Source organism: Carnobacterium sp. GW821-FHT04C06 (genome assembly GCF_059420345.1).
The window spans coordinates 232,833-289,285 of record NZ_JBWKTN010000004.1; the positions used below are offsets into that span (position 1 = coordinate 232,833).

Sequence of the window (56,453 nt, forward strand, 5' to 3'; positions counted from 1 at the left end):
TCCTCTGGTATCTCTGGCTCAAATGCAAAACCAAAGCAACAATTCTCTACACTAAATCCTCCTAGTCCTATAAATAATTTTGTTATTCCTTCTTTTAATATTTTTTTAATTTCTTCCATTTTTTTCTCTCCTATCTTTCTATTATTTTATATGTTATTGGCAGAATGCAAATAATCGCTAGCAAACTTCCAAAAAAAACTTGATTAAACACTACTTGTGAATTAGTTGTAAGAAACAATAGTCCGCATAATGAATATCCCATTAGTGACTTATTTCGTAACTTCATCCTTAATTGCATATCTGTAATTCTATTTTTTTCTGTATCACAGGGGGCATATTTATAAAGACAAAGATAAGAAATGCTTACTATAACAACCGCTAAACTTTTTGGAATAGTTATTTCATTTACTAGTAGCGGTAGTAAAACAAACAGTGGAATGCTAATTCCAGTACATACACTGCTTTTCTTGGCATGAATTCCTCTTGCATGAATTCTAACAGCTAAGTATCCACAATGAAATAAGAACGTCAACGGTACTGTTTGCAACAATATAGCAGCTGCATATACAACAATGGCTTTGCCTAAATTTATTAGAAATACCTCTATTCCAAGCTTACATTTCAATTCTTGAATTCGATTTAGTTCTTGGTGTTCCTTCAGCTTATTTACTATGCTTTCTGCAATAACATCTTCTTTTAATACCCTTAACATCTCTATCATCTTCTTAATCCTTCCTCCAATTCCTTACACCCATAGTATATATGCTTTTTAGTCATTTTTTTCAAAAATAGATTAAATAACCTATTAAACCTCATATATGTACACACAAAAAAGGAAAATACACACTTATGAGTATTTCCCTTACAGTTACGATTATACAACAAATTCAACTAAATATTTGGGATATAAGGTCACAGCCTCACTGTATCCTTGAAGATCCATTCTGTTAATACAAACTTTATTTCTGGTTGGGAAAAATTCATTTTGTCGCATTTTATTGTATAAATTAAATAGCTGAATAAATAGAATTCTTTCAAGGAAGAAACACATTAACAATTCTTCATGATGCATAATTTTAGCGTCTTGTTCCCCATTTGCCAGAAATTCTGGTATTTCAAACTTAGTCGCATTAATCAATGGTCCAATTTCTAAACTTTTTTCCTGACAGCTCAATGCTAAGACATACGTAGCACAGCTTTCGATCTGAGGAATTGTAGAGATTTTTTGCTGTGTACCAATTAATAAATCAATTTCCTCTTGCTTATCCTTACTATAAATAGTTTCTACAAATGGTAAATTTTCAAGAAATTCTTGTACATTTGGAAATCTATTTTCCAAAAACAATTGAATTTTAAATACTTTTCCAGTATTCACAATACCTTCTGCAAAATCCAAGTACTCAGCAATTGCCTCTGTTGAAATAAAATATGGAGTAAAGAACTCTGTATAATTTCTCACCAAATTTAACAATTCACTAGACTCTTGTGTTTTATATTGAGTGAAAAGCTTTGGATCTTTTTCCAATAACTGCATACCTAATTTATTTTCAGGTCCCTCAGCGTCTTCTGCTATTCCATGATAAATGATTTCCTTTAACTTGTTAAATTCAATATCCTTTACCTTAAATGCCATTACAGCTTCTGAAGTAATACAGTCTTGAATCATAAAAAAGTCGTTTATTTTTTTAACTTGATACTTTAATTTTAAGCAATGCATATTCCCAATCCACTCCTTTCTACCCTAGAAGAAATGCATATAATGAAGTCTGATTATCTCCTAGAAGTTTTGACAGTTCAATATCATAAAATCCTCCTAAAGGTACACTCTCTAAACCTAAATAATTAGCTACAAGCTGAATATTTTGTCCAATATGACCAGCTTCCTGCTGAACGAGCTTATAAGAAATATCTGTATATTTTTTAGAAATACTCGTTACATCACAGCTCAATACAATTGTAAACTGAGCACTATTAACTAAATATTTTTGGATAAAGGCCTTACTTATTTCATCCCATGGTTGATATTGCTTAACCATCAACTTATGGGTATCACTGTTCAATCGCATAATATTTCCTTGTTTAACTATCTGCTGATCTACCAAGTCCTCATTGAATAGAAAGTAAGTATCCACATAATATTGAGCTCCTCCTGAGGGATATGTTCGATTTTCTTTACTTCCGCCAATCATGGCTAATTGAGTGAACCGTGCCAATAGCGCTCTATTAACTACTACATTTCCTTTAAATGGCTCTCTTGCAGAATAACGATTCGCTAGAACAGCCTCAAATGGATTACTTTGATCAAGTACATAGTCCAAATCAACCAATGGATAATCACTATTCCCTTGTATTTGTCGTGGCTGATGATCATAAACTTGAGTATTAGTGAATTCCGGCTCATTTATTGACATCATATGATAATCAATAAAGTTTTTTTCGACATTTCTTTCTCCCTTAAAGTTCCACAACTCAATCTCCTCCTATTAAAGAATTATTCAGCCTTAACTAGTGCATTTGAAAAAATAAACTCGTATTCTGGAGAAACACCTAAACGATTATTCAGCATGTGCAAATGCGAAATCACAATATAATATGCGTATATTGAGTCCATTGTTGTTTGGCATTGCTTGATTTGATAAATTATAGACTTAAATATATTTAAGTAAGGTTGATAAAATTGCAAATCTAGCTCACCATTTTGTAAACGGACAATCCTTTTCTCAAGAGCTTCTTTTAGCTCGACTGGAATCTTATGTTCTGAAAACTGCATCCAAATTTTCCGATAAGCTTTGAAAAATTCTTGATTTTGTTCAAAATAACCTAATTTTCGAGCAATGGCAGCACAGCTATACATAATGTCAATAGCCAAAGTATAACGTTGATTGCGATTTAATTTTTGAATAATCTCAGCAGCAAACCTTGAAGAATGTTCAAATAATTTTTCAGAAAGCTCCAACCCTTCCTCTCCACCATAGCGGTACAACTCAGGAATATAATCAACAGCCTGAATCGAGAAATTCGGATATGGTAAGGCTGGTTCTATATCTTCAGTCTGAACAATAGTTGGATTATAAGCGACAGCTTCAAAAGGAAAATCCCGATACTTTTCCTGAAATTTTGAAAGCAATACCTTTATACCATTTTCAAAATTTTTGGCTAGTGTTTCTGATAGTTTGTACCTCAAGCGAATATGAGGTCCGCCATCCCAATACCGAATGAAAAAATATTGGACATTCTCCTCATCTAAGTAAGGCAATAATTTATCCTTTAAAAATTCTTCTAGTAATTGATAGTCATGAATAAATATATGTTTTGATTTCCACATTTTGAGCTCCTTTATTCTAGCATAAGGCTATGACCAGTATTTTGATAACTAAATAGATTCACCGAATACCCAACCAACTCATTACTTCCTATGCTGAATTTTTCTTTTACCGTATCATCATTGTAATTTTTCATTCCACGGGCAGCTAACCCATATTGTGCTGCAATAACTGAAATTCGCTGTGCAAAATGCCCTATTCTAATAAAAATTTCATCATAGTTAGTCTCATTCTTTTCAAAAGTGAAAAACAGCCAGTAATTCATACCTTCCAAGTTGGTAAAGTCTTGATATTCTTGTAACAGCTGCTTATAGACTTGCTTTGTTTTGGGACATAGAAAATCTGAATGTACACCACCTCGATAAAATCCACTTCTAACGTCTGCAATATGATCAACAAAGCACCATAATTTTATTTCTGGATATTCAGTTGCTGCTAGTTGAAAAGCATTAAAAATCTCTTGATGAATCTGATCCGACAGAACTTTACCAATCACAGCATCTCCACGAATATTTTGTTCAGATGTTCGCAGTTTAAAATACTTTGTCTGCTCCTCCTCCTTGATGTCTTCTTGACTTAAATGATATTCTTGATTCTCTGCTATTTTTAATGCAACTGGAATTGTCACATAAAGGTTCGGCTGTTTAAAAAATACATGGCTAGCTATATTTTCACTACGAATCTTATACCTTTCTAGTACATAATCAAGGTTGTACAAAGAATGACCAGTATTTAACATGCTCAGCATTGAGGCAAAATCTCCATAAAATTTCTGAAGCTTCCGATTGTCATTTATAACTAAAATATAATCTCTTTCAGCATCCAAACCAACAAAGTAGTTTTGCTGATAAATATAAACCCTATCTGTTAAAGGATGATACAAGAATAGATGCTCACCATGGATAAATACCACCTTTACACTGGCTATATTTCTAGCCTTTGGTGAAAAACTGTGGAAGTAGTATTTACTAAAGAAATCAATGCGCTGAATCATCTCTGAATAGTAATAAAGATCATATAGAATAGAGCTCCAACTATTCAGACTACCAAGTTCCTTCAAAAATTTCATCTCAATTATATCTATAGGAGTTCCAAATAAGGCTTCCTCGCTTACCTCTGAAGCTGAAAGTTGCTGGAAATAACGCTTTTCACCAAATTTTTTTAGATATTCTTGATTGATCATTCTAAGTTCCTCCTATTTATTATGGAAATGGATGCGGTGTTTCTTCAATCCAGACTTTATCGAAAGTTCCTCGTTTCTTAAACTGAATCGCTTTTTCAACTCGTCGTGAGACCACTCGTCTGTTCTGGTGACCAAACGTCATTGTCAACATCCCTGGAGCTATATATTTTACATTAACAAATCCTGCTACAAATAGATTTGGATTATAAGTTGTTGCACGATATACTTTTTCTGAAATTCTAGTCAGCTCTTTTTCAAGATCCTTAACTACCTCTAAAAATTCACCTTGATATTGATAACTTAAATCCAACTGAGGATAAGATGTACAATGGACGGTATCTATTGCAAATGCAAAGACCTTCCTCATTTCTGGATTTGAATATAGTAACAAATGGTCTTCCAGCAAATGCACAGATTGTGGATGCTTTAGGAGCTTTTTTTTTCGTTCTTGATATTCTTGCTTATCAAAAACATTTGTAAAAACGGTAATTGCAGTTGTAGCCTCAATCAAAGCTCGTTCGATTGATTCCTCCAAATCAAAGGAGGCCGCTGCAGCCGTATAAAATGCCATATCATTTTCTTGCGGATCTATTTTTTCCAATAATACCCAAATAGTTGGAATCTTTATTTCCATTGAAATATCAAAAAGATGGACACGAATACCCTTTCGTTTCAAGGAATCCAAGTACGCTTGAATTTTCTTAGAATGAATTGTTGCTTCATCAATTCTAATCGGCGGAATCTGACCATACCAGGTTGCTAAAAAAGCATCTCTTTCAATTAATTCCAGCATTGCATGAAGACTAGCTTCTGCCTCTGTGGAACCAATGGCACTACCATTAGAGCTTTCATAAATATATCTTTTTTCACCTGAAACAGCATGAGAATTATAATAAATCAACTGCTCAGGAATTAACCTTTTTTCTCCGCTATGCAAGGCCATTACTTCTTCATAATTTAGATAATCTTCAGCTGTATAACCTGATGGATTATGATAATCGCATTGGTTCATTACTTCACTCAAGGTTAAATCAATATTTTCCGAATCTCTTTCCCTTAATTTTTCTTTTTTTATTATATACGGAAATGCGGTAGCATAACGCTCCAAGGATTCCAAGATTGAAATGTATTTGGACTTTTCATAAGAACTTGTTCTTCCATAGGAGAGCATTGATATACCGCGATGGAGTACTTCGGTTTGAACCATTGGAGTACCATAAGAATCTCCCGAACGAGTAAGCGCATTAACAATCGAAGATGGATGCGCATAAAGCAGTTTTCTATTACTTTCAATTTTCTCTCTCACTTCAGCGAAGCTTAACTGTCGATTATTTTTCCCATCAAAAGCAGTGGCTAATGCCTTGGGAATAGCCGCTGAAGAGCCTAAATTACAATTACAGTCACTTCGTTTAAAGGTTGCCTTCGCATGGATTTCCAAAGTTTCTCTATTCACTTCATAAAGGAAGGTTCCACCACCAGCTAATACTCTCTCTCTCAATGCATCAATCAATTCCATTTCAACCTCACTGGGTCGGTCTTTCAACCATCCGAAGTACTGCTGGTATTGATCAAGCTCTTTTAAACGCTCTTTATAGCAATTTAGACAGAAGTGCTGATCACTTTTTACAGAGTGAATAAAAATATACTTTTGATTAGTAAGAATACTAATAGGCTTTACTTCTTGTCCAATCATCTTCCAACCTCCAAAAGTTCGTATCCAAAAGCTTCTTTGCTTAGAATTTCACCTAAATTTGTTTGTCGTCCAACTTTTCGATTACTACTATTTGATAATAATTCAGCTACCATATGATTATATATTTCTGACTGCATAGCTGGCTGACTAACCTGACAAAAAAAGGATTCCTCAATTTCAATCTGATTGATTGCCATACTAATCCAAGTCAATAGGGCTGTATTCAATTGATCTTCTGTTCTAAGTGGTATTTGAAATTTGACCATACTATAATTAACCTGATTCAAAATATACAAATAGCTACCGCCTGTGCTACTTTCCTGCAAATAAAGGTTTACTTTCAGATTTTCTTGAAGGAACAAATCATGGATTAATGCTCCCTCTTTAAGCTCCTCCAACTCTATTCTCTGTAAATCCCCTTTTTCATCATGAAGCGTATTGTAAACCACTTTCTGATTTGCCAATAAGATAAAGCTCGTTCCATAACAAGCTTGTAAAATCTCTGCAAAAGCTGCCTCTGTGACAAATTGAGAAAGACGTTCATAAGAAATATCAGCAAGATAGTAATTTTTTTGTTTTTCTGTTTGAATGGTAATGACCTGAAGTGGAGACTGATTGTATTGCAAGTAGTCAGGATTGCCATTTAATGATTTGATTTTTGAATCATATTTTTTTACAAAAGATTCTATAGCATTATAGTTTTTAATTGGATCTTGCTGACTATTTTCAACAAGTGCGTAATTGGCTTTTTCAATTTTGAGAAATTCCTGCTTTCTTTCCACCTCTAATAAATCATTGATTCTAAAGACTGGCGATCCTTCCCCTACTACTGAAACAATGACACAATAATAAAGGAAGCTTGCCAAAAGTCGTTCTGAAATATCATTTTTTTCTATAAGGAAAGTATTAGCTGGCTTTCTAGTAGATATACAAATATCAGAGCCTTCCTTCCATATATAATACTCACCATTAAGTTGGTTGTTCAGTAAAATATTGAACTTATCTACTTCAACAATTTCATTTTTCAATTGATGATTTGAAAGGTAACCACTTAAATAGCCAGCACCGAAAAAGGCTGTGGGTATTTGTATTTGAATTTTTCCGATTTTTGCTAAACCTTCTTGAACATCTAGGCATGCCTCCTCTACCCAAGGCAGATAGGCCATGTCTTTATGCTTAGCATAACTCTGCGAATCAATTTGGTAAAAAATATGTTTTTCCAGAAATAATTGAATCAACGAATCATACCTAGCAAAGTTATTTTGCACTAGTGAGGCTTCCATTCCTTGAGACACCACCTGAATTAACTTCACAATTTCCTGATAATCAGCATTATTCACTTTTAGTTTAAGCCGCTCTTTGGGTCCATAAATAAATAATTCTGGTTCATTATAGTAGTACCTGCTATTTTTACGCCCCTTTATAATCATGGCCTACTCACTCCTTCTTTTTATTAAATCTGATAACTAATAAGGAAATAATCAAAAGAGATACTACGTAACCAATCGAAATAAATGTACCTTGGGTAAAGTCAAAAGTTTGATTCCAAATTGAAACATAAATTTTATTTAAATGGTAAATTGGGTTTACATAAGCAACGTATCTAACGAAATTAGGCAAGCTCTCTACAGGAACCGAAAAACCACCAGTAAACATAACCACTTGAAATAATACGATAGAAACAACTAATGCTGTTTTTACTTCTTTAAAATTTGAATAAATAGCATGAGAATAAACCAGCATAAAAGCATTTACTATTAGTAAACTAAAATATGAAACTAAAAACCCAACAAAAGAAAGCCGTAAGTCGTACACTAAAATGCCAATTAAGGTAATTAGGAAAAAACCGGCACTAGCTATAATAAATGATTTAGCAATACTCGATAGCAAAAGAACTTTGTCAGTAATCGGTGTGATAAATAATCTCTTTTCAATACCAGCTGCTCGATTCATAACTTGATCAAATCCAAAAGCAAAAAACACTACTGAAAAACTGATCAAAACGATAAATGATGGAGTATACATCTGTACATAGTTCATACCTCCACTATAGGTCTCCTTACTGAACATCTGCCCCATTAGAATATAAGTTACTGGTGGTACAACTACGGTAAATACTAGATAAAACAATTCTCTAAAAAACATTTTTAAGTCATATTTAATTTGTGTTAGCAACATGTCTTTTTCCTCCCTATTTTGCAATTTTGTCTAGATAAAAACTATTGATTGATTTATGCCCTGATTTCAGAATATTTTCCGGTGTATCAAATATTTCATTCTTACCATCATTAATAAACAGTACTTTATCACAGTACATTTCAATTTCATCCATATAATGTGTGGATAAAATTACCGTACTATCATTTTTCTTTATATAGCTTGTGATATTTTCCCATAAAACATTTCGCATATGGGGATCTAAACCTGTAGTTGGTTCGTCTAAAATAATCAGACGTGGCTTTGAGGAAAAGGCAATTGCTAAACTAACTTTTTGCTTCCAACCACCTGATAAATTATCAAAGAAGGTATTTAAATGCTCTTGAAGCTCAAATTCTTCGATAATTTCATCTAAATTTACTTGCCCACCATAATATGAACGAAAAAGATCCAATAATTCTTTTACTTTTAACTTTTTATAAAACTGGGTAGGCTGTAAAACTGCAGAAATATTATTTTTAATTTTCCCTAACTCCGCATGGTCAATTTCCTTTAAATTTTCGCCAAAAACAACTACTTTTCCATCATTGAAATCTTTAATTGTCATTAGTATTTCTAAGAAGGTCGATTTCCCTGCTCCATTTTTCCCAATAACACCAATGATTTCTCCCTTTTCAGCTGCAAAGTCAATCCCTTTTAAAACATCTTTTTTTCCATAGCTTTTTGTCAAGCTTTCTACTTTTACATTATAATCTTGCATAATTAACCCTCCTAATTATCAATTGTGTATTCAACAACATACTCTCTAAGCTCACTTTCAAATTCAGGCAGTACTTCTTCAATATAATAGAGCGGTTCATGACTAACTTTCTCCTTTATTTCACTAAGAAAATGTTTGAATAGTGCAGGCACTGTTATATCAATAAACATTGGCTTCATTGTTGATATTTCTTCCCCCAACCGATATTTTTTCAAAAAGAATTTTTTAGGCAAGTGGTTCATAACAAAATAGTCATTCATTATTAGATAAACATCTACATCATTCGTAGTATCTCTTATCATTATTTCGAAATCTTCAAGACAAAGATTCCATTTCTTCCTATACATCACAATATTTTCAAACTTAATTCTAGGCAGGTAATCTCTCTTTTTTAAAAAGTAATTAATATCAAAATTAATTCTGCCGCTTTGGAATAACAACAACAGCACAGACAATACACCTGGCAAAAATACTGGAACTAAAGAAGATTTATAAGCCACTCTGGCTTCCTGTTGCTGATGATCAAGAATCTTTAATTTCCGCCTTTTTTCATCATATTTGACACTAAAGGTTGAAATGTCAGGCTGTTCAGTGTCACAAAAGCGCTGATTACCAAGTTCCAAATTCAACTTCTGCTTATACAATCGCTCATGAATTCCACCATTGAAACCAAATAACTCTGTGACTTCATAGTAATTTTTGTCATAATAATTTTTTTGAATATAGTCTTGATATTGTGGATTACCATCCAAATCATCAAAAAAATCTTTAAATCTAGAAAGAAATTTTTCTTGACCATCATAGATATCATTTAAAATAACATTATCTTGAGTAAGCTGATAAAAAAAAGTCATACTAAATTCATTACCGAATTTAATAGCATCTGGAATCCTTGCTGAAAATTGCTTAATAATTCTTTGAAAATCAATTTCAGTTTCGGAAGATTCTTCTAAATAATTGGAAAAATAAAGCTTAAACTCATCTCTTAGATCATCTAAAATTTTGATTTCAGGTGCGATTGCATCAGCATAACGATAGTCCATATCTTGAAAGTATGGAAAAAAATAACGTAGCTTTTCAAAAAAAACTTGATTTAATAAATTGCTATCCGATAAGCTTGTTTCTGCTGCTCCGTAGTTCTTCTTATAGAGCGCAGCAACTTCATATTGTACACGGACGTTTACATCAAACAATAATAAAAATGCAGCTATTTCTTGAAAAAATGCAGCTGAAAATTTGTCTTCAATATCTTCAAGCTTGCTTTCATTATGCTTTGAATCAAACAAAACATCTTCATAGAGAATCTCAGTCCCAAAACTAGGAATTGATTCACTTAATTGCTTAATTGTTTCTTCTATTTTCTGCCAGATAATTAACCTTTCTCCAACTTCAGCATGTTCAAATTCTACTTGTCTTTTTTGAATACTCTGTAATTGCTTTAATAGCCCCTCGCAAATCTGCTGTTCTATCAAGTAATCAATTATCTGACCCACCAAATCACGCTCTGCTTTAACTGTAATTTTCTGGACTAAAATTTTGAGCGATACTAGCTTACTAAACACGTCCATCTCATGATTTAAATATAATTTATTTTCAATGAGAAACTGCTCAAATTCTTTATACACTATTGTCTGACCTTGCTTCTCTTTAAGAAAAGTTATTACCTCTTCAGCAAGACCTACCTCAACTAACTTATCGCTTGTTTCATAAATTTTTCTAGATTGTGGTACATTTTCTTGGGTCACAAAGAAAACTTTTGCATCCTTTTGACCAAATTTTGATACTTTAACTGGTATTCTTTCCAAAGCTACTAAATCTGTTCTGACTGCTTCCAAGAATATCCTAAACAATAAAGCATGGTTTAATTCAATATTTACTTCCTTATTAATTGGAAATACAGCACCGGATGAGCCTGTTTTTGTTAGATAGGAAAAAGGACTTGTTTTCATAGAGCTACGCATTAATAAATTAAGAATAAAACTATCCAATTTTTTATCTTTCTTGTTATGTGCATTAACTGGCTTCGCTAGATACTTTTCAATATTTTTATAGATAGTGCGATTAAAAAATAATACTGTTTTCTGTAATTGTTCATTTGCTATTTCTCGCTGTAAAATTTCTCTACATTTATAGACCGTTTGATCGTATACTTTTCTTAAACCTTCCTCATACAAAGCTTGCTGATCTAAAAGCTCTACTAGATGCTCCAGTTGAATTTCTCCAGAATACTTTCTTAGACGAGTATCACGGAGATTATGAACATCTCGTTTAAGATTTAGTAACTTAGAATCTTTACTTTGGAAAAACGCCTCTTCAATTTGGTGAACAATACGTTCCTGCTCCTGTTTTAGCGCACTTTGAAGAAGGTCCATTGCTTCCATTAATGCTTGAATTTCTTGTGAGTTTTCTTTCATTTCAAAGTACCATCGATTTGAAGTATCCGTTCCTCGATAAATACTAAATGGATTTTGACTGATTTTCATTTCCAATATTTAGCTCCTCCTTCCAAGTCTTTCCTTTTCTTTTTTCTACCTCTCGATATGCCATATAAATGTATTTTTGCTTCTTTAAAGCACTTATATTGAACAATGGCAGTGTTAGATACAATAAATTTATTGTAAAACGATATGCTGTTGCCTCAGGCTTTTCCATAAAATTATTTTGTTCAGCATAGCTAACAAAATTTTTATGAAAATCATTTTGAAAATTATTTTTTAACTCTACTATAGTGTTATCAAGGGTTACCTTATATTCCTCACTCACTAGTTGATCTATCTGGCTTAAACAACGTTCATAAAATTTAGAAAATTGCTCTCCCCAACGTTTAATCAGTTGAGAATGTGTTATTTTTATCATTTCAAATCCTGCATTTTTTTTCTGATACATTTCCTCAAATAAAGCTTCACTATAGGGCATCTGCTGCTTATCAGAAAGTTCAAAAAATCCTTGAACATGAGAAATAAAGGAAAAATAGCCTTTATTATTGCCTTTATCGTGATAAATTTCTGAAACTTGTGCAAAAATCAGAGGAAATAGCTCTTCTTCAGTTACATTTTTTTCCAACAAATAACTCTTTGTATCTATTAGCAGTTGATTAATCTCAAAGCGTTCAAGTAAATACAACTGAGTCAGTTCAGCATTTTGAAAATCAAACTCAAAAAGACGAATCTCAACTTCTCCGTGATCTCTTATTCTCTTTACAAATGTTTTATTCTCCAAATTGGAAAGTAACTGTGCATTTTGCTCATATTGTAGCTTGACTCTACCTATATAAGCCTCATCTAAAAAGTGACTTCTTTTCAGTTTTACAATATGATTTTTTAATTGATTAAATTTGGAATCAGTTAATTTTTCTTCAGTAACCAGTTGAATATGAGGTCCACCTTCCCAGCTTTTTGAAAGAAAATATTTTGTCTTCTTCATCATTGTATGAATAAATGAAAGAAGTGGTTCTTCTAGTAATTTGTCATAATTATAAATACAGGTTTGATACATAACAACACATCCTTATGTATATTTTTTTAAAATTCCGAGAAGAATTTGAAACAAATTGCCTTCTAAGTTTATTTTTCCAAACATTACCACAATAGATGGATATTCAGATTTCTAAAAACGGCTTTTGTCACAATCTCTTCTCTACTAATTCAGCTAAATTTTAGCATGAACCACAGCAAGATGTTGAACCACAGGTTGATGAGGCTGAACAACTTGTTGATCCGCTACTAGCTGTTGTTTCTGGTATTGCCGAAACTTCATCCAAATCTAATAATTCTACTTCCAAATCAAAATCTTTTGTACTTAATTCCTTTTCCATATACTATTCCTCCTAGTAAATTATTGTCTGCGTTTCGAGCATCTTCTCATATAGCTACTTAACATGAACCACAACAAGATGTTGAGCCACAGGTTGATGAAGCTGAACAACTTGTCGAACCGCTACTAGCTGTTGTTTCTGGTATTGCTGATACTTCGTCCAAATCTAACAATTCTACTTCCAAGTCAAAGTCCTCAGTAGTTGTTTCATTTACACTCAATTCTCTTTCCATGCTTTTTCTCCTCTCATATTCATATTCCTTACACACATACTATAGCTTAAAAACGTTTGAAGACTATATCTTACTCATACAAACAACTTTTCTATACTTAAACGTTTAAAATAAAAATTTAAAATGTAGCTATTTTAGTCATAACTGTTCTATTTTTGTTAAAATAAAACCACAAAAAAGCACCTCCCACTAGTGGAAAGTGCCTTTTCGGCTCTATAATATGATTATGGCAATTTGAGGTAGTACACTAAAAGTTGACACGGGAATAGAAAACTAGCTAAAATTTAGTTGAGGTGACTTCTTTTAAGTCATTAGAACCTGAAAGAATAGAATAGTCTATACATATGTTTCTATCTTCTGTATTTCCTGTGCTATTAAATGTAGTCGTTAAGGCATACCAACCAGCCATCATATTCACACTACCACCAGAAAGGCGCTTAGGTCTATATACACGAGAATTTCCAAAGCCATACTTGTTCATAAATGACTTTATATTTGTAGTAACAGTTGCCTTTCCTGCATTTTGTCCACCAGGAGAATGTAAAATTCTATCAGGCCCAATAACCAACCCATTATGTCCCACTAGTCCTCCAGCTGAACTTTCTCCTGGAACAATAATGAAATCTCCTGCATGTAAGGGGCTATCTCTAAGGTTATAATTAATTGGTTTAGGTAAATCTGTAGGTGTGTTCAATCCTTCAATCAAAGCTGCTTTCCACTCATCAAGACTAATTCCTTCTAATTCTCCAACAGTTACATAATGATCATATCCTTCAACTAAATCGCTTTCATCTGTATCTGATAAGTTTATCTTTTCTGAAGTAAGTAACGGTACTAAATCTTTGCATCACCTTCATATGCTGCATTCACTAAAACTGGACTCTTTATTGCTAAAATAAAAACCAACGCTAACCAAAATTTCTCCATCAAAAACCCTCTTTTTTTTATGTTACAATATAATTATAACTTAGATAGGTAGGTCAATCTATGAAAAATAAATTTGTGATATTCATTTTTATTTGTTTTCTTTTAGTTGCAGTATTTTATGCCAATAAAATACTTAGACAATCGGTTGCTACTAACCGCATTCATCATTATATGGACAAAAATGGCTTTCCAGTAAAATTAATAAAAGAAGAAAACATCCATTACTCTTATTCAACTGATCGTTGGAATTTATTCGTTATCATGAAAGATGATTTAGATTTTCAGTATAGCTTTGAATATCGCTTTAAAACAAATGATATACAAGAAGATATGCAAAATATAAACCACAATTTCAATGAAAAGCCGTCTAAATATAATCAAAAACTCTATTATGAGAAAATAGAACAATAAATTCCAAATTATTCTATTTTCTTAAAGTATTAAGTTTTTTATATAGAATAAAAGCCGATCCTATAGGTGAATTCAAGAAAATTAGTAACAGTATGGGGGAACTATAAAAAAAATAAAACAATCTTAGCGATTTTCAGTTATTCTGAATTTCACCAAGATCGTTTTATTTTTTTAAGGCCTCTATGTCACGACCTCTATTCACTTGATTCGCTTTAAAATTTTTCTTTCACATCATCGATAAAATCTTCTGTTTTATCTTTTGCTTCAGTAGCGAATTCTTTTACTTTTCCAACAGCTTTATCAAACATGCCTTCTGCTTGCTTTTGTTTGTCTCCTGTTGCTCCGCCTACGCGATCTTTCACTTCACCTTTGACTTGATCTAATTTACCGTTATCTTCTGTCATTGTGCATCCCTCCAATTTTTCTTTTATTATACAAAAAAAGAATAGTAATTTCCAAAGATAACCCTTTTTAGCTTTTATTAATGATTGAAATGGCATTTAAGATATTTGGAAAGCCGATATAAGGCAGACAGTGAATCATCGTTGCAAGCAGGACTTCTTTACTGTTTCCTACTTTCAAATTTCCCTTCGCATGTGCTAAAATTTGTTTTTCTTGACCGTTTGCAACCAGCATACATAAAATTAAAAGCTCTCTTGTTTGTAGTGACAACCCCGATCTCGTATAAAAGTCACCAAACCCAAATGCAGTTAAAAAGTTCGGCACTACGGTTTTCAAGTTTTCAGGCAAGTCTTGATGGGCTTGTTGAATTTCATCGCCATAAATAGGCGTTTGAATTGCTTTTCCTTTTTCAAAGCGCTCCTCTTCTGTCACTTGTTTTTGACTAGGTAGCGGAAGAGCGATTCCTTGTTCTTCAAAAACTTCATTAATAGCATTAACAGCATTCAATGTCTTCGGAAATCCGATAAAAGGAGCACACTGATAAATGGCTTCTTTTATTTCAATTGGTGTTACACCTATCCTTAATGCAGCTTCTGTATGCGCTTTTAATTGAGGCAAGGTTTGTTGGACAGCTAGTAAAACGACCGTAACAAGCTCTCTTAATGAATCTTCCAGTTCGCCAACGTAAAAAACTTCACCAAAAATAAATTTTTGCAAAATCTCCATTAACTCGGGATCTTTTGAATCAATTGTTGGAAATTCGCCAAATAGTTCGTTAAATTTTTCCCGACTTAGTTGAGTTCTGTCCATATGCTCTCCTTCTTTCTAAAAGTTGTGATTGATTGCTTCAATAAAGGTAAACTTTTGGTTTTCATATTCAAATTTTAAAATACATCCATTATCAAAACGAATAGTCTCACGTTTCGATAAATCTTCCCATTTTTTTAAGAACATAAAACAAGCGCCACCATGACTCACCGCTAAGACATTTTCGTGATTCTCTTGCTCCATCAGTTCAAGTAATGTTGTATTCATCCGATTTTGTACGTCTTTATCCGATTCACCATTAAATCGAACAAAAAAATCCCCATACGTTTCTTCTTCTGGTGTTAGCGGAGGATTTAAATCTTCACTTTCTCCTTCAAATGTACCAAAATCCCATTCTTTCAGACCTTTCAATCGAGTATAAGGCAATTGAGTCATTAATTCTAGTGTATCACTTGCCCGTTCTTGAGTTGATGAATAGGCGTGAGTCAGTTTAATTTGGTTGTCTTTAAAATAAGTTCCGGCGGTTATTGCTTGTTGTTTTCCTTTTTCAGTTAAAGGAGAATCGCTTGCCCCTTGGATTTTGCGTCGAGCGTTGAATAATGTTTGCCCATGCCTCATTAAATACAATGTTTTTTTCATAAATTCACTCCCATTTTTTGACGATCTCTTTGACTAATTCGATCTTTTGTTAAATTTATTTTGTAGTCGAGATAATCTAAGGTTTTTTGTTGTTTTGTCATTTTTTCAAGGATGATTGCTTGTTGCTTGGCAAGAATTTCTTCCCGTTGCTCTAAGGTTTCTTCTCCTTCACGATATAAATCAAAGTAATGTTTAATTGCTTCAAGAGTTAAACCGGCTTCTTTCATACAAATAATAAAATCGATATGATCCAAATCTTCTTGTTGGTAATTGCGAATGCCGTTTTCTCTTTTGATTGGTTCAATTAAGCCAATTTTTTCGTAATATCTTAAGGTATCAATACTGATGTTAAATTTTTTACTGACTTCATTTATTTTCATGTATCTTCCTCCTTTTTTTATAGTTTAACACTTGGAGTTGACTCTAGGTCAAGTGTTTCTTTTTATTCGTAACTTTTATTTATAAAGTCTCCTTTTTTATAAGCGTTGTTGAACAAATTTTTGTTTTCCTACTCCTTGTGGTTATTCGTTAATTGATAAACAACCAGAGGCACATTGTCGAAGCTAGTGATGGTTAATTCTTGTAGGTTAGGACTTGATTTCAACGCTATTTTTGGCAATACTGCTAGTGCTTGATTTTGCTCTACCATCGAAACAAGGATATCTAACGTATCTAGTTCAATTAGTTGAATGGTGGGTTTCTTTTGTTGCGCTAAATAATCAAGGGTTGCTTTGCGATAGGGACACGCCTTGTCTCGGCTTATTAAAACTGGTTTTTCTCCCCATTTACTGGAATAATGCGTGGATGCAAGCCAAGCTATTTCTTCCTCAATTACAGACACTTTTTTCAATTCTTCATCTATGATTTCTCGGTTTAAAAGAATAAAGTCAAGTTCTCCTTGCTTCAATAATAAAACCAACTCTTCTATTGATTTGGTTCGAACCACTATTTTTTCTTGAAGAAATATTTGAGACAAATAATGTTTGGAAATAGCTTGCGTTGCGCCAATTCTGATGGTTTGTTTTTCATTTGCAAAATGTTCCGTTACGTTATCCATTATGGTACTAATTTCAATACAATACGCTAAAAAAATCTCTCCTGCTGGCAGTAAAAACATGCCTTTATTCGTTCGATTAAATAAAGTACAACCTAATTCTTTTTCTAATTTTTCAATTCGTTTGCTGACATTTGATTGCACATAATCCAATTTGCGTGCAGCTTTAGAAACTGACTGTAATTCTGCGACTTCTTTAACTATTTTCATATCATTTGTTTCCAACTTTACCCACTCCTTAGGTATTCCAAAATGGAATCGAGATCATGCATTTTGTTCATTATACAGTACTCGATTTTCTTTGTATAATTCAAGTATAAAAAAAGAAAGAAGGAATTCAGATGATTGGAATGCAGTATAAAATCACTTTACCAAACGACTATGACATGAACATTATTAGAAATAGAGTCGCTGAAAACGGACATAAAACAGATGGCTTTCACGATCTTCTTTTTAAGGCTTATCTGATAGCTGACTCTTCTAATAAAAAAGAATACGCTCCCTTTTATATTTGGAAAGATCATGCTGGCATGAATCAGTTTATTTTCGATGGTTTTTATGACAATATCTTGGCTTCTTTTGGCTGGCAAACTATTCAAATTGCCATTCCCTACCAAGTTGACTTAACTGAAAAATTTAATAAAGCAGCCTATGTTCTTGAAATCCAACACACCTTTAAAAACAGTACACCTCTGTCTCCACCTAGTTTTACTTATCCAAATGATCCGAATTGTCTAGGCAAAGTCCTCGTGTACAATCCTGATAAATGGAACTATGTGGAGTTTTATTTTATGAAACTACTCCTTCAGTTAAGAGTAAATTTAACGCTGTTTATGAAGTTCTGTATCTATCTCTATAGGATAAGCTGTTTAATTTCTTTGAATCCATCAAAAAAAGCATTCTTTCCTTTTGTTTTATGGTAAAATGATGAGAGTATAATTAAAAAGAGGTGTAGTCTTATCAAAAAAACAAGTATTCCAACAAATTACGAATCAATCTTAAATGTGTACGACACACAAACCGCAATTGGATTTATCAAACGCTGCTTTGAAGAAGCGTTAACAGGTAGTCTAAAGTTAAAACGTGTTTCAGCTCCACTTTTTGTTCATCAACAATCTGGGCTAAATGATAATCTAAGTGGGGTTGAGCGCCCTGTTCAATTTGATGTGCCATCACTCAATGATAATGGCGAAGTGGTCCACTCGCTAGCAAAATGGAAACGTATGGCTTTAAAGCAATACGATTTCCATACTGGAAATGGGTTATATGCAGATATGAATGCGATTCGTCGCGACGAAGTCTTAGACAACTTACACTCGATTTATGTAGATCAATGGGATTGGGAACGAGTTATTTCAAGAGAACAACGAACCCTTGATTATTTAAAAGAAGTCGTACAAAGTCTTGTGAATGCCATGGCAGAAACTGCCAGTCGTTTGCATACCAAGTATCCAAGTGTTACGGTTCCAATTCAAACAGAAATTTCGTTTATTACAAGTCAGGAATTAGCTGATCTTTATCCTGAACTCGATTCAAAAGAGCGAGAGCATGACTACGTAAAGGCCCATCCGACAACCTTTGTCATGCAAATTGGTGACACATTAAAAAATGGCAAACCTCACGATCACCGCGCGCCTGATTACGACGACTGGTCTCTCAATGGTGATTTGTTCGTTTGGCATGAACCGTTGCAATGTGCAATGGAGCTTTCTAGCATGGGAATTCGAGTGGACGATCAATCTCTTTTGGAACAACTTGAAAAAGCGAATGCAACGGATCGATTGGCTTTTGATTTTCATAAACAAGTAGCAAACAATGCCTTGCCATTAACGATTGGTGGTGGAATTGGTCAAAGTCGAATGTGCATGTTTTTACTAGGAAAAGCTCATATTGGCGAAGTTCAAGTTTCTTTATGGGATGATGAGACCATTGAAGCTTGTGATGGAAAGATTTTTTTACTGTAAGATTTTTTAACTATTTTATTGGATATATTAAATGTTTAAGTCAAAACCCCAACAAGAAAATGATTCTTGTTGGGGTTTTAACTTAAACTCTTTTTAACAAACTAACTCAACGGCTAACGTCATGGCGTTTTAATTTCCTAATCGCAACAATCTATTTAACTGATTTTAGTCACCGTTAAATCTTTGAAAAAAGCTTCGGTTCCTATATCTACAAAAAGTCCAATTGCCCCTTTAGCACCGCCACCATGTTTCATATTTTCAACGACTAATACCGGCTCTTTCTCACCGTTTAAATAGAATTCTCCTCTAGGACCATCCACCACTGCTTTTAAAGAAATCCACTCATCCAGACCAATATCAGCTGGGCCTTCAAATTCTGTTATTCCTAAATTTCTAAAATAGTCAAACGTATACGTAGGATATGAAAAATATTGTACCCCACGATTTTTTCTGACTGGGTCTGCAATTCGGCCATTAGTAGGTCGCACGTAAAAAGATTCAAATGCTGTATCCTCTTCATTAATTCGAAATGCAATTCCAATAAAACCACGAGCAAAATCAGGTGCATCTGGTAGTAAACGGCTCAACATTTTGACTTCAATCACTCCATTTTGAAAAGACGAATCTACTAATTTTACATACGTATTTTCATCAAATTCCATCAACTTGTCTTTTTTCACCACTCTTAAAACGGATTCATCATCAAGTTTTACCCATTCTGCACTTGTATGAACAGCTTTTATTTTTGTAGCCTCATTCATCACACTAACATCCTCCTTAATTGCTCTAATTATTAGAATATACTATCTAAAGTATAGCGAACATTTAAAGATCTGTTAAGTAGGTACAAATTTGTAACTATCTTCTTAAATCCTGTTCTTTGTAGAATTGCCCCCATTTTCGCATAGCTTCAATGACAGGCAACAAGCTTTCTCCTAAAGGAGTTAATTGATATTCAATGTGAGGAGGAACTTTCTCAAAATCAATCCGTTCCACCAATCCATCTTCAATCATCGAAGTCAGACTTGCTGTTAATACTTTTTGAGACACACCTGCCAATGATCGGTGCAGTTCTGAGTTTCTTTTTGGTCCAGTAATCAAATCACGAATAATGAGCGTTTTCCACTTGCTTCCAATTAATTGAACAGTCGTTGCCACATCACAAAGCGGCATTTCTTCTTTTTTTATCATAAAAATCAACTCCTTGAAATTCTCTCTTTTAATTATATAGAACTTTCCAATTAATTCAATTTCCTATAAACAAAAACACTGACACGGTTCCCCCCTTGACATTAAACCAAGGTTCAATGTTATGATTCATTTAAGGAGGAGATCGTCAGATGCAACGAATTAAAGCTTTTTCAGATAAATTAGCAATTCCAGCTTCTTCCATTCGATATTATGAAAAAAAAGGATTGCTTGAAACAAAAAGAACTGAAAATAAATACCGCGTGTATGATGGAGATGATGAACAACGCTTAAAGCTGATTTTAGTTATGAAATATTCAGGTTTTTCCATTAAAGAGATAAAAGAATTGCTATCCTTTAGTAATACACCTGATGAAGAGGACTGCATTAAACGAACGAATGATTTATTGTTAACTAAACGAGAAGAACTACTAGTAAAAATAGCAAATTATCAAAAGATTATTGATTTACTTGATTTAATGAGACCCCTTGCAATCGCTGAGGTAACAGAGGAAACAACTAAAACTCTAAATGATCTTGTGAACTTAATTTTTGACAATAATCTTGAGGAGGAATAATATGCGAACAACGATTATCACAGGACATCCCTATTCAAAAAGTTTTAATCACGCCCTTGTAGAAAAAATTACAGCAGAAACAAATGCTACCGTAATCAATTTAATTGAGGATCGTTTCAATCCTGTTATGGAACTTGAGGACTTAGCAGGCTTTTCAAAAGGGATGTCACACGACCCTCTTGTTGAAAAGTATCAAGAACTATTATTGCAAACAGATCAGCTCATTATTGTTACACCTATTTGGTGGTACGGTCTGCCAGCAATTTACAAAGGATTTCTCGATAAGGTCATGTTAAAAGGATTTGCTTATACTGAAACTAAAGGGCGTTTAGTAGGAAAGCTAACAACGATTCAAGAAGTTCTTCTCGTTACCACTTCAGAAGCACCTAAATGGTATATTCGTTATTTTGCTGGCAATCCTATTATAGGACTTAAAAATAGAGTATTTAAAGATATGGGCCTAAAAAAAGTAGCTTGGATTCATCAGGGAAACATCGCAACTACCACCCAAAAAAAGCGACAAACTTTTATCCAAAAGGTTGTTACTCGTGCACGTTTAAACTAATTCATTACTCAACACCAAAACATGATGCTAAACCAATGATAAATGAACCTGTATGTTACTATTAGAGTTCTTTATCATTGGTTTTTACTCGTTCTTTCAATAAATTACAAGCAGGTTGTTCCTAAGTGTATTTTAATAAAGCGTTGACCTAAAGAATGAAAAGGCTTACAATTTATATTGGAATGTAAAAAAAAGAAATGGGGAATATTACTATGAGTACCGATAACGCCGTACTAGCAAGAAATACGAAGGAAGCACCACAAAATCCTTTCTATTCACAAACAGTCGCTTTTTCTCATTACAATCATCTTTCAGCTCAATTGCCAATTGATCCACTATCTGGCAAGCTGCTATCTGGATCTGTAACGGAACAAGCTGAACAATGCTTTAAAAATATTAAAGCGATTTTAACTAGTATCGATCATGTGATGAATGATATTGTTCGACTAACTATTTTCGTTAAAAATATCAAAGAGATTGAAGCCGTAGAAAAAGTTTATCAAACCTTCTTTTCAGGCTATTTCCCTTCAAAAACAGTTGTTGCAGTGGATGCTTTACCGATGAACGCTTTGGTACAAATTGAAGCTCTTGTTTCAAATGGCGAAGGAACAATTCCAAAAGCTCCACAAGCAGGCGACTTAATCAAGCTGACAAATAATACACCTCTTGCGCCAATCGACCAATTTTCAACACAAACTGTCGCTTTTTCGCATTACAACAATCTTTCCGCTCAGTTACCTATCGATCCAAAATCTGGTCGCTTAGTAGTGGGTGGTATTAAAGAGCAAACTAGACAGTGTTTGAAGAATATTAAAACGATTTTAGAAAGTATTGATGTTCCTTTTGATGATATTGTTAAAACAACTCTTTTTCTTAAAGACCCTTCAGACATTGACGCTGTAAATGAAGTTTACGCAACCTTCTTCCCAGATTCTGCTATTGCAAGAGCTGTGGCTTATGTGCCGGCTCGAACAACCGTTGCTGTTTCTGATTTACCAATGAATGCTTTAATTCAAATTGAAGCGATTGTCTCCCACGGAGATGGCACACCGCCACAAGCAATTGAGGACAGACACGGTCTTATTCTTGAAGCAAACAATACTAAAAACGCACCAATTGATGCTTTAGCGACACAATCTGTCGCCTTTTCCCATTATAATCATCTTTCAGCTCAATTGCCTATCGATGCAAAAACAGGTAAATTCGTCGCTGGTGGCGTAAAAGAACAGACGCAACAATGTCTTGAAAATATTAAGACGATTATTGAACATGTTGACCACGTGATGGAGGATGTTGTGAAGGTAAACCTTTATTTAAAAAACATCACCGATCTTGATGCTGTCGATGAAGTATACGCAACCTTCTTTCCTTCAGGAACACCTGCAAGAAGAATCGTTGGCGTATCCAATCTACCTCAAGATACATTAATTCAAATTGATACTGTTTTAGGAAATGCCGAAGGAACACCTCCCATTCTAGCGTAAAAAAAAATTCTTGATGAAAAGCGGTGATGATGCTTTTTATCAAGGATTTTTAATTCCTGTTCCTTTTTATAACCTGTTAAATCTTTTTACATAAACGGATGTACATCAACTAATGTATAACTTGATAAGCAGACTAATCGATTTGAAGTTTATAAGTGATTATATCAGTGTTTTAAGTGGTTTTTCTGCGAACAGGCAGAGCTGAATGTTGAGCTTTTCCTTGCTGACTTTTTGTAACTCTATAGAATACATGTTCAATGAAAATAGTGTAGCAATCAAAAGATATCTACTCTCGTACATTCAAAAGAAATATAAGAATCTTCGATGATATCTCCATCTATTTTATCAGTGTCTAATTCAAATAAAAATCCACCAACTTTTACTATTTTTTCTTTTACATCAATTAATTTTCCAGAAATAAGATATGAAAAATATCCTGTCAATTTTGTTATCTCTTCTTTAAATTCCTTATTAACCATAATATTTGTTACATCTAAACAATAGACAGGTTCTTTCAACTCATCACCTACAGACAAATCAAGAGGTTGTGAAAAGCATAGCATTTTAAACCTATCATCAGTAACTTCAACCTCAGCTTCCTTTATTGCCTCATTTATCCACATTATTTTATCTATCCTCATAAGACCAACCTTACATTAATAAATATATTTTTATTCCTTTCTAGAAAAAGTAAAATCAGCAAATTGAACACTTACTAATGGCTTCATGTAATTATAAGTATATATATCCAATTTAGGAAATTCACTATTTTCAAATTCTATTTTTTGAATAGTGAACTGGCTCCAATTTAATTCTCCATTATTCAATTCATATAAGTTTTTTGGCATATCGTAATTAAAGTTTAGACAATTACAAAATTTAAATTCAATTCTTTCACCTTTTTCCAATTCCGTCCAGAAATAATCAACTTCTATTACTAAATCAGTAAGGTTCGCTTCAAAATATATTTTTGTTATAATGCTATCTGTGAAATCAAATTCAGATAATTTTGCTTCAATAATATCGTTTTTATTCACAATCATTCTCCTCTAATTTAAATTTTTAAAATAAAAATGGGTCAATTCTCTAACTTCCTGCCTAGTTGCATTGCTCGGAAAAACCCCAGAAGCATCTACATAATTTTCTCCCGAATTTTGAACTCTAAAATAAGGAATACCATATCCTGGATTTGCATGAATTCTTATTTTTTCCCCAGTACTTGGATTGATAAAAATTGTAGCTACACCACTTTTTGAACCACCTTGTTCAATTGATTTTTGCCATCCTTTTTTTTCCAACTGCTGAATTAATTCGTTAGGAGTTAAATTATTAGCTATTGCTTTAATACTTTTCCCTTCCCATTTGAAAGCTTTAATTGTATCCCCAGTTTTATCCAACGCCTTAAAATTCTTCCACTCTTTTTCCGTTAAATGAATGCCATCTAATCCTTTTCCTGCTTTTTTAGCTAGCTTCGCACTCTTTATGATATCTTTTATTTTATCAGGTGGCAAGACGCTTAATAATAGCCAAAAGCTTGCTCCAGCTTTCTGAACTTTTGTGGAACCATCGTCCATTAAGACCTCAACATCATCAATCCCTATCAATATCTTCAAAATGTCTGGAGTCAGTTGTGCCATCATGTCTACGGATTCCATTAGTTTTGATTTCTGTAAGGCTTCTGTAGCTTCTTTTTGAACTTTTCCATTTTTCATAAACTGATAAAACGTTCCATATTTTGTTTTGATTTCTTTGATTTCATAACGATCTTCTTTATGATTGCTATTGTATGATTCTAGCTTTTGGTACCAATCTAACGTATTCAAATTTAAGGCATGGTACCCATTTGCCCCACTTTCAAAATTTTTGCTATTTCCTAAGTACGCTAACCCTTGTAGAATTGCCCTGATAGTTTCATGAACGTTATCGAAATTCCCTCGTGTTTGGTTCTCAAATTGTTCGTATCGTTTTAACAATTCAATCTCTTTCATTTTTCCGTACATACTCTGTTGTCCGAAAAACTCTTTTAAAACAGGCACATCTTTAAAGACTTTCGCCATTTCTTCCATAAAGTCTAATTTTTGTGTTTGAAGCTGTCTTAATTGATTTTGTAAATCCTGTAATTCATCTGTGTCTAGCCTATTTTCAGCTTCTCCCACAAGGCTTTTAAAAGTGGCAAGATACGCTTTAAGTGTGTCGTCTAAGTCATATAGAGCGTTAAAAATACTATCTGAAATGGTTTTATAATTTCGATGATAGCTTTTAGCAGAAGACCACGCTTGCCCTTGAAGTTCATTTTCTTCTACAAAATGGTCATTGGCCCGATTGTATTCTTTTAAATAAGAGACAATCGATTGTCTAAGACTGGTTAGTTCATCGGATAGCCCTTTTAATTCTTGGTAGTCGATTCTTGGCATTCATTTTCCACCTTTCTTGCTTTCAGAAAATCTTCTTCTAGTTGATTTCGTTGAGCAGTTTTTTTGCGGATAAGCTGTTCTAAAGCTTCTTCCCCACTTACTAATTTACGGTTGAAGAATTGTTGTTCTTCCTCTAACTGGTCGCATTCTCTGCTAATCGAACGTTCTGCTTCTGTTCCTCTACTTAATTGATGAAGCTTTCCCCACAATTCTTTTTCTTTAGTTTGCATATGTTGGAAAGTAGAGTAAGCTGTTTCAATGGCTTGATTCGTTTTCTTTAACTGACGTAATTCACTTTCAGAGTCTAAATATTCTTCATTTAGCTGACGATTACTTGGTTGATTCATGATTAGTCGAACCCCCATTCTTGATCGGTTTTCTTAATGGCTTCATGAATTTTTTTGAGATTTTTAACGTCGGTATCAACTCCTGTGTGAAACTCCTGAGTTGCTTTTTTCATATCTGACAGACAAGATTTCAACGTCGTCACTGCTTGACTGTTTGAGTATGAAATGGATTTTTTTAATGAAAAGTTCACTTCTTGAGTCGCTTGAACCATTCCTTTTGATAAACTGGAAACAACTGTTTCATTTGTGGCTATTTTTGTCATATGTAGCTCCTTATTGAATTATTCTAAATAGTTAAAATAACTAAGTTAATTTAATTCTATTTTATCATAGTTAAGGAGTTATTTTATTCCCACTCCGTCATAGCTAAGTGTATTTTGAATGAATTTGAATAGTTTAAAGCTTTTTACTTAGATTGAATTAGTGAGTAGTTATTAGAATTTTGTACGGTTGTTTGCAAAATGTTTGCAAAAATAAAAGTTGTATGATATTATGTATTTGTAACCGAGACAAAAAAACAATCGGAAGGAGGCTAATATTATGGCTAGAGATTATATGAGTATAAGGCTTTCATATGAAGCTAAATTTTGGTTGGAAAAATTACAAAGTCATGTGCAACAAGTTCTAGATAAATCTATTAATGAAAAAGAAGTAGATGATATGGAAATAATTTTGAAAGAATATCTTGAAAAAATTTCAGATTCACTTGGTGGCGTCTCAATAACAAATATACTTAAAGTATCAGCTTCAAGTATAATAGAGAAAGCATATTATTATACTGAAAATTATTCGTTAGAAAAATGGTTGGAAATTGATGAATTAGTACAAAATAGTAAAATTAATTCAAATTTAGAAGTAGGAACACTTACCCCACGTTTGTATTTAGATAAAGAAGTGATTAACGGTTTAGAACAGTACAGATATGATTTTAAAAAAGAAAATATGGTACGTGTTGTAAAAATGAGTTATGTGATAAAAAATGTATTGTATGCATATCATTTAGAAATATTAGGAAAGGAAAATGATTGAAGATTCTTTTAGAGTCTTCAAATAATTTTTGAACCGTATGTCTCGGTTAGCGAGACTAATAAACTGTAAGAGGTGGAAAAATGTCCTATGAAACGCCAGAAGGAAAAGTAATAAAAACAATAGCAATCAGCGTATCACATTTACAAAAAACGTTTGATGATTATGCTAAAGATTTTCCATTTGAATGTCTGTCAGTGTTAGACTTTCTTGAATATGAAATTGTAAATGGTGCTCGAATTGTTGAATTAGAGGAGGAATAACATGAAAGAACGAGTAAGGGGCTCCCCTCCCCTACTACTAAAAAATGTGGATATGTTGCTGAATTAAAGAAATGAAAGGAATGAATCAGTTATGAAAAATATCAACGAATTACTATTGTTAGAAGGCATTGCTTTATCAAGTTTATCGGATAGAGTTCTCAGAAAGTTACAAACATTAAGATTAGGTAAATCAGAAAGTTTTGATTTCACTCAAGATAATGTATTTGAAATGTCTGTAAAATACACTCTACCAACCGCAGAGAACGTCATGGATAATGTATTAACTGCATGCCGTTTATTCACCAACGAAGGAAATAGACTGATAGACTTAATCATTTCGAAAGATGGTGATTATAAGTTCTATCATAACAGTTTTTTCTACTACACCGATAGTGAACTAAATAGTAATATTGCTTTAAAGCCAATAAAAAATGCCTTAGAAGAATTTCAAATTAATACTTCAATTAATCATAAATACTTTGCACGTATTGCTGATGAATCAAGCATAGAAGAGATTCAAAAATTAATGCCTAAAGAATCTTATTTATATCACAAATTAAAGAGAAAATTTGCTAAATCTACCGAGTGTAATGTTCGATATTCTTATCTTATAAAAGTCATTGCAGGATTAAATTTAATGGATAATGAGGTGAAATAAATGGAAAATTTATACAGATTAAGCAGAACTATAAATTTTGTAATGATTGTATTATTTGGAATCTTTTCGGGATTTGTTGGTAAAACGAACATTACCACGTTTGATGCGCTTAGAACAGCAAAGGCTATGCTTTTCCTAGTTATTGTATTGTCAATTATATCTCTACCCGAATTAATCTTGATGTATATTGAAAAAAGAAAAGAAATTAAGGAGGTAAAAAGATGAAAAATTTGTATCGAAACTTTTCATTTACGCTAGTACTCATTATCTCTATATGTGTAGGATTTTCAGGAGATTTAGGAAAAATACAAGTTAAAAGATTTCTTCCTTATCTAAGTGTAAAAGCATTTTTAATACTATCAGTTGTACTTTTAATATGCTCTTTGCCCGATATAGTTGAAATGATAATAAAATCAAGAACTAATAACAAGTGAACCTTAAAAAACTTAAAGAAAGCAGGTGGGCAATATCATAAGCAATAAATTAAAAAAACAAATTATCTCTATCTTTGGGCTAAAAACAGAAAACGAAATAGGACAACTTTATATTGTAAGTTTGAGTCAAATCTACAAATCAAGATTACCTTGGTTCGTATATTTTAAAAGATTAGCTCTCTTTAGTCTTGCTGTTTTAGTATTGAGTATTTTTTTTGGTCTCAAAGGAAATTATGGCGTTGCAAATTTCATTCTCACAGTGTACTGCTTGGGAATAATCTTGACAATCCTTATTCGATTTAAAAAGAAATTTTTTCCTAATTACCGATCATACGAACCCACTTTGAAAAATTTTATTTATCAAAATAATCTTTATGAAGAGGATAGAAATGGGCAATTAATAAGTGAAATTCGCATGGCTTATATTGAGGAGGAAGAAATACTAAAAGTTATTATTGAGAAGAATGGAGATTCTTACCAAAAAGTTGCGAATCAACTTCGAGAACCGCTTGAGTCTAAGCTAAGTATGTCGTTATATGAAGTCAATGAAACAATGGATTATGTTGAATATATTTTCATGAAATTTGATATTACACGTGAACAGGTAGTTTCTTTACCAAAAGAAGATGACAGCTTGCTTATTCAAATACATGGTGATTTTAAAGTGAATTTGAGGAACAATTACAGCATGCTGATAAGTGGCGCTAGTGGTGCAGGTAAGTCCTATTTCACCTATTTCTACCTAACTCGATTCATTAGTCAAAAAGTGAATGGCAAACATGCTAATATTATGGCTATTGACCCTAAGCAGAGTGACCTTTATAAGCTCTTTAAGACTGTAAATATGCCTACTGAGAACTATGGAACATCAAATGCTGATGCTTTTAGAATCGTAAAACATTACTTGGCTGAAATGGAGCATAGAATGGCTCTATATGATGAAAGCTCGGCGTTTGATTCAGTTGGTATAGATATTGGTTTGGAGCCCACACTTTTAGTGATAGAAGAGTACAGTTCGTTAGTTGCAAGTATGGACTCTAAGCAGAAAAAAGAATTTGAAAACATGGTAGCTATTATTGCCCAAAAAGCCAGAAGTCTATCAATGGGAATTTTGATTGTTATGCAACAGCCCAGGGCGGATTCTCTAAGCTCTAATATCCGTGAACAGCTGCAAAATTCTGTATTTTTAGGAAATCCAAGTAAAGAATCTGCAGGAATGATGTTTGGTACAACAGATGTTCCACAAGTTAGCGGAAAAGGTGCAGGTATGTATTCTATTGAACGTAGTGCACCAAAATCATTTGAATCACCACAATTTGAGAAAAACGTATTTGAAGCGATTTTACCTGTATGGGAACATGTAGCACATTCTTATAATGAAAATGTTTAAACTAAATGAGCGTTTTGTAAATGATTAAAGCGTTCTTTGCTTTCATTATTTATGAAATGCCCTCACGAAGTCTGCCGAGTGACAAGGGCAGTCAGCTTGAAAAGCTGAAAATGATAATATTTGTTGAAAATGAAGACTACTTTGAATGCTGATTATTTGTTGAGGCATTTCTAGTTCGGCAGAAAATCTCTGATTTTCTGAGCGGGGCGGTCGAATTAGAAATAGTTTCAACGAGAAACTTCCGGCCTGCTTGTAATACCAGGCCAACAGTAACATGTTTTCACGATAAAAAGCTTATGTGTCAAGGGTTTTAAGCTGTTTTATAAAGGCAAGAAAATGGCTTCATTTTGAACAAATTTAGAGAAATGAACGGTGGTGTATTAATAATTGCAAAAGCGGAATTTGTTACTGCAAAGCTAGATTGGATTAAAATTAGGCTATGGGAACAGCCAGAAATAATAATTAATGAACTACTTGGCATTGAAATTATGGACTGTGAGCTTTCAGATGGTCAACTGAGGTTCTATGGTTACGATTCTTATTACTCATACGGCTTAATTCATATATATACTTACCGCAATGCACTTTTTACACCAGATTGTTGTATTCAGCTAAGTGGTCAAGCGTGTACTCAACTTGAAATAATCTTAAAGAGTAAGTCATTAACTTGGAAGAAATTCTTTCAAGTAGCTTTTGGAATTTGTGAGAAAGTTGAATTTCTACGATTAGACTGTGCTCTTGATGATAAAAACGAGCTACCTTATTTTACAGTAGAAAAGTTGATTAGTAAGGCAAAGAAAAATCTTTATTGGTCAAATGGTCGTGATTATTCAATAAATGAATCAAAGTACCGCCTTACAACGGGTAAAACCTTAAATATAGGCTGTCGTACAAGTGATCTAATGTGTCGTATTTACAATAAAGCTATCGAGCAAGCTAAAATGACTGGAATGGATATATCAGATTTTGGTAGTTGGAATAGAATTGAAATTGAATTAAAAAGAGAACCTGCTAATGATATGGCTAGGAGAATCGCTTATGAGAATGAATCGCTTGAAAATCTTATTCGGGCAGTTCTACGTCAAGAACTTCGTTTTTACACAGATAGCTCAAAAAAAACAGTCTGTAGGTTTTGGGATAAGTTTTTATTGAAAATACCACCTATTAAACTGAATAGAAAATACGAAGTTACAACACTACAAAGTAGTGCTAATTGGCTTGAGGAACAAGGAGGATTAGCGACATATCAAGCGTTTGTATTCTTATCAGAGAACAACGCATTAGGGAATTTAAATGATTTGAGATTTCAAAAAAAAGACTTCTCTCGTGGATTGGCTGAAAGAATGATAGCTCATTTAGTTTCTATTGGACGAACTGACTTAATTTCAGATGTACACGCAAGAACAAAAAAAGAAAAAGAATATTAACAACTAGATTAAAGGAGGAAATTATGGTTACAATAACAAAATACGACTTGATAGAACTTGGATACGGAACAAGTCAATCTGCCAGTATCATCAGACTTGCCAAATGTCTAATGGTTGAAAAAGGTTTTGCTTATTATTGCTCTAAGAGATTGGCTAGAGTTCCAGTAGCAGCAGTTGAGGAAATTTTAGGAATAAATCTTGAAATTGAAGAAAAAATACATGCCTAAGATTGCAAATGTTTATCAAGATAAAAAGAATGGAAGCTGGTACTTTGTAGCCAGTTTAGGTTTTGATGAAAAAGGTAAACGAGTCCAACATTGGGAACGTGGTTATCCAACCCAAAAGGAAGCAAAATCTGCTTACGATGATTACATGAATGACTATTCTAAAACGGCTATTAAGAAGAATAGTTCAATGAGTTATCAAGAATTCTATACAACTTATTTTGAACCAGACTATAAACGTTCTGTTAAAAAGCGAACCTATGATAACCGAGTTTCTTCCATGAGAATCCATTTCGCCTATTTTTACAAAAGAAAATTAAATGAAATCAGTCCACCAATGATAAAAAAGTGGCAAAACAAATTATCTGAAAAATATTCTAGTGCTTATATTAGAAATATTTATGGATTGTTTCAAATGAGTTTAGATTTAGCTGTAAAGTTAGGTTTATTGCAAAAAAACGTTGCAAAACAAGTAGGAAATGTTAAAAAGACAAAAAAGAAAGTTGATTTTTGGACTCAAGCAGAGTTTGAGAGCGTGATAGCTACCTTTGATACTTCTGATTACTATCAATACTATTCGTTCATGCTTATCTGGCTTCTATTTATGACTGGGTTACGTTTTGGTGAAGCTCAAGCGTTAGAATGGGATAAAGACATTGATTTTGAAAATAAGACCTTACGTGTCAATAAATCTATGTACTATAAAAATGCTGAAGAATATTACATTACTGAACCTAAAACAACTGCTAGCAATAGGGTAATTGCAATAGATAGTGATACGATAAGATATTTAAAGAATTGGAAAATAGCACAAGAAAATTGTGGAGGTTCAAAATGGATTCTTTCTTACAATGGATTACCCACAAATAAGAGTGCGCCCTATCACATTATTCAAAGGCACTCGGAGCTTGCAGGCGTTCATAGGATAAAAACTCATGCTCTACGTCATAGCCATGCGTCATTATTAATATCATTGGGAGAAAATGCTATTGTAGTACGTGACAGGCTCGGACACGAAGATATAAAGACCACTCTCGGGACTTATGGGCATCTATATCCAAATACTAATGTAGAGGTTGCTAATAGGCTTGTAGGTCTTATAAATGTCGAGACAAATGAAATGGCAATAAAAGAAACAAAAAAATTTAGTGGAAACCAATATATCAAGAAAGAAGGAAAATAAAAATGGCAAAATTATTAAGCGTTAGAGATTGGGATTTTAACAATATAGGGAATATCTTTGAATTAGATGAAGTAATTCCAGTTTTTGAACAAGAAAAAAGAGCAGATGAAAATGGTGTGATTATAAAAGATAAAGATGGGAAAGATAAAAATTTTGCTACAGATAAAATCATAGGACAAAATTATTCGGTAACTATACTAGATGGGAAGTTCAAGAAAAAGTCTACGCAAATGAAAATACTTGATCCTAAGCCGTTCATGACTAATGATGATATTATGAAAAAAGACTCTGTAAAAGTTAAATTTGTTAACTTAGAATGCAGTATGCAAGGCCATCCTATGTATTATCGTGCTGAAAAAATTGAGCTTGCATAATGAATATTGATATTGATTCCATAGCATTTTTACATGAACCGTCAATTGGTGTCCTATATTTGAATGGTTTAAAGCCAACTTTTGTACGAGAAAAATTTAATAAGAAAAGTTTGGTATACTCAAGGATAGAGGAAATGAAAGAAACTGGTTTCAATTATGCCTATATGAATGATATTTTGGTTATAGAAGATACAGCAAAGAAACGACCTATCTACGAATGTATGGTAGAAGATTTACCCTTAAGTACGCAGGGCGATTTCATAGCATTCTTTCATGCAGAAATAAAAAATCATATATGGCTAGCAAGCGGTTTGACTTTACCTAATATGGTATACTTGAAACGACATTTAATCACAATCGTATGTAAATAGAAGGTGTCGTTAGAGCATAATTAGGAGGTTATTTAAGAATGCGGAACAACCAAGTAACTATAAAAATTGAAAGATTTGGCGAAGATATACCAGATGAGTTTAAGGAAATGAACATGCAAGTTATGTCTGTTTATGCTGATGGAAATGATTTACACGAGACGTTATGTGGAGCTTTCCAACTAGCCTTAAATGAAGTTGCTAAATATAAACATGATAATTTTACTCGTAGGGAAAGTTTTGATTCCTTGGAACTTACACAAAGAAAAGTTAAGAGCCTTTGCTTAGATAGACAAAGAAAAGAAGAGAATTTAAAGTCAGATAACTAATGGAATAAAGTTGTTGTTTGCAACATATAAAAATAAGAACCTAGAACCTTATAAATAAAGGTCTATAGGTTCTTAATTTTTACCCTTGTTCATTTGTTTTAAGTGATTATGAGTAATGGTTTTAATCTAGTATAATTCTCACAGTAAGAGGCGCAATAATTAATATCCAATTTTTTTCGACACTATAAATAAGATGTTTATTGTAGTTTGTATTTAAATAAATCTAATTTAAATGAACTCATCATACTTTGGTATCTCAATTCTTCATTTGGACTGGCAGCCCCGAAAAAAGCTGTTGCAATTAGTTCCTTTTCATTTAAAGCTAACATATTTTCAATTAATAAAGGAGAAAAATAGACGTTTTCACTATACTCTGCTATACAATAAGTTAAGAAAGAAAAAAGTAATCGATCATCTTTACAAAAATTTAAAGATTTGATGAAATTATCATAACATTCATCTTCCTTAAATCTGGAAACTATAATAATAGTTTCAGATTCTTTTGGAATTACAGATAAATAAATAGATGGGATATATATGGATTCACTATAATTATAAATATCTGCGGCAGGATTCCCCTCTATATCAACACATATGGCAACAGCAGTTGTTACAGTAAAAGCAGTTTTAAAAGGTAGAACTTTAACAAAACTTTCTAATTTATCAAATTCACGAGTTTCATAAATATTTTTAAATCGATTATAGTCAACTTCCATATCTATTATACTTAATTCGTTTCCTCTATAATTATTTGATAATTGCTTGTTTCTTGTGGCTTCAGGTGATTTCTTAAAAAAAGACGAATAACTTTTTTTAAGTCTGTATTTTCTATGAGCTTCAAAACAATGTGCTCTAAAAGCGAACCAATAATTTTGTTCATCAGTTCCCTCAAAGGGAACATCCTCTATTATTTTGAAGTATTCTTCGTCATGATACTTACAAAAACCGTTGAAGGTGCTTGCTTGATTTTTTCCAATCTTTCTAAACTCTAGTTTAGGAACTAAAGAATGTTCTCGATAATTTATATCTAACATATAAACATGTCCTTCATCGGCAATTAGATTTAAGACACCATTATTTTGTAAAGAATGAGAACTTATATAACCATGATCACAATTATTATCAAATCCAAAGCACATTTTGAAATCGGTATCTCTAAAATGCTTATGAGATTCTGAATATAGTCTTTTGGCATTATACTCTTTTTTACTATTAGAGCCATTGTTACTTTTAACGTAACAACAAAATTTGTATTTTTTTCCACTTTCACATGGGCAGGGTTCGTAGGGACCAAATACATAAGGTGTAGTTGTATACGGGTTCATAATTATCCTCATTTCATATCAATAATATTTAATTATATTTTACATTGAAGATCTTTTTTTAGCAAATGTAGTATTGAGAATTCATAGAATAAATTCTATTGTTTGCAAATTGTTAGCAGAATATCAAAAAAATAGCCTAGAATCCTTATAAATAAAGGTTTCTAAGCTCTTTTCTGTTATTCCCACTCCACAGTTGCAGGTGGCTTACTCGTAATATCATACACAATACGATTTACATGACTTACTTCATTAACAATACGAACAGAGATTTTTTGCAAAACATCCCAAGGGATACGTGCAAAGTCAGCTGTCATTCCATCGATTGAAGTTACCGCACGGATTCCAACAGTGTAGTCATACGTACGGCCGTCTCCCATAACACCAACACTACGGATGCCAGGTAGAACGGTGAAATATTGCCAGATGTCACGGTCAAGACCTGCATTAGCAATCTCATCGCGTAAAATCATATCACTTTCGCGAACGATTTCTAATTTTTCTTCAGTAATTTCGCCAAGAACTCGAATTCCTAGACCTGGGCCTGGGAATGGTTGACGCCATACTAAACTTTCAGGCATGCCCAACTCGATTCCTAATTCACGAACTTCATCTTTAAATAGAGTATTTAAAGGCTCGATTAATTTAAATTGCATATCTTCTGGAAGTCCACCAACGTTGTGATGTGATTTGATTGTTTGGGCAGTGTCGGTTCCACTTTCAACTACATCTGTATAAAGTGTTCCTTGTGCCAAGAAATCAATTCCGTCTAATTTAGTTGCTTCATCATCAAAAACATAAACAAATTCATTTCCAATAATTTTACGTTTTTGTTCTGGGTCGCTTACGCCAGCTAGTTTTTCCATAAAGCGTTCTTTTGCATCAACACGAATAATGTTCAAACCAAATTTACCTTCAAGGCTTCCCATTACTTGATCGCCTTCATTTTTACGTAATAAGCCGTGGTCAACAAAGATACACGTTAATTGATCCCCGATTGCTTTTTGTAAAAGAACACCAACAACACTTGAATCTACTCCGCCTGATAAACCAAGTAGAACTTTTTTGTCGCCTACTGTTTCGCGAATTTTTGCAATTTCAAGCTCGATAAAGTTTGAAATACTCCAATCTCCTGCACACTCACAAATATCAAATGTAAAATGTTTTAAGATTTCGTTTCCGTTAACGGAGTGGCGTACTTCTGGATGGAATTGAACTGCATGGAAGTTACGTTTGCTGTCATACATTGAAGCAATTGGACAGTGAGCACTTGTTGCTGAAATAGTAAAGCCTTCTGGGACTTTAGTTACTAAATCACCATGACTCATCCAAACTGTTTCTTCTTTTGCTAATCCTTTAAATAATGGAGCAGTGGCGTCTTCAATCACGATTTCAGCTTTTCCGTATTCACGGTTATTGGCCGCTTCAACTTTTCCACCTAATACATCCGTCATCAATTGCATTCCGTAACAAATTCCTAAAATTGGAATTCCTAAGTCAAAGATAGCTGGGTCAATTTTAAATGCACCCTCATCATAAACACTGTTTGGTCCTCCTGAGAAGATAATCCCTTTAACGTTCATCGTTTTGATTTCTTCCGCAGTGATTTTATGAGAAAGTAATTCAGAATAGACACCGAATTCACGGATGCGTCTAGTAATTAATTGGTTGTATTGACTTCCAAAGTCAAGCACAATAATTTTTTCAATCGTTGTCATATCAGTAGCTTTGGCCACTTGCGCTCACCCCATCTTATTTTTTTGACTTGTCAAACAAGTCTTGGTTATTCGTATATTGTAGCGATTCTTTTGCCTTTGGTCAACATTTCTCACGCTTTTTGAAGCAATTTCTAATATTTTCTTAAATACAGTTGGTCGATTTTGTGATTGGTGGTTTTATGAATAATCAAATCGGCTCGATTTCGCGTGGGCATAATGTATTCTTCTAGATTCGTTAAATTCACTCGTTTCCAGACGTCTCGCGCCATTGTAAAGGCTTCTTCCTGATTTCCTATGGCATAGGAGTAATAGTAGTTTGTCGGGTCTTTAAAGGCTGTTTTAAGCAATAAGCCAAACCGTTCTAAATACCACTGTTCAATTAAATCTGGCTCCGCATCCACAAAAATGGAAAAATCAAAAAAGTCGCTGACGTAAATTTGTTGATTTTGAGGCAATTGTAACACGTTGATGCCTTCTACAATCAAAATATCTGGTTGGTCAATGTATTCAAATTCCTCTGGAATAATGTCGTAGATCTCATGTGAATAAAGTGGTGCCCCAACATGAGGAACGCCATTTTTCACGTCTCCTAAAAAGTTAATCAAGCGATTCATATCATAACTTTCAGGAAATCCCTTTTTATCCATAATGCCACGTTTTTCTAGCTCATGATTAGGGTATAAAAAGCCATCCGTCGTAATTAATTCAACACGCTTGGTTTTGTAGACACGCGATAAAATCATCTGTAAGAGACGTGCTGTCGTGCTCTTTCCTACTGCTACACTTCCTGCAATGCCAATAATGAACGGCTTTTTCTCTACATTTTTCTTTAAGAAACGCAGTTTATTTTCTTGTAGATCTTCATATTGCTTTAAATAAATATCAACTAAATGAGCGATAGGGATATACACTTCTTCAACATCCGTCAAAGATATCCGATCATTTAATCCTTTTAGCTGTTCTAATTCTATTTTCGTCAAAGGAGCGACACTATTTTGATAAAATTCTTGCCATTCATCCCGCTCAATTATATGATATGTCGCTGATTCCTTCATAACAATTGGATCCTCCTAGGGTTAACTTCTTGATTATTGTACCAAAAAAGCAGTCATTTATATAGTTTTCCCACAAGTTTTTTAGATTTCTTTTATTTCTTAAGTTTAACCTTGAGTTCCTGTTAAGTTTTTCTTAGTTTCACGAAGAATTTCTAAAATTTAAGTCATTCAATTTACTATTTGCCATTTATTCGATAAAATAGACTGGTTCACTAGATTTCTCCTAAGCATTAAAATTTCCTTAAATATTGAGATATAATAGTAAAATCAGTTATTCTATGTTAAAATTTTTGGCGGTATGCTTTTTAATACGTTTTGCCTGTTTCTACTATATTAATGTAGAAAATAAGATTGATTATATAGGATAGGAGTTCTTGCAATGAATCAAGAGCCAAAAAAGGGATTCGGGACAGCTAATGGAAAAATTATCTTAATGGGAGAACACGCCGTCGTTTACGGAGAGCCAGCGATTGCAATTCCTTTTCCAGCAGTTTCCATCCAAACAACAATTGAACAAAAAATTGGACCTGCAACTCTTGACTGCACCTTTTATCGTGGCTTATTACAAGAGGCTCCATTACGACTCAACAGTTTATTAACAGCCATTTCTGAAACACTTGCCGTTTTAAAGAAATCTGCTGTTGATTTTTCAATTACAATTACAAGTATGGTTCCACCGGAACGTGGCATGGGGTCAAGTGCTGCCGTTGCCGTTGCGACAATCAGAGCTTTGTATGATTATTTCAATCAGCCTCTTGAAAGAGAACAATTAATGCATCTAATTGATGTTGCTGAAACGATCGCTCATGGCAATCCCAGTGGCTTAGATGCTGCCATGACGAGTGGGACTACACCCCTTTATTATGTGAAAAACCAAGCTTTTGAAGCCTTTGATTTAAATCTTAATGGCTGCTTGATTGTTGCAGATACTGGCATTACGGGACAAACAAAAAAAGCGATTCAACTAATTGAAGAGCAATTTATCACCCATCAAGCAGCTACTCAACAAAAAATCACCCAACTAGGAACTCTTTCAAAACAAGCAAAACTAGCATTAAGCAGCAATGATAAAGAAACGCTTGGCGAAAGTATGAACCAAGCACATCATTTACTTCAGCAGTTAGGTGTTAGCAATTCAACCTTAGATTTACTGGTGGATACGGCAATTGAGAGTGGCGCACTTGGTGCAAAATTAACCGGTGGTGGTTTAGGCGGTTGCATGATTGCCTTAGCAGAAACACAAACTGATGCTGACTGGATTGCACTAAAATTAAAGCAAAACGGTGCTAAAAATACGTGGATTTATCAGATGGGAGCAAATCAAATTGAAAAATAGTGGTCGCGCGATCGCACATACCAATATTGCCTTAATTAAATATTGGGGGAAAAAAGACGATGCTCTAATTTTACCAATGAATAGCAGTCTTTCTCTAACGTTAGATGCCTTTTATACAGATACAAAGGTTACCTTTGATTCAACACTTAAAAACGATCAATTTTACTTAAACGAACAGCTTCAAGATGAACTGGCAACTCAAAAAGTCAGCCGTTTTTTAGATTTAGTTCGTGAAAAAGCAGCCATTTCAACGTCTGCAATCATCCATAGTACCAACCATGTTCCAACAGCAGCAGGTTTGGCTTCATCTGCTTCAGGCTTAGCCGCTTTAGCTGGTGCTAGCAGTCAAGCTTGTGGTTTAAACTTAACTCCAACTGAACTATCTCGCCTAGCTAGAAGGGGTTCAGGTTCTGCTTCACGAAGTATTTTTGGCGGTTTTGTAGAATGGCAAATGGGAGATAGCGATGAAACGTCCTATGCTGTTCCCGTTGATGATGCCAATTGGGATCTTGCTATGCTAATCGTTGTCGTTAATAAACATGAAAAAGCCGTATCTAGCCGTGTTGGTATGAAACGCACGGTTGAGACATCCCCTTTTTATCCAGGCTGGCTTGAAACAACGCCACTTGATTTAGCAGAAATGAAACAAGCCATTCAAGACCATGATTTCCAAAAAGTTGGCGAAATTACAGAACGAAATGGTTTGAAAATGCACGGCACCATGCTCGGCGCTAACCCGCCCTTTTCTTATTGGGAATCAGATAGCATCAAAGCCATGCAACTCGTTCGTGAGCTACGTCATGCAGGACTTCAGTGTTATTTTACAATGGATGCTGGTCCAAATGTAAAAGTGCTATGTAAAAAATCTGAGCTATCACTAGTCAAAGCTCGTTTTAGTCAACTATTTAAAGAAGAACAATTAATTTCAGCAGGCGTTGGTCCTGGTATTCGTTTACTCTAAATCTAGATTTTATTTAATTTGAAGGGAAGTTTAATTTTATGATTGAAGCTTCAGCCCCCGGCAAGTTGTATATTGCTGGAGAATACGCCGTCGTAGAAGCAGGACATCCTGCAATTATTGTCGCCGTTGACCAATTTATTACGGTTCGTTTAACTCACGCAGAAAATTATGGAAGTATTCGCTCTTTTCAATATGGCGAACTCCCTATTCTTTGGACAAGACAAAATGGAGAACTCGTATTAGACAAACGCGAGAATCCTTTTCATTATATTTTAGAAGCGATGAATTTAACTGAACGTTTTGCAAAGGAGCAAGGCAAAGAATTATCTTTTTATGAGCTGACTGTCACAAGTGAATTAGACAATTCAAATGGGAAGAAATACGGTTTAGGCTCAAGTGGCGCCGTAACCGTGGCAACTGTTAAAGCACTTTCGAAATATTATGAATTGAACTTATCAAAAGAACAAATCTTTAAAATCGCTGCTTTAGCTCATTTATTTGTACAAGGGAACGGTTCTTGTGGAGATATTGCTGCAAGCGTCTATGGCGGTTGGATTGCCTTTAAAACCTTTGATCGTGATTGGGTCTTAGCAAAAGAAAAAGAATTAAGTCTAAGCGAACTTTTAAAATTAGACTGGCCCTCTTTATCCATTTTGCCTTTAACGCCTCCACGTGACTTGCGTCTCATCATTGGCTGGACAGGTTCACCTGCGTCAACTTCAAATCTTGTTGATAAGGTGAATGATCAACGTAAACTTGATGTGACTGCCTACGAAACCTTTTTAAAAAACAGCACAAACTGCGTTAATGCTATTATCGAAGCTTTTCAAAATGGCGATATCGAAACTATTCAAAAACAAATTCGGGTAAATCGTCAATTACTGCTTTCAATGAGTGCCAAAACGAACGTCATAATTGAAACACCCGCCTTGAAAAAACTTTGTGATCTAGCAGAAACCTTTAATGGCGCTGCAAAATCATCTGGTGCAGGTGGAGGAGATTGCGGAATTGTCGTTTTCCAACAAAAAGAAGGCTTGCTTCCATTAGTGACAGCTTGGGAAGAAGTAGGAATCACGACGCTACCTCTCCATGTTTTTACAGAAAAAAATGGCACCTCAAAAAAATAAATTCAGCTAGGAGGAATGTACAGTGTCCCAATTAAATCGTAAAAATGAACATGTTGAAATTGCTGAAAAATTTTTCAACAAACCAAAACAATCAGACTATGATGCACTAGCCTTTGTCCATCAATCTTTTCCTGAAATGGCTGTTAATGATGTGGATATTCGTACTTCCTTTTTAGATTTTCATATGTCCTCTCCTTTTTATATCAATGCAATGACTGGTGGAAGTGAAAAAACAGAAAAAATTAATGCCCAGCTTGCTCAAGTAGCGGCAGCTACTGGTGTTGCGATTGCTTCTGGTTCACAAAGCGCTGCTTTAAAAGACCCTAGCGTCACTAATTCCTTCAAGGTGTTGCGCCAATACAATCCAGCTGGTCTTATTTTTGCAAATCTTGGTGCAGATCATTCGGTTGAAAATGCACTTCGCGCCATTGACATGCTTCAAGCAAATGCGATTCAATTACACGTAAATGCCCCTCAAGAGCTGATTATGCCTGAAGGCGATCGTGATTTTCATCATTGGCTAACCTCAATCGAGGCCGTCGTGAAACAAGTGGATGTGCCTGTGATTGTCAAAGAAGTTGGCTTTGGAATGAGCCGCAATACCCTTTCGTTGTTAAATGAAATTGGTGTAGAAACAGTTGATTTAAGTGGACGAGGCGGTACTAATTTTGCTGCAATTGAAAATGTTCGTCGTGCTTCTCATTCTCTTGATTTCTTAGAGAATTGGGGACAATCAACAATTGTTTCCTTATTGGAAGCTCAACCTTTCTTAACGAAAATGAATCTACTTGCTTCTGGTGGCGTACGAAATTCCTTCGACATTATTAAATCCCTTTCTTTAGGTGCCAAAGCAGTTGGTGCATCAGGATTCTTCCTACATTCTATTTTAAACGATGGCGTTGATTCAACCATTCAAACGATTGAAAATTGGCAAGAAGAACTAAAACTCATGATGACGCTCCTTGGTAAAAAGACAATTCCTGAATTGCAAGAAACTGATCTTATTATTAGTGGATCTGTTCGTGATTGGTGCCTAGCTAGAGAAATTGATTACCAGCAGTTTGCGAAGCGATCTTAAAAAGCAAAGAACCTACTTTAAAAATTGTAGGTTCTTTTTTTTGTAGAATAATAAATAAAATAACAAAAAAGAAAATTGTATTGGGAATTTTATACATCATCCAACTATTCAATTTTTAGTTGTTCTCAATCGTTTTTTCAAGAACAACCAAATCCAAACACCGAATGCCGTTTTCGTAAATGGGTTCTGCATAGTTGCTAAAAAAATTTGATTTAACTGCTACCATCCGAAATCCACATTTTTGATAAAATGCTAAATTGTCTAAGCTAGAGTTCCCTGTCCCTACTTCCATTTTTTGATAGCGTTCACGATAATAAGCTATCGCTAGCATTAATGCCTGTCCACCAAAACCTTTCCTTTGCCATTCAGGTAAAAGACCAAAGTTTTTCAATTCAATTGTTGTTTGATCAACTGGAATAAATAACATCACACCTATCGCAAACTGATCCATTAACACTAACAATAGCTCTCCCTTATCAAGGTACTTTTCAACTTCAGTAACCCCCTCATCTCCAATCAACAACAGGTCAAAATAAGGGTATCGCTTCTTTTTTTCAATTGATTGAAAGTGTATCATCTATCTCTTCCTTTCTTTTTATCCTCGCATTTTCTATCATTTCCCTTTATAGTAAAGAGAGTATAAACAATGATTAGGAGCGTGATACATTTGACTAACTTTAAAGCTTTACTGGCAAAAAATGAATCGGATACCATCCAAACAGCAATTGAAGAACTTACTTTAAGCGATTTACCTACAGGAGAATGCCTTATTAAAGTTCATTATTCTAGCGTAAACTATAAAGACGCCTTAGCCACAAAAAAAGGCGGTGGGGTCGTTCGGAACTACCCGATGATACCTGGAATCGATTTAAGCGGTGAAATTGTTTCTTCTACAGATGCCAATTTTAACATTGGAGACAAAGTATTGGTCACTGGCTATCAGCTAGGAACTGCTCATTTTGGTGGATTTAGCGAGTATGCCTGCGTCCCTAGTAAATGGATTGTCCCATTACCAACGGGCTTAACGTTAAAAGAGGCGATGATTATTGGAACAGCTGGCTTTACGGCTGCGTTATCCATTCACGCGTTGGAGCAAAATCCATTGACAGTAACTGATTCAATTCTTGTGACTGGTGCTACAGGAGGCGTTGGAAGTATGGCTATTGCGATGCTAAACAAACTAGGCTATCAACAAATCACTGCTGCCTCTCGAAAAGCTACTGCTTCGACAGACTATTTACACAACATTGGAGCAACAACCGTTACAACACCTGCTGAACTTCAATTGGAAAAAATCAAACCGTTAGAAAAACAACTTTGGCAAGGAATCATTGATCCTGTTGGTGGTCACGGACTTACCCAATGGTTAGCCCAATTAAGCTACGGTGGGACACTTGCTTTAAGCGGTAATACTGGAGGTCTTCACTTTGATTCAACCGTTCTTCCATTTATTCTAAGAGGGATTCACTTAACAGGAATTGATTCAGTAAGTTGTCCTATGGCATTAAGAAAAAGCCTTTGGAATCGCCTTGCAACTACTATGAAACCCGATCATTTAGAAATGATGATTGACAATGAAATTACCTTGAACGAATTGCCTACTGCCTTTAACAAAATTTTATCCGGTGAAATGACTGGTCGTACTTTAGTAAAAATTCATTAAGCTAAAGAGTCTCGCCTAACGTTTTTGTTAGACGAGGCTTTTTTTTATTTGATGGTTTCGTTCGATATAAATCGTACCAAAAAAACGGGGACGATCGTTTTCAAAAACGAGATAACTGTCATCATTGATACCATAGCCAATTGGCACCTTGGCTTTTTTTAGTCCTGCTCGTAACATTCGATGTTCCCGCCATTTTGAATAATGCGCACTAATGACGCAATCCGTTACTAGTCCCAATCCTTTTTTTACACGGATTCCAAACAGGTTATCCTTATAGGAAACCAACATTGTTTCTGGCATAATCAAGCTTCCCGCTGAAAATCCTACTAAAGGAACGCCTGAGTAATAGGCTTCAATTAACACTTTTTTCACTTCGCCTTTGCTGTAAATCCGGTGATATTTCAAGGTATTCCCAGAGCCAATCAAAATCAACTCTGCTGACTGGATAGCTTTTATGAGAATCTCTTTTTCCACATCATCTCCACAAATCGTTTCAAAATGAGTAAAGCCGGCTTCATAAAATAGCTGACGGCATTGTTCCTGATATTTTACCGCTCCACCTACTCGAACCGTTAAATATAAAATTCGCGCCCCTGAGGATAAACCTTCTGTCGCATAATCAATGATTTCCTTACTTGGCGGCGGTGTTCCACCACCTAAAATAATCTTTTTCACTTTTTTATCCATCATCGATGCGCCTACTCTCTACTTTTTCTTCAACATCATCCATTGATCTAAATCTTGAAATCCTAATCGTTTATAGATTTTCCCCGCTATTGGATTATGATAAAACAAACAAGCCGATTTTCCTTGCTCATAGCAATGGGTAACTAACTCTGACACTACCGCTGAGGCAAAGCCCTGACCACGCTCTTCAGGTAACGTCCCTACGCCAATAATCATTCCAGAAGTCTGGCTTTCAACCGAGACCTCTCCACCCGCTACAATTTTACCAGCTTGATTTTTAACAATTTTCATCACTGCTTTTCCTGATTTAATTTTCTCCACTACTTCTTCTGCAACAAGCTCACACTTATTAAAGCAAGTACGCATCAATTGAAAATACTCGGAAATACCTTCAACTTCTAAATCCTCCACTCTTGTCGTATCCACTTTTTCCGCTAACTTCTGACATTCAGCAAAATAAGTACTTGTGGCAATCAATGATGGAAAAGCCTCTTGATAGCCTTTTAAAATCGCTTGTTTTCCTGATAAATAAGTAAAATCAAGGGTTCGAATCAAAGAAATAAATTCCTCGATTCCAGAAAAATCAATACTATGAGTAGGGATGAGATTCTTTTTATACCGCAATAGAACGCCTTCAATTTCCAACGCCTCATTTTCATAACACCAAACGTCTTGACTCGACGAATCAAAGCCATACATCTCAATATCCCCTATTGTAAACAAATTTAGCGCTGGTCCTTTTTCTAAGTAGTCTAATAACCGCTTTTTATCTTTTTCTGTGCATTTTCTAAGCAAAAAAGCCCCTCCCCTTTTTTATCAAGTAGCTGACCATGGTGTGTTGGTTGTCATACTATCCGCAAACGCTTCATTAAATTGATGGTTTGCGATTCTTTTTTGACGACGCTCTTCATATCCACTACAGACCATTTTTTCTTCTTTTGTAGAAGCCTCAATCAGTGGCACAACAATCGTTGGATGCTCAGCTGTTGGAACAGCCACAAAAGTCATAAAGCTTGTTGCCGCTAAATAACGCTTTCCAGTTAACAACTCTTCTCCCATCACTTTTGCAAAAATCTCCATTGAGCGTTTGCCTACTCCTGTAACATAGGTTTCAACACAAACAGAATGATCCTCAAAAATAGGATGTAAAAAATCAAGCGAATCGGTTGACGCTGTTACACAAACGGCTCTGCTATGACGAGTAGCCGAAATAGATGCTGTGTCATCAATCAGACTCATTAATTTTCCACCAAATAAGGTCTTATGTTGATTTAAATCATAGGGAAAAACACGATGAGTTTGAACAACTCTTGACTCCCCACAAGTTTTTGTTAAACGCTTTGTTTCTTGATTCATGATCCTGATTCCTCCAATAGTTGATTCCTTCTTACTTATTATATCATTATTTCCTTTTAAAATTCTCTTTAATTGCCTTCAAATAAACTAGCAGATTTATTTAACTTCCTCTATAATAAAAATCAGAGAGAGGAGATCCTTTATGCGTAAACTTATTTTATTTGGAGACAGTATTACGGCTGGCTATGCCAATGATTTTGTTTCTCCCATTTTAACTAAAAAATTAGCTACCTATTTTCCAGAAGAAACAATTCTAAATGTCGGAATCCCTGGAGACACGACAGTCGATGGCATTGCTCGCTTAGAAAAACACGTTTTAAGCAAACAACCAGATTTAGTTACTGTATTCTTTGGTTCAAACGACGCATCCACTGGTCTACTGGTGCAAATTGACGAGTATCGACTCCATCTAACTAAGATGATTGAAACCATTGGAGCGTCAAAAGTAATTTTAATCACACCTGCTTTAAGCAATCAGGCACTCCAACAAGCAGAACGCCCAAATAGTCGCTTAATCCATTATGGAAATATCGTCCGTGAATTGGCAACTCAATACCAAACAAAGCTAGCTGAATTGCAATTGGCTATGCTAGATCGACCTAATTATTTAGATTGCCTTCAAGAAGATGGTTTTCACTTTAGCGAAATCGGCTATGACGTTTTAGCCGAGGAAATTGCAAAAGCCATCAAAGCATAGACAAGAAGACAGCCCTCTCAAAAAAGAGCTGTCTTTTTATTGATTAAAAAAGAGAAACCATTAAAGAAATCCCTGCAACGCCAAAAAGAATAGACCACATAATATTTTTAGTCCAATAAGCGACAAACAAAACAAGTACGGCAGGTAATAATTTTAAATTCGTAACCGGATTTATCGAAAACGCTCCTTGCCAGAAAAAGATATCTGAACAAATTAGCGCAGAAAAAATAGAAACTGGAATAAAGGACATCCATTTCACAAACTTAGGTGGAATTTCCCGATTGCTTAATAGCAACATCGGCAACATTCTTGGTAAATAGGTTACTACTGCCATTCCCAAAATTAAATAAAGCTGTTCACGACTCATCAGACACCGCTCCTTTTTTTGAAGTCAAATACTGATCTATGAAAAATCCCACAAAAGACGCTAGAATAGCCGCAATAACTAAGGCAATATTATGCTTCAATAAAATCATTAACACCACAGAAAAAAAGCCTGCAACAATCCCTACAACTAAAAATAATGGGGAAACAAACTGCATCACTAATAAGCAAATAAACATCGCAATCAGCACATAGTTCATAATCGTTGTATTAATGCTTAAATTACTGCCAATAATTCCTCCTACAAAAGTACTTATTCCCCAAACTACATACGGAATAAGCCCTGTTTTCAAGGCCTTCGTCTCACTCCATTCATGATTATGAAATTGATTGTAATTCACTGCATAGCTCTCATCTGCTAAGGAGTGCGTGTACAAGAAAATCATTGGAATCGAACTATTTTTAAAATGCGTTGACATACTTGAACTCATTAGAACATGTCTTAAATTCAAAAAAAATGTCATCATAATCATCGCCGGCACTGTTGCCCCCATCACAAGCATCGAAGCCACCATAAATTGCGAAGCTCCTGCATATACAAGCAAGCTCATTAATAAAATACTTAACGGGCTGAATCCAGCATCATACAACACCATTCCACAAGCCATTCCCAATGGTACAAAACCAATTGTTACTGGATAAATGACCTTTATAGCCTCTAACCATTCTTGCTTTCTCATATTTATGTATCCCCCCAATTGTATCTGCCATTATAGCATAAAATCTCATCTTTTTTTCATTTATTTTTAATAAAAAAAAGAACAGTCTTGATTTTTAACAAGACTGTTCCAATCTATTCCCTTATAAATAATATTTTTTACTAACCGATAAATCTTCATTTAATTCATAAACTAACGGTTGACCTGTTGGAATTTCCAATGCCATAATATCGTCATCTGAAATGCCCTCAATGTATTTTGCTAAGGCACGTAATGAATTGCCATGTGCTGCTACTAAAACAGTTTTGTGATCCAAGATAGCTGGAGCGATTTGATCTTCCCAGAAAGGAATAACGCGTTCTAGCGTTACTTTCAAATTTTCACCCATTGGAATACGACTTTTTTGTAAGTTTGCATAGCGACGGTCATTTGTTGCAGATCCTGGATCCGTTGGTGCCAATAATGGTGGCAACGTATCATATGAACGACGCCATAATTGAACTTGGTCTGCACCATATTTTTCAGCTGTTTCTTTTTTATTTAAGCCCTGTAACGCTCCATAATGACGTTCATTTAAGCGCCAAGATTTTACTTCTGGAACCCATAATTGGTCAGATTCTTCTAACACGATGTGACAGGTTTTAATGGCTCTTTTTAAGACAGAAGTAAAGGCAACATCAAATTCAAGACCTGCTTCTTTGATTTTACGACCTGCTTCCGTTGCTTCTGCTAATCCTGCTTCACTTAAATCAACATCCACCCAACCGGTAAATTGATTCAAGGCATTCCAATCACTAAGTCCGTGACGTACAAAAACTAATTTCATTAAAATCCCTACTTTCCTCTTGTTGATACAACTATTGTACACCTAAATACTAGAATATGCGAAAATTTTATTTGTAGAACGAAAAGAGATTTGCTATGATACGTAAAGAGTCCTTTTCCAACAAATACTCTATCATTTTGAATGAAGGGAACGATTCATTTTATGTTAAAAAAAATCGTTTATAGCGCTTGGTTGATTAGTATTATTTATTTTATTTGTTACTTAACAATGCCTTTTCTTGAAAATGCAGTAAAAAGCGGTGGCTTGATGATCTACATTCATGTCATTATGGATTTAATTTTAATTGGCGGCTTTTTCTTTGTATTTGTATCAATTATCCGTTTCTTTTTTGCAAATCCAGATAAATAAAAAAAACGAATTCCAATAATGGAATTCGTTTTTTTATTAATGTTTTAAGGCTTTGTAGTATAACGCTGAGACAAATACAGCTCCACCAACAATATTGCCTAAATAAACTGGAACAAAATTTTGAATCAGTTGACTCCAAGTTGCACCACCTTCAAAGATCGCAGCTGGAATCACGAACAAATTAGCCACACTATGTTGAAACCCAATCGCAACAAAGGTCATGACAGGAAACCAAATCCCTAACATCTTACCTGATGCATCTTTAGCACCGTAACATAACCATAAAGCTAATCCTACAAACCAATTACAGCCGATTCCTGAAATAAAGGCTTGCAGCGGACTAGCCGCAACTTTCCCTTGAGCTAAAGTGACTGTTTCATGTAAAAAAGCACCTGAACTTGTTAAGCCTACGATATGACCAAAAAAGTACGCTACGAAAAGTGCTCCAACAATGTTAGCTACTGTAATCGTCAACCAATTGATAAGCAATTCTTTCATTGTTACCTTTTTATTCAACCAAGCAGCCGAAACAGCCATCATATTTCCTGTAATCAACTCGCCTCCACCTAAAAGAATCACAATCAAACCGATTGGGAAAACACAAGCGCCAATAAAGCTTGCAAAACTGCCCCATTCTTCAATCATTGAAGAGGCAACCCGAATATAAGCTAAATAGCCTAACGAAATCATCGCCCCTCCTACAAATCCAAGTAATAGCTTACTTGATAATGGTTTGGCAATTTTCTTTTTGCCCATTTGGATGGTAATGTCTAGAATTTCATCTGGTGTGTACATCGTTTCATTTCACTCCTACTGATTAATTAATTGAATCGTATTTTATCATTTATAAGTTCTAATACTTTCTTATTTTACTTGATTTTTTTGAAATTACAATCTTTTTTGTGTTTTTTTTCACAAGATTTAATAAAAAGTGGATTCAAAAAAGAGATTGACAAAAACGACTAATGAATCGTTTTTGTCAATCTCTTTTAACTAGTTGAATTAACGCACTTCTTTCACAACTGGACCATTCTCATAACCCACAATGACAGTATTCACACGATCTAAAAACAAGCCATGCTCTACCACGCCTGTTAAGCCATCTAACCATGTTGCTAAGGCATGTGGCTCCTTGATTTCTTTCATGTTTAAATCAATCAATAAGTGACCGCCATCTGTTACATATTTTTCACCAGCTTCATCTAAGCGAAATTCTGGTTGATAGCCTTTTGCCTCAAAAATTTTAAATAATTGAAGACTTCCGTAAGTCATGACTTCGATTGGCAAGGGGAACGCGCCTAATTCATCAACCATTTTGCTTTCGTCTACAATCCAAATCACTTTTTTAGAATAATCTGCTACGATTTTTTCAAATAACAGTGCACCGCCGCCGCCTTTAATGCCTTGAAAGTCACGACTGATTTCATCTGCTCCATCAATCGTAATGTCAATCACATCTACTTCGTCTACACTTTTCAGTGGAATACCTAAGCCTTCAGCCTGTTCCTTCGTTCTTGTTGACGTCGTTACACCAATAATATTCAAACCTTCATTCACTCTACGTCCTAAAGCTTCCACCATGTAGTAAGCAGTAGACCCTGTTCCTAATCCAACTACCATACCCTCTTTGATGTATTCAGCTGCTTTTTCTCCAACCATTTGCTTTAAATTCACGTCTCGTTCCTCCTAAAAGTTATCTATTTATTTTAAGCCGCATAAACCAATTCAAATTGTTCACACACAATCTCCATTGATGGGCTAAACTCCCAATCCATTTCAGCGAATTCACGTTTGAAAAACGCTTCATGTTCTTCACGCCAGTAGGCTAAGGTTCGATCGCCTTCCCCTTCTTCATAAGCGATGGTTTCTGGAACTTCTTCAAAAGAGTAAATTGTTACTTTACGATTTTGAACAATCCCCATTGCTTCACCATTCCCATCCAAAATAACTGAATAATCACCAGCTTTTGGAATCGGCTCGTTTTCTAATTTATAACCATGCAACGCACTACAAGTAGCTGTTTTTAACCCTGAAAGCACCAATGCTGAAAGTTCATCGGCCATTTCTTTTGAGTCGCCAAATGCCCAAACAGAGTAAGTATCAGGTACGTTTGGATTTTGTAATTTAAAATTCTGCCAAAGCTGTTTTGCGGATTCATTTTCCATATCAAACACCATTCTTTCTTTCGCAACTAATAACACATTGCATCGTGAATCAATAAAATAAATCCTATTACTTTACTAGGACGTGTTAGTTATTTTATTAAATTTTCTTTAAGACCATTTTTATTGTACCATATTTTTTTCAAGGATAGGAGATAATCTCTGATAATGAAGATTCCGCTTATATTGTACCCCAATAAAAAAGCTTCAAATCTTTTAGACTTGAAGCTTTTCCTTCTTATTCTTTTTCGAGTTTTGATCTAATTTTTTCTTCTTGACCTGTCATTCTAGCGTAATTATAAAAACGTATTTTAGCATCTTCCACCGTTTTTTCAAATAAATGCTCCGCAACGCTAGGATTGGCTTTTGAAAGAGATGAGAAGCGCGTTTGTGTCATCATAAATTCTTTCATATCCGCAAATTGAGGCTTTTTGTAATCAAGAATCATCGGAATCTTCCCTTTTTCACTTAACAACGGATTAAAGCGATACAATGACCAATAGCCAGAATCGACTGCTTCCTTCGTTTCCTTCAAGGCGTTGCCCATACCGCCTACTAAACCATGAACAATACACGGCGTATATGCAATAATCAATGATGGGCCTGGGAATTTTTCAGCTTCTTCAAAAGCTTTAATCGTTTGAGCTTGGTTGGCTCCTAAAGCGATTTGTGCCACGTATACATTCCCATAAATCATCGCCATCATCCCTAAATCTTTTTTAGAAGCGTACTTTCCACTAGCTGCAAATTTTGCAATCGCAGAAGTTGGGGTTGCTTTTGATGTTTGGCCGCCTGTATTCGAGTAAACTTCGTTATCCATCACCAACATATTTACATCTTCGCCACTTGCTAAAACGTGATCGATTCCGCCAAAGCCGATATCATAAGCCCAGCCGTCGCCGCCAATCATCCATTGACTCGGTTTAATGAAAAGATTCCGCTCTTGATAAATCTCTTCCAAAATTGGCGCTTGTTCTTTTTCTTGAAGCAGAGCAAATAACAGCTCATTGGCACGTTCCTTAGTCCCTTCACCTTCAAGCATGCCATTCATCCAATTTTCAAAAGCTTCTTTTAACCCATCACTTGGAATACCCGCTTCAATGGCTTCAATCATTTTAAGGGCAATGCCTTCCCGTCTTGATTGATTTGCTAAATGCATTCCGTAACCATATTCAGCATTGTCTTCTAATAAAGAGTTTGACCACGCAGGGCCACAACCTTCACTATTCGTTGTATAAGGAGTTGCAGGACTTGATCCTCCCCAAATAGAAGAACAGCCTGTTGCATTAGCAATCATCATTCGATCGCCAAATAATTGCGTCAACAATTTCACATAAGGGGTTTCACCACAACCAGAACAAGCGCCTGAAAATTCCATTAACGGTTGTTCAAATTGTGATCCTCTAACTGTATTTTTCTTAAATGGATTTGCTTTTGCTTTTAACGTCATTGAGAAAGCCCAGTTAACAGCTTGCTCTTTTTGTTCTTCATATGGACGCATTTGAATGGCTTTTTCTTTAGCCGGACAAGCGGCCACACATAACCCACAACCTGTACAATCATCTACTGCCACTTGGATACGGTAGTTCAATCCATCTGCTCCACGGATATCCCGTACAATATAGCCAGCTGGTGCTTCTTCCATTTCTTCTTCATCTGCTAAAAACGGACGAATCGCTGCATGAGGACAAACAAAGGCACATTCATTACACATGGTACAATTTTCAGGAATCCATTCTGGGACTTCTAAAGCAACCCCACGTTTTTCATAAGCAGCCATACCAACTGGGATTTCGCCACTTGTCATCTTGTTATCGATTAAATTTTTAACTGTTAAAGAATCTCCTTCTTGACGATTCATCGGTTCTAAAATATTGAAAACAAATTTTGGCAAATGACTTGTGTCTCGCTCTTCTTCAATAACTTCTTCCGTTGCCCAACTTTCAGGAATCGTCACTTTATGAACTAATTCGACTGCTGCATCAATCGCCTTTTGGTTGGTCTCTGCAATTTTAATGGATTTTTTTCCATAAACCGCCATTGCATCAGCCTTCATCAAATTCACGACTTCCTCAAACGGCATAATTTCTGTTACCTTGAAAAAAGCAGTTTGCATAATTGTATTGATCCGTCGGCCTAATCCAACTTCATTCGCTAACTTAACCGCATTAATGGTATAAAATTGGATATCATTTTCAACTAGGTATTTCTTTAATTTAGTTGGCAGCATTTTGCTAAGTTGTTCATCATCCCAAGCTGTATTTAACAAGAAAATACCGCCTTTTTTCAAGCCTTTAACTAGATCATATTGATTTAAATACGCCGCAGTATGGCAGGCAACAAAATCAGCGGTTTCAATTAAAAAGCTTGATTTGATTGGCTCTTGACCAAAGCGTAAATGGGAAACGGTCAATCCGCCAGACTTTTTAGAATCATAGGAAAAGTACCCTTGTGCATATAAATCAGTATGATCCCCAATCAATTTGATGGCTGATTTATTCGCTCCCACCGTTCCATCACTACCAAAGCCCCAGAATTTTGCTTGATACGTTCCAGCTGGTGTTAAATCAATTTTTTCCCCTTTAGGCAAGGATAAATACGTCACATCATCCACGATTCCAACTGTAAATCTCGGTTTCAATGACGTTTCATCTTGACTTAAATGATCAAAAATCCCTAAAATATCGCTTGACGTCACGTCTTTTGATCCTAGACCATATCGTCCACCAATTACTTTTGGACGTATCGCTGAATCATAAAGGGCACTTTGAACATCTAATAAAAGCGGCTCTCCACCTGCTCCTGGTTCTTTTGTTCGATCTAAAACAGCAATTCTTTCGACTGTTTTTGGCAACTGCTCAATAAAGCTTGCTACTGGAAATGGACGATACAAGCGAATATTCATCAAGCCCACTTGCTTGCCTTGACTATTTAAATAGTCCACAACTTCTTCAATAACCGGCGTCACAGAGCCCATTGCAACAAGAACTTCTGTTGCTTCAGCATGCCCATAATAATTCACCAAATCATAATTCGTTCCTCGCAACTGGTTGATTTCATCCATGTAGTGTTTCACGATCGTTGGAACAGTTTCATAATGACTATTAATCGTTTCTCTTTGTTGAAAATGAATATCAGGATTTTGGTTTGTTCCGCTAACCGTTGGATGATTTGGATTCATCCCATTATGACGAAAGACTGTCAGAGCGTCATTGTTCATAAGACCTTTTAATTCATCGTATTCTAAGACATCGATTTTTTGAATCTCATGACTTGTACGAAAGCCATCAAAAAAGTTTACAAAGGGTAATGAACTTTCTAGTGTTGCTAAATGTGCAACAGCTGATAAATCCATCACTTCTTGAACACTGCCTTCACAAAGCATGGCAAAACCGGTTTGGCGAGCTGCCATTACGTCACTATGATCGCCAAAAATATTTAGCGCATTCGTTGTGACTGCGCGACTGGCAACGTGAAAAACAGTTGGCAACAATTCGCCTGCGATTTTATACATATTGGGAATCATCAACAGCAAGCCTTGTGAAGCTGTGTAAGTCGAGGTTAACGTTCCGGTTTTTAACGACCCATGAACAACTCCTGCCGCGCCTGCTTCTGATTGCATTTCAACGACTTTCACTTCTTGCCCAAATAAATTTTTCTTGCCATCTGATGACCATTGATCCACTAATTCGGCCATTGTTGAACTGGGGGTAATTGGATAAATCGCTGCAACTTCAGTGAACGCATATGAAATATAGGCCGCTGCCGTATTCCCATCCATTGTTTTTTGCTTTCTCATGTCTTCTCCTCTTTTCAATTTGTTGTTTTAACTAAGTTTGTGCAAAAATAAATTTCTATTAACCCTTTTATTTTAATGTTCTTAGATCATAAATACAAGTGAATGAAGGTTTTTTCACGAAAACATCATGAATTATTACTTCATATAAGATTAAGAAATAATTCAATTAGTGCTTTTTTGCTAATCGTCCTTACTTTTGTTAGAATAGGTAGGAATTTATCATATGTTTGATTTCTTTAATCATACTAAAATTGGAGGATATCTATGAATACCACTCATTTAAAAACCGTCACTTCCGATGATCTCGGTGAGCTTACTCTTTTAGTAGGAGACCCCGCTCGTGTGACACTCATCTCTCAACATTGGGAAAAGACACGAATCGTCTCTCAAAATCGAGAACTCACTTTAGTCAGTGGCTTTTGGAAGGGCAAAAGAGTTTCTATTTGTTCTACTGGAATGGGGGTTGGATCGACTGAAATTGCTGTAATTGAGCTGATTCAAAGTGGTGCTAAACAATTTGTTCGTTTAGGAGGATGTGGTGCTTGGAGTAACGACATTCAAGCTGGTGATTTAATGTTTAACCATGGGATGGTCCGAGACAAAGGAATGCTAGCCAACTATGCACCTGATACTTATCCTGCAACTGCTGATCCAATTTTATTAGCAAAACTAACTGAAAAAGCAAAAGAAGAAGGCTTTACTAGTCATGTTGGATTAGGTATGACCACGCAATCTTATTATTTAGGTCAAGGAAGAGACCCTCAACTTTCTAATGGACCCAAAGTAGATTCTGCTTTCATGTCTTACTGGCAAGAGCGTCATGTGTTGAACTGCGATATGGAAACGGCTGTGCTTTATTTATTAGCCTCTCTCTATCAAATTCCTGCTGCTAATTGTTTAGTGGTACATCTTAGTCGTATGAATCATGAAAAAATAGAAGATACAGACTATGAAATTCTTCATCAAAATGCTGCTGAACTGGTTTTAAAAGCTTGTTTAATGTAGCTCATTTCCCAGGAAATAAATAAAAAAGGAGCGCCTAATTTCTTTGAATTAGGCGCTCCTTTTTTTCTTTATTTGACTACATTTACATCAATTGCTTGGTAAAATGCATTTGGTGTATCAAAAATATTCCAAACTGCTAAAATAACATGATATCCAGTACGATCAGCTGGAATCGTTACAAGTTGTGTAGGATTTTCAACTGGAATAGCATGATGATCATCTTGTTGTGTTACTAATTCAAAGTTTTTAATATCTAATGGTTGATTTGGGTCCCAACCTTGTTTTGTCATGTAATAATCCCAAGTCGTTGTTGAATGTGGAGCTGTTAAATGCCAAGTAAAAGGTTGAACTCCTGTTTTAATATCTGTTTTGTTCCATCTTTCAGCTGTTTGTTCATCTAATAATGAAAAACGAGAAATTCCTGCACTTGCTAATTTACCAGTCACAAAAGTGTCTTTGAAGGTTTCAATACTTTGTGGTTCATATGCCGCATCGCCAATATTTTCGTTTAACTTTCCACCTAGTTCAGTTCCTTTAAAAACGCGACTTGCAGGTGAAGAAACATATCCATGTGCTGAAGCTGTTGATGTGTATGCTGCAACTCCTCCTAATACCAATGTAACCGTTAAAACAAATTTTAATAGATTCTTTTTCATAATCACTTCTCCTT

67 protein-coding genes (1 of these 67 only partly in view) are annotated in these 56,453 nt (G+C 34.7%); 25 read left to right on the forward strand and 42 right to left on the reverse strand.

All coding sequences use genetic code 11. The annotated features are described in order from the left end of the window. The 15 genes from AC07SW_RS08470 to AC07SW_RS08540 all read right to left on the reverse strand — a co-directional run. Positions 1–119, reverse strand: partial view of a cyclic lactone autoinducer peptide gene (locus tag AC07SW_RS08470; protein WP_119908492.1) — the 5' portion only. The gene continues 13 nt to the left of window position 1, outside the view; 119 of the gene's 132 nt are visible here — the first part of the coding sequence; the start codon lies at positions 117–119; its stop codon lies beyond the left edge, outside the window. An 11-nt stretch (positions 120–130) separates the two neighbouring features. Beyond that, positions 131–721 carry an accessory gene regulator B family protein gene (locus AC07SW_RS08475; protein ID WP_494632662.1) on the reverse strand — a complete coding sequence of 197 codons (591 nt, stop codon included), beginning with the start codon at positions 719–721 and terminating at the stop codon, positions 131–133. Between the two features lie 153 nt (positions 722–874). Next, the gene (locus AC07SW_RS08480) at positions 875–1,717 is read right to left on the reverse strand and encodes an ABC transporter permease (RefSeq protein WP_119908493.1); all 843 of its coding nucleotides are present in this window, start codon (positions 1,715–1,717) and stop codon (positions 875–877) included. A 19-nt stretch (positions 1,718–1,736) separates the two neighbouring features. Continuing rightward, on the reverse strand, positions 1,737–2,468 hold the full coding sequence (locus AC07SW_RS08485) for a SagB/ThcOx family dehydrogenase (RefSeq protein WP_202872141.1): 732 nt from the start codon (positions 2,466–2,468) through the stop codon (positions 1,737–1,739). Positions 2,469–2,491: 23 nt separating this feature from the next. Continuing rightward, entirely contained in the window at positions 2,492–3,325 is an 834-nt protein-coding gene (locus tag AC07SW_RS08490; protein WP_119908495.1) for a thiopeptide-type bacteriocin biosynthesis protein, read from the reverse strand. 11 nt (positions 3,326–3,336) lie between these two features. Beyond that, on the reverse strand, positions 3,337–4,506 hold the full coding sequence (locus AC07SW_RS08495) for a hypothetical protein (RefSeq protein WP_119908496.1): 1,170 nt from the start codon (positions 4,504–4,506) through the stop codon (positions 3,337–3,339). A gap of 19 nt (positions 4,507–4,525) precedes the next feature. Beyond that, a complete protein-coding gene (locus AC07SW_RS08500) occupies positions 4,526–6,199 on the reverse strand; it encodes a YcaO-like family protein (protein WP_119908497.1) in 1,674 nt (557 codons plus the stop codon). Then, positions 6,196–7,629 (reverse strand): hypothetical protein, encoded by a 1,434-nt coding sequence (locus AC07SW_RS08505; RefSeq protein WP_119908498.1) that lies wholly within the window; start codon positions 7,627–7,629, stop codon positions 6,196–6,198. Before AC07SW_RS08505 ends, AC07SW_RS08500 begins: the two co-directional genes overlap by 4 nt. Before the next feature lie 7 nt (positions 7,630–7,636). Then, positions 7,637–8,377, reverse strand: a complete 741-nt coding sequence (locus AC07SW_RS08510; RefSeq protein ID WP_135023053.1) for an ABC transporter permease — start codon at positions 8,375–8,377, stop codon at positions 7,637–7,639. Positions 8,378–8,390: 13 nt separating this feature from the next. Beyond that, on the reverse strand, positions 8,391–9,116 hold the full coding sequence (locus AC07SW_RS08515; RefSeq protein ID WP_119908500.1) for an ABC transporter ATP-binding protein: 726 nt from the start codon (positions 9,114–9,116) through the stop codon (positions 8,391–8,393). Between the two features lie 11 nt (positions 9,117–9,127). Next, positions 9,128–11,605, reverse strand: a complete 2,478-nt coding sequence (locus tag AC07SW_RS08520; RefSeq protein WP_119908501.1) for a lanthionine biosynthesis protein — start codon at positions 11,603–11,605, stop codon at positions 9,128–9,130. Then, complete coding sequence (locus AC07SW_RS08525) at positions 11,574–12,611, reverse strand: hypothetical protein (RefSeq protein ID WP_494632664.1); 1,038 nt, start codon at positions 12,609–12,611, stop codon at positions 11,574–11,576. The genes AC07SW_RS08520 and AC07SW_RS08525 overlap by 32 nt, the downstream gene beginning before the upstream one ends. 160 nt (positions 12,612–12,771) lie before the next feature. Beyond that, on the reverse strand, positions 12,772–12,930 hold the full coding sequence (locus tag AC07SW_RS08530) for a thiazolylpeptide-type bacteriocin (RefSeq protein WP_119908503.1): 159 nt from the start codon (positions 12,928–12,930) through the stop codon (positions 12,772–12,774). A gap of 58 nt (positions 12,931–12,988) precedes the next feature. Next, positions 12,989–13,162, reverse strand: a complete 174-nt coding sequence (locus AC07SW_RS08535; RefSeq protein WP_119908504.1) for a thiazolylpeptide-type bacteriocin — start codon at positions 13,160–13,162, stop codon at positions 12,989–12,991. A 277-nt stretch (positions 13,163–13,439) separates the two neighbouring features. Further along, positions 13,440–13,856: a hypothetical protein gene (locus AC07SW_RS08540; RefSeq protein WP_494632665.1), complete on the reverse strand. Its 417-nt coding sequence runs from the start codon at positions 13,854–13,856 to the stop codon at positions 13,440–13,442. A 293-nt stretch (positions 13,857–14,149) separates the two neighbouring features. Between AC07SW_RS08540 and AC07SW_RS08545 the strand changes: the two genes are divergently transcribed. Next, the gene (locus AC07SW_RS08545; RefSeq protein ID WP_119908506.1) at positions 14,150–14,500 is read left to right on the forward strand and encodes a DUF3139 domain-containing protein; all 351 of its coding nucleotides are present in this window, start codon (positions 14,150–14,152) and stop codon (positions 14,498–14,500) included. Positions 14,501–14,712: 212 nt separating this feature from the next. Here the strand turns inward: AC07SW_RS08545 and AC07SW_RS08550 are convergent, their stop codons facing one another. The 5 genes from AC07SW_RS08550 to AC07SW_RS08570 all read right to left on the reverse strand — a co-directional run bounded on the left by AC07SW_RS08550 (position 14,713) and on the right by AC07SW_RS08570 (position 17,588). After that, positions 14,713–14,904 (reverse strand): CsbD family protein, encoded by a 192-nt coding sequence (locus AC07SW_RS08550; protein ID WP_034568306.1) that lies wholly within the window; start codon positions 14,902–14,904, stop codon positions 14,713–14,715. Positions 14,905–14,971: 67 nt separating this feature from the next. Further along, a complete protein-coding gene (locus AC07SW_RS08555) occupies positions 14,972–15,712 on the reverse strand; it encodes a carboxymuconolactone decarboxylase family protein (protein ID WP_494632667.1) in 741 nt (246 codons plus the stop codon). Positions 15,713–15,727: 15 nt separating this feature from the next. Next, positions 15,728–16,309, reverse strand: a complete 582-nt coding sequence (locus AC07SW_RS08560; protein WP_485400907.1) for a histidine phosphatase family protein — start codon at positions 16,307–16,309, stop codon at positions 15,728–15,730. Beyond that, the gene (locus AC07SW_RS08565) at positions 16,306–16,689 is read right to left on the reverse strand and encodes a MerR family transcriptional regulator (protein ID WP_311779716.1); all 384 of its coding nucleotides are present in this window, start codon (positions 16,687–16,689) and stop codon (positions 16,306–16,308) included. The genes AC07SW_RS08560 and AC07SW_RS08565 overlap by 4 nt, the downstream gene beginning before the upstream one ends. 128 nt (positions 16,690–16,817) lie before the next feature. Further along, on the reverse strand, positions 16,818–17,588 hold the full coding sequence (locus AC07SW_RS08570; RefSeq protein WP_494632668.1) for a LysR family transcriptional regulator: 771 nt from the start codon (positions 17,586–17,588) through the stop codon (positions 16,818–16,820). 116 nt (positions 17,589–17,704) lie between these two features. Between AC07SW_RS08570 and AC07SW_RS08575 the strand changes: the two genes are divergently transcribed. Both AC07SW_RS08575 and asnA read left to right on the forward strand, forming a co-directional pair. Further along, positions 17,705–18,286: a DUF4865 family protein gene (locus AC07SW_RS08575; RefSeq protein WP_494632670.1), complete on the forward strand. Its 582-nt coding sequence runs from the start codon at positions 17,705–17,707 to the stop codon at positions 18,284–18,286. 36 nt (positions 18,287–18,322) lie between these two features. Further along, the gene (gene asnA, locus AC07SW_RS08580) at positions 18,323–19,327 is read left to right on the forward strand and encodes an aspartate--ammonia ligase (RefSeq protein WP_494632728.1); all 1,005 of its coding nucleotides are present in this window, start codon (positions 18,323–18,325) and stop codon (positions 19,325–19,327) included. Between the two features lie 155 nt (positions 19,328–19,482). On the opposite strand, the gene AC07SW_RS08585 is transcribed toward asnA, so the two are convergent. Next, positions 19,483–20,088, reverse strand: a complete 606-nt coding sequence (locus AC07SW_RS08585; RefSeq protein WP_494632671.1) for a hypothetical protein — start codon at positions 20,086–20,088, stop codon at positions 19,483–19,485. A 97-nt stretch (positions 20,089–20,185) separates the two neighbouring features. Further along, positions 20,186–20,518: a winged helix-turn-helix transcriptional regulator gene (locus AC07SW_RS08590; protein ID WP_034568298.1), complete on the reverse strand. Its 333-nt coding sequence runs from the start codon at positions 20,516–20,518 to the stop codon at positions 20,186–20,188. A 149-nt stretch (positions 20,519–20,667) separates the two neighbouring features. Between AC07SW_RS08590 and AC07SW_RS08595 the strand changes: the two genes are divergently transcribed. The 3 genes from AC07SW_RS08595 (at position 20,668) to AC07SW_RS08605 (ending at position 23,142) form a co-directional block, all read left to right on the forward strand. Next, positions 20,668–21,093, forward strand: a complete 426-nt coding sequence (locus AC07SW_RS08595) for a MerR family transcriptional regulator (protein WP_119908512.1) — start codon at positions 20,668–20,670, stop codon at positions 21,091–21,093. 1 nt (position 21,094) lies between these two features. Beyond that, positions 21,095–21,658, forward strand: a complete 564-nt coding sequence (locus AC07SW_RS08600; RefSeq protein ID WP_494632672.1) for an NAD(P)H-dependent oxidoreductase — start codon at positions 21,095–21,097, stop codon at positions 21,656–21,658. Between the two features lie 212 nt (positions 21,659–21,870). Next, entirely contained in the window at positions 21,871–23,142 is a 1,272-nt protein-coding gene (locus tag AC07SW_RS08605; RefSeq protein WP_494632674.1) for a RidA family protein, read from the forward strand. Between the two features lie 275 nt (positions 23,143–23,417). Here AC07SW_RS08605 and AC07SW_RS08610 read toward each other — a convergent pair whose 3' ends face one another. From AC07SW_RS08610 to AC07SW_RS08630, 5 genes are read right to left on the reverse strand one after another with little or no spacing between them, the layout of a single operon-like run. Continuing rightward, complete coding sequence (locus tag AC07SW_RS08610; protein ID WP_135018206.1) at positions 23,418–23,783, reverse strand: hypothetical protein; 366 nt, start codon at positions 23,781–23,783, stop codon at positions 23,418–23,420. Positions 23,784–23,813: 30 nt separating this feature from the next. Beyond that, the gene (locus AC07SW_RS08615) at positions 23,814–24,179 is read right to left on the reverse strand and encodes a hypothetical protein (protein ID WP_034568293.1); all 366 of its coding nucleotides are present in this window, start codon (positions 24,177–24,179) and stop codon (positions 23,814–23,816) included. Between the two features lie 12 nt (positions 24,180–24,191). Then, positions 24,192–25,556 carry a T7SS effector LXG polymorphic toxin gene (locus AC07SW_RS08620; RefSeq protein ID WP_494632675.1) on the reverse strand — a complete coding sequence of 455 codons (1,365 nt, stop codon included), beginning with the start codon at positions 25,554–25,556 and terminating at the stop codon, positions 24,192–24,194. Then, complete coding sequence (locus AC07SW_RS08625; RefSeq protein ID WP_494632676.1) at positions 25,529–25,903, reverse strand: hypothetical protein; 375 nt, start codon at positions 25,901–25,903, stop codon at positions 25,529–25,531. The genes AC07SW_RS08620 and AC07SW_RS08625 overlap by 28 nt, the downstream gene beginning before the upstream one ends. Before the next feature lie 2 nt (positions 25,904–25,905). Beyond that, positions 25,906–26,166 (reverse strand): DUF3130 family protein, encoded by a 261-nt coding sequence (locus AC07SW_RS08630; protein WP_494632677.1) that lies wholly within the window; start codon positions 26,164–26,166, stop codon positions 25,906–25,908. 277 nt (positions 26,167–26,443) lie between these two features. On the opposite strand from AC07SW_RS08630, the gene AC07SW_RS08635 reads away from it, so the two are divergent. The 11 genes from AC07SW_RS08635 to AC07SW_RS08685 all read left to right on the forward strand — a co-directional run bounded on the left by AC07SW_RS08635 (position 26,444) and on the right by AC07SW_RS08685 (position 33,579). Beyond that, on the forward strand, positions 26,444–26,932 hold the full coding sequence (locus AC07SW_RS08635; RefSeq protein ID WP_494632679.1) for a hypothetical protein: 489 nt from the start codon (positions 26,444–26,446) through the stop codon (positions 26,930–26,932). A gap of 80 nt (positions 26,933–27,012) precedes the next feature. After that, the gene (locus AC07SW_RS08640; RefSeq protein ID WP_494632680.1) at positions 27,013–27,192 is read left to right on the forward strand and encodes a hypothetical protein; all 180 of its coding nucleotides are present in this window, start codon (positions 27,013–27,015) and stop codon (positions 27,190–27,192) included. A gap of 91 nt (positions 27,193–27,283) precedes the next feature. Then, complete coding sequence (locus AC07SW_RS08645; protein ID WP_494632682.1) at positions 27,284–27,850, forward strand: hypothetical protein; 567 nt, start codon at positions 27,284–27,286, stop codon at positions 27,848–27,850. Then, on the forward strand, positions 27,851–28,075 hold the full coding sequence (locus AC07SW_RS08650; RefSeq protein WP_494632683.1) for a hypothetical protein: 225 nt from the start codon (positions 27,851–27,853) through the stop codon (positions 28,073–28,075). Positions 28,076–28,699: 624 nt separating this feature from the next. Beyond that, entirely contained in the window at positions 28,700–29,674 is a 975-nt protein-coding gene (locus tag AC07SW_RS08655; protein WP_494632684.1) for an FtsK/SpoIIIE domain-containing protein, read from the forward strand. A 365-nt stretch (positions 29,675–30,039) separates the two neighbouring features. Further along, complete coding sequence (locus AC07SW_RS08660) at positions 30,040–31,101, forward strand: replication initiation factor domain-containing protein (protein WP_494632685.1); 1,062 nt, start codon at positions 30,040–30,042, stop codon at positions 31,099–31,101. 23 nt (positions 31,102–31,124) lie between these two features. Continuing rightward, entirely contained in the window at positions 31,125–31,328 is a 204-nt protein-coding gene (locus AC07SW_RS08665) for a DUF3173 family protein (RefSeq protein WP_494632686.1), read from the forward strand. Continuing rightward, complete coding sequence (locus AC07SW_RS08670; protein WP_494632688.1) at positions 31,321–32,508, forward strand: site-specific integrase; 1,188 nt, start codon at positions 31,321–31,323, stop codon at positions 32,506–32,508. Before AC07SW_RS08665 ends, AC07SW_RS08670 begins: the two co-directional genes overlap by 8 nt. A 2-nt stretch (positions 32,509–32,510) precedes the next feature. Next, positions 32,511–32,882 (forward strand): hypothetical protein, encoded by a 372-nt coding sequence (locus AC07SW_RS08675; protein WP_208205344.1) that lies wholly within the window; start codon positions 32,511–32,513, stop codon positions 32,880–32,882. Further along, on the forward strand, positions 32,882–33,253 hold the full coding sequence (locus tag AC07SW_RS08680; protein WP_494632689.1) for a hypothetical protein: 372 nt from the start codon (positions 32,882–32,884) through the stop codon (positions 33,251–33,253). Before AC07SW_RS08675 ends, AC07SW_RS08680 begins: the two co-directional genes overlap by 1 nt. A 38-nt stretch (positions 33,254–33,291) precedes the next feature. Beyond that, entirely contained in the window at positions 33,292–33,579 is a 288-nt protein-coding gene (locus tag AC07SW_RS08685) for a hypothetical protein (protein ID WP_494632690.1), read from the forward strand. Between the two features lie 197 nt (positions 33,580–33,776). On the opposite strand, the gene AC07SW_RS08690 is transcribed toward AC07SW_RS08685, so the two are convergent. The 3 genes from AC07SW_RS08690 to coaA form a co-directional block, all read right to left on the reverse strand. Continuing rightward, a complete protein-coding gene (locus AC07SW_RS08690; RefSeq protein ID WP_494632692.1) occupies positions 33,777–34,904 on the reverse strand; it encodes a YecA family protein in 1,128 nt (375 codons plus the stop codon). A gap of 176 nt (positions 34,905–35,080) precedes the next feature. Beyond that, positions 35,081–36,619 (reverse strand): glutamine-hydrolyzing GMP synthase, encoded by a 1,539-nt coding sequence (gene guaA, locus AC07SW_RS08695; protein WP_034573323.1) that lies wholly within the window; start codon positions 36,617–36,619, stop codon positions 35,081–35,083. A gap of 131 nt (positions 36,620–36,750) precedes the next feature. Next, entirely contained in the window at positions 36,751–37,674 is a 924-nt protein-coding gene (gene coaA, locus AC07SW_RS08700; RefSeq protein WP_034568285.1) for a type I pantothenate kinase, read from the reverse strand. A gap of 379 nt (positions 37,675–38,053) precedes the next feature. Here coaA and mvk point away from each other — a divergent pair, with 379 nt between their 5' ends. The 4 genes from mvk to fni are packed head-to-tail and all read left to right on the forward strand — an operon-like array spanning position 38,054 to position 42,176. Next, positions 38,054–39,010 carry a mevalonate kinase gene (gene mvk / locus AC07SW_RS08705; RefSeq protein WP_119908550.1) on the forward strand — a complete coding sequence of 319 codons (957 nt, stop codon included), beginning with the start codon at positions 38,054–38,056 and terminating at the stop codon, positions 39,008–39,010. Beyond that, the gene (gene mvaD, locus AC07SW_RS08710; RefSeq protein WP_119908551.1) at positions 39,000–39,971 is read left to right on the forward strand and encodes a diphosphomevalonate decarboxylase; all 972 of its coding nucleotides are present in this window, start codon (positions 39,000–39,002) and stop codon (positions 39,969–39,971) included. The genes mvk and mvaD overlap by 11 nt, the downstream gene beginning before the upstream one ends. Positions 39,972–40,009: 38 nt before the next feature. Continuing rightward, the gene (locus AC07SW_RS08715) at positions 40,010–41,098 is read left to right on the forward strand and encodes a phosphomevalonate kinase (RefSeq protein ID WP_074401572.1); all 1,089 of its coding nucleotides are present in this window, start codon (positions 40,010–40,012) and stop codon (positions 41,096–41,098) included. Between the two features lie 22 nt (positions 41,099–41,120). Next, entirely contained in the window at positions 41,121–42,176 is a 1,056-nt protein-coding gene (gene fni / locus AC07SW_RS08720) for a type 2 isopentenyl-diphosphate Delta-isomerase (protein ID WP_119908552.1), read from the forward strand. Positions 42,177–42,291: 115 nt separating this feature from the next. Here fni and AC07SW_RS08725 read toward each other — a convergent pair whose 3' ends face one another. Continuing rightward, entirely contained in the window at positions 42,292–42,753 is a 462-nt protein-coding gene (locus AC07SW_RS08725) for a GNAT family N-acetyltransferase (RefSeq protein WP_135018222.1), read from the reverse strand. Between the two features lie 81 nt (positions 42,754–42,834). On the opposite strand from AC07SW_RS08725, the gene AC07SW_RS08730 reads away from it, so the two are divergent. Next, positions 42,835–43,839 carry an oxidoreductase gene (locus tag AC07SW_RS08730; protein WP_413489874.1) on the forward strand — a complete coding sequence of 335 codons (1,005 nt, stop codon included), beginning with the start codon at positions 42,835–42,837 and terminating at the stop codon, positions 43,837–43,839. 27 nt (positions 43,840–43,866) lie between these two features. Here the strand turns inward: AC07SW_RS08730 and AC07SW_RS08735 are convergent, their stop codons facing one another. The 3 genes from AC07SW_RS08735 to AC07SW_RS08745 are packed head-to-tail and all read right to left on the reverse strand — an operon-like array spanning position 43,867 to position 45,882. Beyond that, entirely contained in the window at positions 43,867–44,529 is a 663-nt protein-coding gene (locus tag AC07SW_RS08735) for a Type 1 glutamine amidotransferase-like domain-containing protein (RefSeq protein WP_119908556.1), read from the reverse strand. Between the two features lie 15 nt (positions 44,530–44,544). Continuing rightward, positions 44,545–45,321, reverse strand: a complete 777-nt coding sequence (locus AC07SW_RS08740) for a GNAT family N-acetyltransferase (RefSeq protein WP_494632693.1) — start codon at positions 45,319–45,321, stop codon at positions 44,545–44,547. A 21-nt stretch (positions 45,322–45,342) separates the two neighbouring features. Continuing rightward, complete coding sequence (locus tag AC07SW_RS08745; protein WP_034568276.1) at positions 45,343–45,882, reverse strand: acyl-CoA thioesterase; 540 nt, start codon at positions 45,880–45,882, stop codon at positions 45,343–45,345. Between the two features lie 142 nt (positions 45,883–46,024). Between AC07SW_RS08745 and AC07SW_RS08750 the strand changes: the two genes are divergently transcribed. Beyond that, entirely contained in the window at positions 46,025–46,579 is a 555-nt protein-coding gene (locus tag AC07SW_RS08750) for an SGNH/GDSL hydrolase family protein (RefSeq protein WP_135023079.1), read from the forward strand. 43 nt (positions 46,580–46,622) lie between these two features. Here the strand turns inward: AC07SW_RS08750 and AC07SW_RS08755 are convergent, their stop codons facing one another. The 3 genes from AC07SW_RS08755 to gpmA all read right to left on the reverse strand — a co-directional run bounded on the left by AC07SW_RS08755 (position 46,623) and on the right by gpmA (position 48,448). Continuing rightward, positions 46,623–46,946 carry an AzlD domain-containing protein gene (locus tag AC07SW_RS08755; protein WP_119908559.1) on the reverse strand — a complete coding sequence of 108 codons (324 nt, stop codon included), beginning with the start codon at positions 46,944–46,946 and terminating at the stop codon, positions 46,623–46,625. Further along, positions 46,936–47,643 carry an AzlC family ABC transporter permease gene (locus tag AC07SW_RS08760; RefSeq protein WP_034568272.1) on the reverse strand — a complete coding sequence of 236 codons (708 nt, stop codon included), beginning with the start codon at positions 47,641–47,643 and terminating at the stop codon, positions 46,936–46,938. Before AC07SW_RS08760 ends, AC07SW_RS08755 begins: the two co-directional genes overlap by 11 nt. Before the next feature lie 121 nt (positions 47,644–47,764). Then, a complete protein-coding gene (gene gpmA, locus AC07SW_RS08765) occupies positions 47,765–48,448 on the reverse strand; it encodes a 2,3-diphosphoglycerate-dependent phosphoglycerate mutase (protein WP_034568270.1) in 684 nt (227 codons plus the stop codon). Positions 48,449–48,610: 162 nt separating this feature from the next. Here gpmA and AC07SW_RS08770 point away from each other — a divergent pair, with 162 nt between their 5' ends. Next, entirely contained in the window at positions 48,611–48,817 is a 207-nt protein-coding gene (locus tag AC07SW_RS08770; protein WP_074401817.1) for a pyrimidine-nucleoside phosphorylase, read from the forward strand. 36 nt (positions 48,818–48,853) lie between these two features. On the opposite strand, the gene AC07SW_RS08775 is transcribed toward AC07SW_RS08770, so the two are convergent. The 4 genes from AC07SW_RS08775 to nifJ all read right to left on the reverse strand — a co-directional run bounded on the left by AC07SW_RS08775 (position 48,854) and on the right by nifJ (position 54,778). After that, on the reverse strand, positions 48,854–49,612 hold the full coding sequence (locus tag AC07SW_RS08775; protein WP_119908562.1) for a formate/nitrite transporter family protein: 759 nt from the start codon (positions 49,610–49,612) through the stop codon (positions 48,854–48,856). A gap of 207 nt (positions 49,613–49,819) precedes the next feature. After that, a complete protein-coding gene (gene rpiA, locus AC07SW_RS08780; protein ID WP_119908563.1) occupies positions 49,820–50,491 on the reverse strand; it encodes a ribose-5-phosphate isomerase RpiA in 672 nt (223 codons plus the stop codon). Positions 50,492–50,523: 32 nt separating this feature from the next. Beyond that, positions 50,524–50,982, reverse strand: coding sequence for an ASCH domain-containing protein (locus AC07SW_RS08785; protein ID WP_074401816.1), 459 nt, complete (start codon positions 50,980–50,982; stop codon positions 50,524–50,526). Between the two features lie 235 nt (positions 50,983–51,217). Then, positions 51,218–54,778 carry a pyruvate:ferredoxin (flavodoxin) oxidoreductase gene (nifJ, locus tag AC07SW_RS08790; protein ID WP_494632694.1) on the reverse strand — a complete coding sequence of 1,187 codons (3,561 nt, stop codon included), beginning with the start codon at positions 54,776–54,778 and terminating at the stop codon, positions 51,218–51,220. Between the two features lie 264 nt (positions 54,779–55,042). Here nifJ and AC07SW_RS08795 point away from each other — a divergent pair, with 264 nt between their 5' ends. Then, positions 55,043–55,783: a nucleoside phosphorylase gene (locus tag AC07SW_RS08795; protein ID WP_494632695.1), complete on the forward strand. Its 741-nt coding sequence runs from the start codon at positions 55,043–55,045 to the stop codon at positions 55,781–55,783. Positions 55,784–55,851: 68 nt separating this feature from the next. Here the strand turns inward: AC07SW_RS08795 and AC07SW_RS08800 are convergent, their stop codons facing one another. Beyond that, positions 55,852–56,439 (reverse strand): lytic polysaccharide monooxygenase, encoded by a 588-nt coding sequence (locus AC07SW_RS08800; RefSeq protein WP_485400882.1) that lies wholly within the window; start codon positions 56,437–56,439, stop codon positions 55,852–55,854. Positions 56,440–56,453 lie beyond the last annotated feature (14 nt).

What these genes read in the sequence shown, in the direction of transcription:
- AC07SW_RS08475 (WP_494632662.1), bottom strand. Translation starts at nt 721, where the DNA reads ATGATAGAGATGTTAAGGGTATTAAAAGAAGATGTTATTGCAGAAAGC.
- AC07SW_RS08480 (WP_119908493.1), bottom strand. Translation starts at nt 1,717, where the DNA reads ATGCATTGCTTAAAATTAAAGTATCAAGTTAAAAAAATAAACGACTTT.
- AC07SW_RS08490 (WP_119908495.1), bottom strand. Translation starts at nt 3,325, where the DNA reads ATGTGGAAATCAAAACATATATTTATTCATGACTATCAATTACTAGAA.
- AC07SW_RS08495 (WP_119908496.1), bottom strand. Translation starts at nt 4,506, where the DNA reads ATGATCAATCAAGAATATCTAAAAAAATTTGGTGAAAAGCGTTATTTC.
- AC07SW_RS08500 (WP_119908497.1), bottom strand. Translation starts at nt 6,199, where the DNA reads ATGATTGGACAAGAAGTAAAGCCTATTAGTATTCTTACTAATCAAAAG.
- AC07SW_RS08505 (WP_119908498.1), bottom strand. Translation starts at nt 7,629, where the DNA reads ATGATTATAAAGGGGCGTAAAAATAGCAGGTACTACTATAATGAACCA.
- AC07SW_RS08510 (WP_135023053.1), bottom strand. Translation starts at nt 8,377, where the DNA reads ATGTTGCTAACACAAATTAAATATGACTTAAAAATGTTTTTTAGAGAA.
- AC07SW_RS08515 (WP_119908500.1), bottom strand. Translation starts at nt 9,116, where the DNA reads ATGCAAGATTATAATGTAAAAGTAGAAAGCTTGACAAAAAGCTATGGA.
- AC07SW_RS08525 (WP_494632664.1), bottom strand. Translation starts at nt 12,611, where the DNA reads ATGTATCAAACCTGTATTTATAATTATGACAAATTACTAGAAGAACCA.
- AC07SW_RS08530 (WP_119908503.1), bottom strand. Translation starts at nt 12,930, where the DNA reads ATGGAAAAGGAATTAAGTACAAAAGATTTTGATTTGGAAGTAGAATTA.
- AC07SW_RS08535 (WP_119908504.1), bottom strand. Translation starts at nt 13,162, where the DNA reads ATGGAAAGAGAATTGAGTGTAAATGAAACAACTACTGAGGACTTTGAC.
- AC07SW_RS08545 (WP_119908506.1), top strand. Translation starts at nt 14,150, where the DNA reads ATGAAAAATAAATTTGTGATATTCATTTTTATTTGTTTTCTTTTAGTT.
- AC07SW_RS08550 (WP_034568306.1), bottom strand. Translation starts at nt 14,904, where the DNA reads ATGACAGAAGATAACGGTAAATTAGATCAAGTCAAAGGTGAAGTGAAA.
- AC07SW_RS08555 (WP_494632667.1), bottom strand. Translation starts at nt 15,712, where the DNA reads ATGGACAGAACTCAACTAAGTCGGGAAAAATTTAACGAACTATTTGGC.
- AC07SW_RS08560 (WP_485400907.1), bottom strand. Translation starts at nt 16,309, where the DNA reads ATGAAAAAAACATTGTATTTAATGAGGCATGGGCAAACATTATTCAAC.
- AC07SW_RS08565 (WP_311779716.1), bottom strand. Translation starts at nt 16,689, where the DNA reads ATGAAAATAAATGAAGTCAGTAAAAAATTTAACATCAGTATTGATACC.
- AC07SW_RS08575 (WP_494632670.1), top strand. Translation starts at nt 17,705, where the DNA reads ATGATTGGAATGCAGTATAAAATCACTTTACCAAACGACTATGACATG.
- AC07SW_RS08585 (WP_494632671.1), bottom strand. Translation starts at nt 20,088, where the DNA reads ATGAATGAGGCTACAAAAATAAAAGCTGTTCATACAAGTGCAGAATGG.
- AC07SW_RS08590 (WP_034568298.1), bottom strand. Translation starts at nt 20,518, where the DNA reads ATGATAAAAAAAGAAGAAATGCCGCTTTGTGATGTGGCAACGACTGTT.
- AC07SW_RS08595 (WP_119908512.1), top strand. Translation starts at nt 20,668, where the DNA reads ATGCAACGAATTAAAGCTTTTTCAGATAAATTAGCAATTCCAGCTTCT.
- AC07SW_RS08600 (WP_494632672.1), top strand. Translation starts at nt 21,095, where the DNA reads ATGCGAACAACGATTATCACAGGACATCCCTATTCAAAAAGTTTTAAT.
- AC07SW_RS08605 (WP_494632674.1), top strand. Translation starts at nt 21,871, where the DNA reads ATGAGTACCGATAACGCCGTACTAGCAAGAAATACGAAGGAAGCACCA.
- AC07SW_RS08610 (WP_135018206.1), bottom strand. Translation starts at nt 23,783, where the DNA reads ATGAGGATAGATAAAATAATGTGGATAAATGAGGCAATAAAGGAAGCT.
- AC07SW_RS08620 (WP_494632675.1), bottom strand. Translation starts at nt 25,556, where the DNA reads ATGCCAAGAATCGACTACCAAGAATTAAAAGGGCTATCCGATGAACTA.
- AC07SW_RS08625 (WP_494632676.1), bottom strand. Translation starts at nt 25,903, where the DNA reads ATGAATCAACCAAGTAATCGTCAGCTAAATGAAGAATATTTAGACTCT.
- AC07SW_RS08630 (WP_494632677.1), bottom strand. Translation starts at nt 26,166, where the DNA reads ATGACAAAAATAGCCACAAATGAAACAGTTGTTTCCAGTTTATCAAAA.
- AC07SW_RS08635 (WP_494632679.1), top strand. Translation starts at nt 26,444, where the DNA reads ATGGCTAGAGATTATATGAGTATAAGGCTTTCATATGAAGCTAAATTT.
- AC07SW_RS08640 (WP_494632680.1), top strand. Translation starts at nt 27,013, where the DNA reads ATGTCCTATGAAACGCCAGAAGGAAAAGTAATAAAAACAATAGCAATC.
- AC07SW_RS08645 (WP_494632682.1), top strand. Translation starts at nt 27,284, where the DNA reads ATGAAAAATATCAACGAATTACTATTGTTAGAAGGCATTGCTTTATCA.
- AC07SW_RS08650 (WP_494632683.1), top strand. Translation starts at nt 27,851, where the DNA reads ATGGAAAATTTATACAGATTAAGCAGAACTATAAATTTTGTAATGATT.
- AC07SW_RS08655 (WP_494632684.1), top strand. Translation starts at nt 28,700, where the DNA reads ATGGCTTATATTGAGGAGGAAGAAATACTAAAAGTTATTATTGAGAAG.
- AC07SW_RS08660 (WP_494632685.1), top strand. Translation starts at nt 30,040, where the DNA reads ATGAACGGTGGTGTATTAATAATTGCAAAAGCGGAATTTGTTACTGCA.
- AC07SW_RS08665 (WP_494632686.1), top strand. Translation starts at nt 31,125, where the DNA reads ATGGTTACAATAACAAAATACGACTTGATAGAACTTGGATACGGAACA.
- AC07SW_RS08670 (WP_494632688.1), top strand. Translation starts at nt 31,321, where the DNA reads ATGCCTAAGATTGCAAATGTTTATCAAGATAAAAAGAATGGAAGCTGG.
- AC07SW_RS08675 (WP_208205344.1), top strand. Translation starts at nt 32,511, where the DNA reads ATGGCAAAATTATTAAGCGTTAGAGATTGGGATTTTAACAATATAGGG.
- AC07SW_RS08680 (WP_494632689.1), top strand. Translation starts at nt 32,882, where the DNA reads ATGAATATTGATATTGATTCCATAGCATTTTTACATGAACCGTCAATT.
- AC07SW_RS08685 (WP_494632690.1), top strand. Translation starts at nt 33,292, where the DNA reads ATGCGGAACAACCAAGTAACTATAAAAATTGAAAGATTTGGCGAAGAT.
- AC07SW_RS08690 (WP_494632692.1), bottom strand. Translation starts at nt 34,904, where the DNA reads ATGAACCCGTATACAACTACACCTTATGTATTTGGTCCCTACGAACCC.
- guaA (WP_034573323.1), bottom strand. Translation starts at nt 36,619, where the DNA reads ATGACAACGATTGAAAAAATTATTGTGCTTGACTTTGGAAGTCAATAC.
- coaA (WP_034568285.1), bottom strand. Translation starts at nt 37,674, where the DNA reads ATGAAGGAATCAGCGACATATCATATAATTGAGCGGGATGAATGGCAA.
- mvk (WP_119908550.1), top strand. Translation starts at nt 38,054, where the DNA reads ATGAATCAAGAGCCAAAAAAGGGATTCGGGACAGCTAATGGAAAAATT.
- AC07SW_RS08715 (WP_074401572.1), top strand. Translation starts at nt 40,010, where the DNA reads ATGATTGAAGCTTCAGCCCCCGGCAAGTTGTATATTGCTGGAGAATAC.
- AC07SW_RS08725 (WP_135018222.1), bottom strand. Translation starts at nt 42,753, where the DNA reads ATGATACACTTTCAATCAATTGAAAAAAAGAAGCGATACCCTTATTTT.
- AC07SW_RS08735 (WP_119908556.1), bottom strand. Translation starts at nt 44,529, where the DNA reads ATGATGGATAAAAAAGTGAAAAAGATTATTTTAGGTGGTGGAACACCG.
- AC07SW_RS08745 (WP_034568276.1), bottom strand. Translation starts at nt 45,882, where the DNA reads ATGAATCAAGAAACAAAGCGTTTAACAAAAACTTGTGGGGAGTCAAGA.
- AC07SW_RS08750 (WP_135023079.1), top strand. Translation starts at nt 46,025, where the DNA reads ATGCGTAAACTTATTTTATTTGGAGACAGTATTACGGCTGGCTATGCC.
- AC07SW_RS08755 (WP_119908559.1), bottom strand. Translation starts at nt 46,946, where the DNA reads ATGAGTCGTGAACAGCTTTATTTAATTTTGGGAATGGCAGTAGTAACC.
- AC07SW_RS08760 (WP_034568272.1), bottom strand. Translation starts at nt 47,643, where the DNA reads ATGAGAAAGCAAGAATGGTTAGAGGCTATAAAGGTCATTTATCCAGTA.
- gpmA (WP_034568270.1), bottom strand. Translation starts at nt 48,448, where the DNA reads ATGAAATTAGTTTTTGTACGTCACGGACTTAGTGATTGGAATGCCTTG.
- AC07SW_RS08770 (WP_074401817.1), top strand. Translation starts at nt 48,611, where the DNA reads ATGTTAAAAAAAATCGTTTATAGCGCTTGGTTGATTAGTATTATTTAT.
- AC07SW_RS08775 (WP_119908562.1), bottom strand. Translation starts at nt 49,612, where the DNA reads ATGTACACACCAGATGAAATTCTAGACATTACCATCCAAATGGGCAAA.
- AC07SW_RS08785 (WP_074401816.1), bottom strand. Translation starts at nt 50,982, where the DNA reads ATGGAAAATGAATCCGCAAAACAGCTTTGGCAGAATTTTAAATTACAA.
- nifJ (WP_494632694.1), bottom strand. Translation starts at nt 54,778, where the DNA reads ATGAGAAAGCAAAAAACAATGGATGGGAATACGGCAGCGGCCTATATT.
- AC07SW_RS08795 (WP_494632695.1), top strand. Translation starts at nt 55,043, where the DNA reads ATGAATACCACTCATTTAAAAACCGTCACTTCCGATGATCTCGGTGAG.
- AC07SW_RS08800 (WP_485400882.1), bottom strand. Translation starts at nt 56,439, where the DNA reads ATGAAAAAGAATCTATTAAAATTTGTTTTAACGGTTACATTGGTATTA.